This window comes from Allofournierella sp. (assembly GCF_017889395.1).
Taxonomy (GTDB): Bacteria; Bacillota; Clostridia; order Oscillospirales; family Ruminococcaceae; genus Allofournierella.
Genome location: NZ_JAGHKE010000001.1, coordinates 1 through 53,353 on the forward strand (window position 1 = coordinate 1; position 53,353 = coordinate 53,353).

Here is a 53,353-nt window from a genome sequence, read left to right on the forward strand (position 1 = left end):
GAGCACATCGCTCACCGCCACCAGTACCTGATCGCCCACCGAGTGGCCCAGCGTGTCGTTGATCTGCTTGAAATCGTCCAGGTCGATCATGAACAGCACGCCGCCGCCGTTCTGTTTCAGCTTCCGGGTGATCAATTCCTCGGCGCTTCGGTTGTAGACGCCGGTGAGCAGGTCCATGTTGGCCCGGCGCAGCAGATCCTGCTCCCGGTCGAACCGCTCGGTGATGTCGGTGAGCTTGCCCACGATCTGACCGCCGCGTCCGCCGGCTCCTTCCAGTGCCTTGCAGCGGCATAAATAGACCCAGAGCTGCCCATCCTGCCCCAAAAAGGTCACCTCCGCCTTGACTACCGGTCCGCCGGGCCGGGCTGCCCGCAGCAGACGGCGCAGTTTGTCCGCAGCCTCCGGCAGCGTCCGGCCACCCGCGTCGCTGCGCAGGGGCAAACGGTCCGGCAGGCCCAGCGCTGCGGGGGCTGCGGGCGTAAATTCCAAACGAGCGGAATCACAGTCGTATTCAAACAGAAGGGTATCGCTGAATTCGTTCAAAACATGGTTCACATTCATGCAGTTTGTCTCCTGATGAAAAGTAAGAAGCTTTTTCCTATTATACGGCATGGAATTCCCCAAAGCAAGAGAAAATATGAATTATTTAGTGCACTATAAATACGTTACACATCATTTATCGGAAAAGCCGCGCAGAATAAAATAATTGGTAAAGGTGATGTGTTATGCGAAAGACCCGAGAATGCAGCAATCTGAAAACCCTGGGAACAGACATCAAAGCCGCCCGGCTTGCTTTACGGATGACCCGGCGCACATTGGCTGATCAGCTGGGGATTGATCCCCGTTATCTGGCCAATATCGAAAACAGCGGTAGTCTGCCCAGCCTGCCCATCTTTTATGAGCTGGTGCGCATCTGCAAGCTGCCGGCAGACCGGTATTTCTTCGAGCAGGAGGAGGGCCAGCCCAGCGAGCAGCGCCGCCGGGTCAGCCAGAAGCTCACTCTGTGCAGCGAGGAGTTTCTGCCGGTGGTGGAGGGTGCGCTGGACGGCGCGCTCAAGGTACAGGAAGGCCGGGCCGAGCAGGAGGATTGACCGCCTCAGAAAAACGCTCCCTGGCCAGCAAAGCGGGATTGTCTTTTGTAAGAAGACAATCCCGCCCTTTTTTTCGCAAAAATCCGCTCCGGTTGCCCTTTTCGTCTTGACGAAGCGGCCCCGCCGCCTTAATATTAGATATGTTACGGACAAAAAACCCCGGTCCGCGGGGGAAAAACAAGCGGCGGCGCAGCCAGCGTCGCAGTAAGGAGTAGACAATGAAAAACAGCGAAAAGAGTTTTGAAACCATCGTTGCCCTGTGCAAGAACCGGGGCTTTGTGTACCCGGGCAGCGAGATCTACGGCGGCCTGGCCAACAGCTGGGACTACGGCCCCCTGGGCGTTGAGTTCAAGAACAACGTGAAGAAGGCATGGCTGAAGAAGTTCGTGCAGGAGAACCGCCTGAACGTGGGCCTGGATGCCGCCATCATCATGAACCCCCAGACCTGGGTGACCACCGGTCACGTGGCTGGCTTCTCCGACCCCCTGCTGGACTGCAAGAGCTGCAAGGCCCGCCACCGGGCCGACAAGCTGATCGGCGACGTGCACCCCGAGGTGAACGTGGATGCCATGAGCTTCGAGGAGATGGACGCCTTCATCACCGAGCATGAGGATGTGGTCTGCCCCGTCTGCGGCAAGCACGACTTCACCCCCATCCGTAAGTTCAATCTGATGTTCAAGACCGCCATCGGCGTGACCGAGGACTCCTCCAGCACCTGCTACCTGCGTCCCGAGACCGCCCAGGGCATCTTCGTGAACTTCGCCAACATCCAGCGCACCACCCGCCGCAAGCTGCCCTTCGGCGTTTGCCAGGTGGGTAAGGCCTTCCGCAACGAGATCACTCCCGGCAACTTCACCTTCCGTACCCGCGAGTTCGAGCAGATGGAGTGCGAGTTCTTCTGCAAGCCGGACACCGACCTGGAGTGGTTCGCCTACTGGAAGGACTTCTGCAAGAACTGGCTGCTGAGCCTGGGCATCAAGGAGGAGAACCTGCGCCTGCGTGACCACGAGCCCGCCGAGCTGGCCTTCTACTCCCGCGCCACCACCGACATCGAGTACGCCTTCCCGTTCACCGACTGGGGCGAGCTGTGGGGCATTGCCGACCGCACCAACTACGACCTGGGCCGCCATCAGGAGGCCAGCGGCAAGAGCCTGGAGTACTTCGATCCCGACACCAACGAGCACTACATCCCCTACGTGATCGAACCCTCTCTGGGCGCCGATCGTGTGGCCCTGGCCTTCCTGTGCGAGGCCTACGACGAGGAAGTGCTCACCGACGACAAGGGCAAGGAGGACAAGCGCGTGGTTCTGCGCCTGCACCCCGCCCTGGCTCCCTACAAGGCCGCCGTGCTGCCCCTGTCCAAGAAGCTGGGCGAGCAGGCCATGCCCATCTGGCAGGAGCTGAGCAAGTACTTCATGGTGGACTATGACGAGACCGGCTCCATCGGCAAGCGCTACCGCCGCCAGGACGAGATCGGCACTCCTCTGTGCATCACCGTGGACTTCGCCACCTTCGGCAGCGACACCGAGGAAGGCGACGGCTGCGTGACCATCCGTGACCGCGACACCATGGAGCAGGTTCGCCTGCCCATCAGCCAGGTCAAGGACTACATCGAGAAGAAGATCCAGTTCTGATTAAGCTGCACATCTGTCCGGCGGGGCTTTTAAAGCCCCGCCTTTTTCGTTATAATAAAGGCAATTGTACAATGCAGATCCGCAAAGGGCCTGCAAAAATTTCAGAAAAAGCGAGGAATGAAACCAATGAATCAGGAACTGCTGAACAAATATGCCGCCTTCACCGTGCAGGTGGGCGTGAACGTGCAGAAGGGCCAGACCCTTATCATCCGCTGCCCGGTGGAGGGCGCTTACTTCGGCCGCGCCTGCATGGAGGCCGCCTACAAGGCCGGCGCCCGGGATGTGGTCATCCGCTGGGAGGACGAAAAGGCCGCCCGTATCCGCATGGAGCTGGGCGAGGAGGAAGCCCTGAGCGAAACCAAGCCCTACGAGCTGCGCAGCTATCTGGACTACGCCGAGAGTGAGGGCGGCTGCTGCCTGCTGGCCATCCATGCCTCTGACCCGGAGATCTTCAAGGGTCTGGACACCGGCAAGATCAACCGGGTGAGCCTGGCCAAGCAGGAGGCCATGAAGTCCTGGCGGGAATACACCATGAAGGACCGGGTGCAGTGGTGCGTGGTGGCTATCCCCACTCCCGCATGGGCCGCTTCCGTGTTCCCGGGCCTGTCTGAGGACGAGGCTCAGGAGAAGCTGTGGAGCGCCATTTTTGACGTGTGCCGGGTCACCGGCGGCGACCCGGTGAGCGCCTGGAAGGAGCACGTGGCCAAGACCGCCGCCTGCCGGGACAAGCTCAATGAGCTGCAGCTGGAGAGCATCCACATGACCAGCGCCAACGGCACCGACCTGACCGTGGGTCTGGCCGAGGGCCACACCTGGGAGGGCGCCTGCAGCAAGGCCGAGAACGGCACCGTGTTCATCGCCAACGTGCCCACCGAGGAGGTCTTCACCGCACCCCACCGGGAGCGGGTGAACGGCGTGGTCAAGGGCACCAAGCCCTACGTGTACAACGGCCAGCTGATCGAGGGCTTCTCGGTCACCTTCAAGGACGGCGTGGTGGTGGAGTACTCCGCTGAGAAGAACGCCGAGCTGCTGGGCCAGCTGCTGGACAGCGACGAGGGCGCGCGCCGCATTGGCGAGATCGCGCTGGTGCCCGCCTCCAGCCCCATCAACCGCAGCGGCCTTTTGTTCTACAACACCCTGTTTGATGAGAACGCTGCCTGCCACATCGCCTTCGGTGCGGGCTACCCCACCACCGTGAAGGGCGGCGCGGCCATGACCACCGAGGAGCTGCTGGCCTGCGGCGTGAACGATTCCGCCATCCACGAGGACGTGATGGTGGGCGCGGAGGACATGACCATCACCGGCCTGACCAAATCCGGCGAGACCGTGACCATCTTTGAAAACGGCGAGTGGGCCATCGGCTGAGCGGCTCGGTCCCCAAAGGAGAAAGCATTATGAAACAAACCGCGACCATCCGAGTCTGGGGTCTGGCGGCGGTGCTGGCCTGGCTGAGCAGCCTGGCCTTCTCGCTGGACATCCTGGACCCGGTTGCCCGCACCAAGGACCAGTCGGTGGAGGCCATGGCCCTCACCCTGCTGCTGGTGGCCTTTTACCGCTGGACGCTGGAAAAAGCCCCGGTCACCGGCCGGGACCAGCGGCGGCTGATCCCGCTGGCGGCGCTGCTGGGTCTGTTCACCCTGACCGGCATCAGCATCCAGGCCAGTGAGGACCTGTCCTTCCTGTACAGCGGCTTTGTCCGGCTGGCAAAGGCCGGTGCGGTCTGGCTGGGCTACAGCATCCTGTTGTATTTCGGCCTGCGGGCCCTGTTCCTGGGGCTGGACCGGCTGACCGCCGCCCCCCGCACAGAGGTCAAAGGCCCGGCCTGGCTCAGGCAGGCCAGCGGCAAAACCATCCTGTACAGCATGGCGATTCTGCTGGTCTGCTGGCTGCCCTATTTCATCTGCCTGTTCCCCGGCGCCTCCAACACCGATACCTGGTGGCAGCTGGAGCAGGTGATCGGGGTGCAGCCGCTGCACGCGGGCCATCCGCTGGCGCACACCTTTTTGCAGAGCGGGCTGATCCTGCTGGGCAAAACCCTGCTGGGCAGCTGGAACGCCGGTGTGTTCCTGGTGGTTCTGGTGCAGAGCCTGTTCCTCTCGGCGGTGATGGGCTACAGCGTGCATTTTCTGGTGCGGCTGGGCTTCCGCCCCGTGGCGATGGGGGCACTGCTGGCGCTGTACGGCCTGGTGCCCACCTTCCCCCGTGCGGCCACCATCCTGATGAAGGATACCGTCTACACCACGGCGGTGCTGCTGTTCACCGTGTTTCTGCTGGAGGCCATCCTGCTGCCGGAGCAGTTCCGGCGCGGGCGGGCGAAGCTCTGGCTGGCGGCGCTGGCGGCCCTGCTGGTCTGCACCATGCGCTACAACGGCCCCGCGCTGCTGGCGGGCGCACTGGTCTTTTCCGGCCCGCTGCTGTGGAAGGCAGCGAAGACCGGCCGGGCTCGGGCGGCGCTGGCCGTTTGGCTGGTGCTTCCGCTGGTGCTGGGCATGGCCCTTTCCAGCGGGCTGAAGGCGCTGCCCGGCGTGGAGCAGGCCAACCCCAACGAGACGCTGAGCGTGCCGCTGCAGCAGACCGGCCGCTTTGTGCGGGACTTCCCGGATGAGGTGACCGACGAGGAGCGGGAGATTATCGACCGGGTGGTGGAATACGATAACCTGGCCGAGGCCTATACCTCCTGGGTGGCGGACCCCATCAAGACCTACAGTGCCCGGGAGGGCACCACCGACGCGGACCGGGCGGCCTACCGCCAGGTGTGGATGGCCCAGACCCTGCGCCATCCCGTGAGCGCGCTGGAGGCCTTTGCCAACCTGTGCTACGGCTGGGTCTATCCCGGGGCGGTCAACCCCTGCTGGTACTACAGCCCGGTGGGGGACAACGACTATGTGACCCGCCCGGCGGTGCTGGATACGCTGGAGACGGTGCTGGAAAAGGTGGACTTTGCCTTCCTGCTGCCGGTGACCGGCTGGTTTGAAAACTTCGGCCTGACCGCCTGGGGCCTGCTGGCGCTGGGCGCCTGGGTCTCGGCCCGGCGGGTGAAGGGCCTGGGCGGTGCGCTGGCCATGCAGTACCTGACCCTGCTCATGTGCCTGCTGGGGCCGGTGTTCTTCGGCCACGGGCGCTACGGCTGGCCCATGACCTTCTGCTGGCCGGTCCTGCTTGCCGCCGCGCTGTACGCCGCGCGCACAGACGGAGGAAAGAGCAGGGAATGAATGAGCGGTATCTGCGCCCCGCCGGAGCGGACTTGTTCCGGGTGCTGGCGGTGGGCATGGTGGGCGTATTCCATTTCTGGCAGCAGAGCTGGGTGTGCCCGCCCGGTCTGGATTTTCTGGCCCGCAGCGGCGGCGCCTGGGTGGACGGCATGATCCTGCTGTCCGCCTTCTGCCTCTATCTGCCCTATGCCCACGCCTGGGCGCAGCGCAAGGAGTTTCCGGGCTGCCGGGGCTTTTTGCGGCGGCGGGCGGTGCGCCTTCTGCCCTCCTATTATTTCGCGGTGCTGGTCAGCGCCCTGGTCTGGGCGGCCGGACACCGGCCCGACCGGGATTTCTGGCTGGACGTGGGCAGCCACCTGCTGCTCATTCCCACTCTGGTGCCCCAGGGGTATGTGTACTGCCGCACCAACGGCGCGCTGTGGACCGTGGGGGTGCTGGTGCTGTTCTACCTGCTGTTTCCGCTGCTGGCCCGGGCCTTTTACGCCTGGCCGCTGCCGGTGCTGGCGGGGCTGTGCGCGGCCCAGGAGCTGTATGCCCGCTGCCGGGTGCTGCCCCTGCAGGGGGTGGACTACAGCATGCGCTTCAACCAGCTGCCCTCCTTTTTCGGGGTGATCGGGCTGGGCTTTGCCGCCGCCCAGGCGGTGGCCCTGCTGGCTCCGAAGCAGACAAAACGCCGGGAGGTTGGCTTTGCGCTGGCTGCGCTGGCGGGCCTTGGGGGCGCTGTGTGGGTGCTGCGCCGCATCGCCTACTGGCAGGACGGCCCCCACGGCCAGCTGATCTGGCGGCTGCCGCTGACGCTCTGCTTCGCGGTCTGCCTTGTGGGGCTCTGCCTGGGGCCGCAGCTGCCCGGTGCAAGGCTCTGGGCCTTTCTCAGCGCCATCAGCTATAACTTTTACATCTGGCACCAGTGGCTTGCGGTGCGCGTCAAATACGACCTGCGCATCCCGCCCTGGCAGGGCGACACCCCGCCCAACCAGCTGGGGGATACCCGCTGGATGCACGCCTACCTGCTTCTGATCTGGGCGGTGGGTCTGGCGGCGGCTGTGCTGGCTACCTACGGGCTGGAAAAGCCCGCCGCGCAATGGCTGCGGGCCCGGCTGAGCCTTGGCAAAAACAGGCGGGCGGAGCCCTGCGCGGCGGTGTCCTGAGTCGCCCGGCTGGGAAACTTTTCCGGCGGGGCTTGCAAAGGCCGACGGAATATGGTATAGTTGATACCGTAAGAATAACGTTTGAATGGAGAGTGGGCCGCAAGGCCCGCTCTTCTTGCTTGTTTGGGTAAAATATGCGTTGGGAGGTTTGAAGATGGCAAAAGCAAAAGGCGGCCAGAACACGGTGCAGCAGGTGGAAGCCCTGGTGCGCCCGGTGATCGAGGGCATGGGCCTGATTCTGTGGGACGTGCGCTTCGAAAAGGAAGGGCCGGACTGGTACCTGCGGGTGCTGATCGATCCCGCCGGCGAAGGCCCGCTGGACATGAACACCTGCGAGGCGGCCAGCCGGGCCATTGACCCGGTGATCGAGGAGGCCGACCCCATCGACCAGGCCTACTTCCTGGAGGTCGGCTCCCCCGGCCTGGGCCGCCGTCTCACCCGGCCCGAGCACTTTGCCCGTTACCAGGGCCAGAAGATCGCCGCCCGCCTCATCCGGCCGGACGAGAGCGGCAACCGGGAGATCGCGGGCCTGCTGCAGGGCATCGAGGGCCAGACCGTGACCGTGGAGACCGAAAACGGCCCGGCCGCCTTCGAGCTGGCCGCCGCCAGCTTCGTGAAGCTCTGCGACGACGAGGACCTGTTCTAATCTTTTTATATATAGGATAGTTGTAGCCAGACAAATTGGAGGAGATCGAAAAAAATGAACGCAGAATTTTTTGAAGCGCTGACCATGCTGGAAAAAGAGCGTGGCCTGACCGCCGAGTACCTGATCGAGAAGATCAAGGCCGCCATCGTGATCGCCGTGAAGAAGGATTACGAGGTGGAGGACGAGAACGTGCTGGTGGAGATCGACACCGTAAACGGCAAGTTCAACGTTTCCCTGGTGCGCGACATCGTGGAAGAGGTGGAGAACCCCCACACCCAGCTCACCCTGGAGGAGGCCCAGGCCATCCGCAAGACCTACAAGATGGGCCAGCGCGTGGTGACCCCCCTGAAGACCAAGGACTTCGGCCGCATCGCGGCTCAGACCGCCAAGCACGTGATCCGTCAGGGCATCCGTGAGGCCGAGCGCAACCAGCTGTTCAACGACATGCAGGGCAAGGCCCACGAGATCGTTACCGCCCGCGTCACCCGCGTGGATCTGGATCGCGGCCTGGTGGCTCTGGACATGGGCAAGGGCGAGGCCATTCTGCCCCGCTCCGAGCAGGTGCCCGGCGAGGAGTTCTTCGAGGGCCAGCACGTGCAGGTCTACGTGAAGGACGTTGTGGTCACCGAGCGCGGCCCCCGCGTCATCATCAGCCGCACCAGCGAGCAGCTGGTCAAGCGCATGTTCGAGATGGAAGTGCCCGAGATCTTCGACGGCACCGTGGAGATCCGCGCCATCAGCCGTGAGGCCGGCGTGCGCACCAAGATGGCCGTCTGGAGCAAGGACGAGAACATCGACCCCGTGGGCGCCTGCATCGGTGCACACGGCGCCCGCGTGGGCAAGATCGTGGAGGAGCTGCACGGCGAGAAGATCGACGTGGTGCGCTGGAGCGAGGATGTGAGCGAGTTCATCAGCGCCGCCCTGAGCCCCGCCAAGGTGGTCAAGGTGGAGATCCTGGAGGGCGACAAGAAGGCCTGCCGCGTCACCGTGCCCGACCATCAGCTGAGCCTGGCCATCGGCAACAAGGGCCAGAACGCCCGTCTGTGCGCCCGCCTGACCGGCTACAATATCGATATCCGCCCCGAGAGCGGCTACTACGGCGAGGAAGAGGAGCAGCCCGCTGCTTCCAGCGAGGAATAAGCTCTTCGCCCAAAACCATCAACAGAAAGGAGCGTCCCACCGCGATGCAACAACGTAAGATCCCGCTGCGCCATTGCCTTGGCTGCAACGAGTCCAAACCGAAAAAGGAGCTGGTGCGCGTCGTGCGCAGCCCGGAAGGGGAGATCTCTCTGGATCTTGTGGGCAAAAAGCCCGGCCGGGGCGCTTACCTTTGCCCCAGCGCCCAATGCCTGGCCAAGGCCCGCAAGGCCAAGCGCCTGGAGCGCGCGCTGGATACTCAAATTCCGCCCGAGGTATACGAAAGCATCGAGCGCGAAATAGAAGGAGCCGAGCGTGGAGAATAAACAAAAACTGTTGTCGGCTGTTTCCCTGTGCCGCAAGGCCGGCAAACTGGTCATGGGCTTCGATGCCGTGCGCGAGAGCGTGATGAGCGGCAAGGCCTGGCTGGTGCTGCTGGCCGCCGACGTGAGCGACGGCACCGCGAAGCGGATGGCCCGCACCTGCGAGGACATCACCGAGTGCCGCCGGATGCCCCTGACTCAGCTGGAGCTGTGCGGCATAAGCTACAAGAAAGTGGGCGTGTACAGCGTGCTGGATGAAAACCTGGCCAACCTGTGCAGCCAGTACCTGGCGGATGAAAAGGAGGAAAACGAATGACCATTAAATATAAAGTGAGCGATGTGGCGAAGGACCTGAACGTTCCCGCCAAGCAGATCGTGGACCTGCTGGCCCAGAAGGGCGGCGAGGTCAAGAAGACCGGCGCCAACCTGACCGAGGAGGAAGTGAACCTGGTGTTTGAGCATTTCACCCAGGCCAATTCCGAGCCCAGCCTGGATGCCTACCTGGACAGCGCACCCAAGCCCCAGCCCAAGGCCAGCGAGGTGCTGAAGAAGGCCGACGGCACCGTGGTGGAGATGAACAACAATAAGAAAAAGGCCGACAAGAAGAAGGCCGAAGCCAAGCCCGAGCCCGTGAAGCGCGAGGTTGTGACCAAGGTTGTGGACACCCGCACCGTGGATGTGAACCTGGACCGCTTCAACGAGAAGTTCGACGAGCTGGCTTCCACCAAGAACGTGGAGAACCGCCGCAAGCCCCAGCCCGCCGGCAACAAGCAGAAGTTCGCCAACAACCGCAATAAGAAGGGCCAGAACTTCCAGAAGCGCCGCGAGACCGAGGCCGAGCGCCTGCAGCGCATCCAGCTGGAGAAGGCCCGCAAGGCCCAGCTGAAGGTGCAGATCCCCGAGGAGATCACCGTGGGCGAGCTGGCCACCCGCCTGAAGCAGACCGCCGCCAACGTGATCAAGAAGCTGATGGGCCTGGGCGTCATGGCCAGCGTGAGCGAGGTCGTGGACTTCGACACCGCCAGCCTGATCGCCGAGGAGTTTGGCGCCAAGGTGGAAAAAGAGGTGCATGTGAGCATCGAGGAGCGCCTGTTCGAGCAGGACGAAGATCCCGCCGAGAGCCTGCAGGAGCGTCCCCCCGTTGTGGTTGTTATGGGTCACGTTGACCACGGCAAGACCAGCATCCTGGACGCCATCCGCAAGAGCCATGTGACCGCGGGCGAGGCCGGCGGCATCACCCAGCACATCGGCGCTTACCAGGTCACCGCCGACGGCAAGGTCATCACCTTCCTGGACACCCCCGGCCACGAGGCCTTCACCAGCATGCGTGCCCGCGGCGCCAACCTGACCGACATCGCGGTTCTGGTGGTTGCCGCCGACGACGGCATCATGCCCCAGACCGTTGAGTCCATCAACCACGCCAAGGCCGCCGGTGTTTCCATCATCGTGGCCATCAACAAGATGGATAAGCCCACCGCCAACCCAGACCGCGTAATGGAGCAGCTCACCCAGTACGAGCTGGTTCCCGAGCAGTGGGGCGGCGATGTGATCTGTGTGCCCGTGTCCGCTCTGACCGGCGCCGGCATCTCCGACCTGCTGGAGAACATCAACCTGGTGGCTGAGGTCAAGGAGCTGAAGGCCAACCCCGACCGCCGCGCCAAGGGCGCCGTCATCGAGGCCCGTCTGGACAAGGGCCAGGGCCCCGTTGCCACCATCCTGGTGCAGAAGGGTACCCTGCATAAGGGCGACTGCGTGATCGCCGGTACCGCCGTGGGCCGCGTGCGTACCATGAAGAACGACAAGGGCCAGTTCCTGGAAGAGGCCGGCCCCTCCACCCCCGTGGAGATCACCGGTCTGACCGAGGTGCCCAGCGCCGGCGACCTGTTCGACGCCGTGGCCGACGAGAAGCTGGCCCGCGAGCTGGCCGACAAGCGCGCCACCGAGGAGAAGGAGCGCCAGTTCAACAGCTACCAGAAGGTCACCCTGGATAACCTGTTCAGCCAGATCGCCGAGGGCGAGCGCAAGCAGCTGGACATCATCGTCAAGGCGGACGTACAGGGCAGCGCCGAGGCCGTGAAGCAGAGCCTGGAGAAGATCTCCAACGACGAGGTCCGGGTCAAGGTCATCCACGCGGGCGTTGGCGCCATCAACAAGTCCGACGTCATGCTGGCCAACGCCGGCGGCGCCATCATCATCGGCTTCAACGTGCGCCCCGACCCCGTGGCCAAGGAAGAGGCCGCCCAGTGCGAAGTGGAGATGCGCATGTACCGCGTAATCTACGACGCCATCAACGACGTGACCGACGCCATGAAGGGCATGCTGGCTCCCAAGATCCGTGAAGTGGAGCAGGGCCGCCTGGAGGTTCGTCAGGTCTACAAGATCAGCAGCGTGGGCCTGGTGGCCGGCAGCTACGTGCAGGAGGGTAAGATCACCCGCAACAGCAAGATCCGCGTGGTGCGTGACGGCATCGTCATCACCGAGGACGAGATTGCCAGCCTGCGCCGCTTCAAGGACGACGTGAAGGAAGTGGCCCAGGGCTACGAGTGCGGCGTTACTCTGGAGAAGTTTGCCGACATCAAGGAAGGCGACATCTTCGAGGCCTACATCCTGGAGGAGTACCGGGACTGATCGAGCGCCCCAATAACCAACCGGCCGCCGCCCGAAGCCCTTTGACTTCGGGCGGCAGCCGCCCATAAGAACAAGGAGAAAGAGCTATGGCAAACCCGAAAAACCAGGGCCGCCTGGCCCAGGATATGAAGCGGGAAGTGATCGGCATCATCAGCCAGATGAAGGACCCCCGCCTGGAGGGCGGTCTGCTCACCGTCACCCGGCTGGATGTGACCCCCGATCTGGATGTGGCGAAGGTCTACGTGAGCGTGATGGGCAAGCCCGAGGGCACTGCCGAGGTGGTCAAGGCCCTGAACAAGGCCAGCGGCCACGTGCGCACCGAGATTTCCCGCCGCATGCACATCCGTAAGGCGCCCCGCTTTGTGTTCGCCCAGGATGACGGCGCCGCCTACGCCGCTCACATCAACGAGCTGCTGGCGGGGCTGAACAAGAACCGGGAGGAGTAATCCCGCCCGGATATCGCAAGAAGAGGAGAACGTCATGAGTGAGATCTTAGACCTGCTGGCCGTCATCGGCCGCCTGCTTCGGGCGGAGAACGTGCTGATCCTGTGCCACAAAAACCCGGACGGCGACACCATCGGCAGCGCCGCTGCCCTGATGCACGCCCTCAAGCGGTTGGGCAAGGAAGCGGCGGTGCTGTGTGCAGATCCCATCCCCAGCCGCTATTCCTATATGGAGATCGAGCTGTTCCAGGGGCAGTTTGAGCCGGGCTATGTGGTGGCCGTGGATGTGGCCAGCATCCAGCTGTTCGGCGACGCGCTGCAGGAATATCTGGACCGGATCGATCTGTGCATCGATCACCACGGCTCCAACAGCGGCTATGCGAACGCCTTGCTGCTGGACGCGGAGGCTGCGGCCACCTGCGAGATCATGTACGACATCATCTGCGCCATGAACGTGGAGATCACCCCCTGCATCGCCCGGTGCCTGTACACCGGCCTGTCCACCGACACCGGCTGCTTTTTGTTTTCCAACACCACCGCCAAGAGCCACCTGCTGGCTGCCAAGCTGATGGAGACCGGCGTGGATGTGGCGGAGCTGAACATGATTCTGTTCGAGAGCAAATCCAAGGCCCGTATGGCCATCGAGCTCACCGCGCTGGAGAACCTGGAGTATCACTTCGAGGACCGCTGCGCCCTCATGTGGCTCACCCGCGAGCAGATCGCGGCCAGCGGCGTGGCTGCCAACGAGCTGGAGGACATCACCAGCCTGCCCCGGAAGATCGAGGGCGTGCAGGTGGGCATCACCCTGCGCCAGCTGCCCCAGGGCAGCTACAAGATCAGCGTGCGCACCACCGCCGAGGTGGATGCCTGCGCCATTGCCAAGCGGCTGGGCGGCGGCGGTCATTCCCGTGCCGCGGGCTGCGAGCTGGAGGGCAATCTGGACAACGCCAAGGCCGCCATCCTGGCCGAGGTGGAGCGGGAACTGAAACGGGCGGATGCGCCCGCCCAGGAACAGGAGTAACCCCATGAATGGCATTTTGATCGTGGACAAACCCACCGGCTGGACCAGCTTCGACGTGATTGCCAAGCTGCGGGGCATTTTGGGCACCCGCAAGCTGGGCCATTCCGGCACGCTGGACCCCATGGCCACCGGCGTGCTGCCGGTGTTCGCCGGCGGCGCGTCCAAGGCGGTGGATATGCAGCCGGACCATACCAAAGCCTACCGGGCCCTGATCCGCTTCGGCCTTGCCACCGACACCGGCGATGTGACCGGCACCACGCTGCGCAGTGAGCAGACCGCCGTCACCGAAGAGCAGCTGAAGGCGGTTCTGCCCCGGTTCACCGGCGATATCATGCAGACCCCGCCCATGTACTCGGCGGTGAAGGTGAACGGCTCGCCGCTCTACAAGCTGGCCCGTCAGGGCGTGACTGTGGAGCGCAAGGCCCGCCCGGTGACCATCCACCGGCTGGAGTTGACCGGCAAAGAGGGCGAACAGGACTTCGTGCTGGAGGTGGACTGCAGCAAGGGCACCTACGTGCGCACTCTGGTGGAGGACCTGGGCGAGGCACTGGGCGTGCCCGCCACTCTGGCGGGGCTGCGGCGCACCCGGGCCGGCGTGTTCGGCCTGGAGCACAGCCACACCATTGAGGAGATCCAGGCGGCGAAGGACGAAAACCGGCTGGAGGAGCTGCTGCTCCCGGTGGAAACCGTCTTCGCCCATCTGCCTGAGCTCGCTGTCTCGCCCGGCAACACCGCACGCCTTTTGAACGGCGCGCCCTGCTACCGGATCAAGGCGGAGAACGGCGTGTATCGGCTGCAGGGGCCCGAGGGCTTTCTGGGCCTGGGCCGGGTGGAGGATTCCATCTTGAAAACTGAAAAATTATTTGTGGAAAGGACGTGAACCGCCCTGAAGGTTTATACAACATTACAGGCGTTGGAAGCGGACCTGACCGTCAGCCGGGGGTGCAGCGTAGCCCTCGGCTTTTTTGACGGCGTTCACCTGGGTCATCAGGCGGTGATCCGGGCTGCTGCCCTCGACGCGGCAGAAAACGGCCGGTCGGCGGCGGTGTTCACCTTTCAGCTGCCGCTGAGCAGCACCATGAAGGGTGGCCGACTGCAAAGCGAAACCGAAAAGCACCAGGTCATGGAGGGCCTGGGCGTGGAATATTACATGGAGCCTCCCTTCGAGGCCTTCTGCGGCCAGAGCCCGGAGGAATTCGTGGAGCGGATTCTTCACCGGGGCTTCAAGGCCCGGGCCGTGTTCTGCGGCGACAACTTCACCTTCGGCAAAAAGGCCGCGGGCAACGTGGAGACCCTGCGTCAGCTGTGTGAGCCGCTGGGCATCCGGGTACAGGTGGTGCCCATGGCCACCTACCAGGGGCAGCTGGTCAGCTCCACCCGCATCCGGGCGGCGCTGGCGGAGGGCGATATCCCGGCGGTGAACGCCATGCTGGGCCGCCCCTACCGCATCGACTTTGCGGTGCGCCACGGCAAGGGCCTGGGCCGCACCCTGGGGTTTCCCACCATCAACCAGATCTACCCGGAGGGCTTTGCAGCGCCGAAATACGGCATTTACATCACTCGGGTGAAGGTGAACGGGCAGTGGTATGCGGGAGCCACCGGCTTCGGCACCCGGCCCACCGTGAACACCACCGGCGAGGGGGCCACCTGCGAGACCTTTATCCCGGATTTTTCCGGCCAGCTTTACGGCGAGGAGCCGGAGCTGGAATTCTATGAGTACATTGCCCCCAGCCGCAAGTTCGACACTCTGGAACAGCTCACCGCCTGCGTGAACGACGCGGCGGCAAAGGCGAAGGCCTACTTCGCCCGGCATCCCATGGACGAGTAAAAAGGGGAGAGAACAGTGGAAAAATATCGGGACCTGTTCTGTCGGCTGTGCTGCGGTGCAGCCATGTTTTTGTGCGCGGTGGCGCTGCTTGGCCTGACCAAGTGGGGCCTGTCCTACATTTCCTTCATGGGGGAGGATGAGCTGGTCGGCTTTTATGAGATCGTTCTCACCGACCGGCTGTGGGGCGTGGCGGCCATCGTGGTGGCTGCGACTGCTCTGGGCTGGCTGGCGCGCGGAGAGCGCGTGATGCGGGCGGTCACGGCAGCGGGCGTCTGCCTTACCGCGGGGCAGGCGCTGTTCTGGCTGTGGTGCACCAAGGCGACCCCCTTTGCCGACTCGCTGTTCTGCTTACAGGCAGCGCAGGGAGCCGTGCAGGGGGACTGGTCGGCCTTCCAGCAGGGCGGCTACATGTACCGCTATCCCTTCCAGAGCGGCCTGGTGGCCCTGGAGGAGGCGGTGCTGCGGCTGGCCGGCAGCTGGGACGCGGCCCTCATCTGGCTGCGGTGGATCAACTTTCTGGCGCTGATGCTGCTGGCGGTCTCGGTCTGCCGCATCGCGTGCCATCTGTTCGGGCAAAAGGCTCAGATGGTGGCCAGCGTGCTGCTGGCCTGCAGTGTGCCGGTGGCCCGTTATGTGTTCTTTCTGTACGGAAATCTGCTGTCCACCGCGCTGGGCTTTGCCGCCGTGTGGGCGGCGCTGCGCTGGCTGGACACGAGAAAGCACCGGTTCGGCCTTATCTCGGCGGGCCTGCTGGCGGCGGCCATGACCATCAAGAGCACGGCGCTCATCATGCTGGTGGCCATTGCCATTGTGGCAGTGCTGGACAGCATCCGCACCGGCCGCTGGCGGCAGCTGCTGGCCGTGGCCGCGGCCGCGGTGTTTGCCTTTCTGCCCGGCAAGGGCCTGCAATACTGGTACAGCCTGCGCAGCGGAGTACCGGTGCAGCCCGGCACCGCCACCGTGGTGTGGCTGGTCATGGGGCTGGACAGCCGCCCCGAGCAGTACGAATTTGCGCCGGGCTGGCACACCGCCGACAAGCGCAGCGAAAAGGCCTACGAAAACGCGGGCTTTGACTACGAGCGCATGAAGCAGGAGCAGACGCAGGAGCTGAAGGAGCAGCTGAGCTACTGGGTGCACAACCCCGCTCAGGCCAAAACCTTCCTGCGGCAGAAGACCGTGAGCCAGTGGCTGGATGCGGGCTTCGGCAGCTGGCTGTACCTGCAGCGCAACACCGAGCCGGTGCATGCGCAGGACTATCAGGAGCAGCTGTTCGCTCAAAGCCTGGATGAGGGACTGAATCCCTTTCTGGGCTGTTTGCAGACGGCGGTCTACCTGCTGGGGCTGGTGGGGGCGGTGCGGCTGATGCTGCGCCCCTCGCCCGGGGCCATTCTGCCCGCGCTGGTGTTTTTCGGCGGGGTGTTTTATCTCACCCTTTCCGAGGGCAAAAGCCAGTACGCGGTAAGCTTTTATCCCATGCTGCTGCCGGTGGCGGCGCTGGGGGCCGGAACGCTGCAGGCGGGCTGCGGCCTGCTGGCGGCACGTATCAAAAAGATGCGCGGAGAGAAAACCTGCCCTTGATTTTTGCCGCTGTCTGTGTTATAGTTAATAGGCTACCATGGCCCAGTATGGGGTGTATGCTCTGCAACAGAGCGCCTCGATTGCCCCACACCTGGTCATTGGCAAATATATAGAAAACGAGGTATTCACAATGGAAGCTAAGAAGAACATCATTGAGTCCGCTCGCGTTCACGAGACCGATACCGGTTCTCCCGAGGTGCAGGTTGCCCTGCTGACCGCTCGCATCAACCACCTGAACGAGCACCTGAAGAACAACACCCACGACCATCACAGCCGTCGTGGCCTGCTGAAGATGGTTGGCCGCCGCCGCAACCTGCTGGCCTACCTGAAGAAGAAGGACATCGAGCGTTATCGTGCCCTGATCACCAAGCTGGGCCTGCGTAAGTAATCACGCATCCAAAAGGCAGGCGGTTTTCAAACCGCCTGCCTTTCCCTGTATTTTTTTGCCAAAACAGAAATGCCGTGTGTGCATTAGCGGTAAATCGAGCGCTTTGACGGCGGGCAAAACGCTGGATTTATTGCTAAAGCCACAGGGCCTTTCTGATGGAATATTCAAAACTATATCATCAATTAGGAGGTAACACTATGGCTTTGGAATTTGCATCCAAGCATGAGGAATTCACCAATTTCAAAACCTTCGAGATGGAACTGGCCGGCCGTCCGCTGGTGGTTGAGACCGGCAAGATGTGCGGTCTGTCCAACGGCAGCTGCCTGGTGCGCTACGGCGAGACCGTTGTGCTGTGCAACGTGACCATGAGCGAGAAGCCCCGCGACGGCATCGACTTCTTCCCCCTGAGCGTGGACTTTGAGGAGAAGCTGTACGCTGTGGGCCGCATCCCCGGCAGCTTTATGCGCCGTGAGGGCCGCCCCGGTGAGAAGGCCATCCTGACCAGCCGCGTGGTGGACCGTCCCATCCGTCCTCTGTTCCCCAAGACCATGCGCAACGACGTGTGCGTCACCATGACCGTGATGAGCGTGGACCAGGACTGCAGCCCCGAGATCACCGGCATGATCGGTACTTCCATCGCGCTGTCCATCTCCGACATTCCCTGGGCGGGCCCCATCGGCGGCGTGTTCATGGGTCTGGTGGACGGCAAGCTGGTGGTCAACCCCCCCCTGGAGCAGCGTGAGGTCAGCGACCTGCAGCTGACTGTTGCCGCCACCGAGAAGAAGATCGTCATGATCGAGGCCGGCGCCAACGAGGTGGACGAGGTCACCATGCTGAACGCCATCAAGGCCGCTCACGTGGAGATCAAGAAGATCATTGAGTTCATCAACGGCATCGTTGCTCAGATCGGCAAGCCCAAGAAGGAATTCCAGGACATGGATCTGGACCACGACCTGTTCGAGGAAGTGAAGAACGAGTTCCTGGACGACTTCAAGGCCGCCATGGACACCGACGACAAGAACATCCGCGACGCTCGCCTGCTGCCCATCCGGGAGAAGCTGGAGGAGAAGTACGCCGAGCAGTGGGGCGCCGGCACCATCGAAGAGCTGATGTACAAGATGCAGAAGTTCGTGGTGCGCCGCTGGCTGCTGGATGAGGGCAAGCGCGTGGACGGCCGCGGCATCAACGAGATCCGTCCCCTGGCCGCCGAAGTCGGCCTGCTGCCCCGTGTACACGGCAGCGGTATGTTCACCCGCGGCCAGACTCAGGTTCTGACCATCGCCACTCTGGGCTCCACCAAGGACAGCCAGCTGATGGACGACCTGGGCACCGAGCAGTACAAGCGCTACATGCACCACTACAACTTCCCGCCCTACTCTGTGGGCGAGGCCCGCGCACCCCGCAGCCCCGGCCGCCGCGAGATCGGCCACGGCGCTCTGGCGGAGCGTGCTCTGGTTCCCGTGCTGCCCAGCATGGAGGAGTTCCCCTACACCCTGCGTCTGGTGAGTGAGGTTCTGTCCTCCAACGGTTCCACCAGCCAGGCTTCCATCTGCGGCAGCACTCTGGCCCTGATGGACGCCGGTGTGCCCATCAAGGCCCCCGTTGCCGGTATCTCCTGCGGTCTGATCACCGAGGGCGAGCGCTGGATGACCATGCTGGACATCCAGGGCGTTGAGGACTTCCACGGCGATATGGACTTCAAGGTTGGCGGTACCCACAAGGGCATCACCGCCATCCAGATGGACATCAAGATCGACGGTCTGACCTACGAGATCATCGAGGAAGCCTTCGAGAAGTGCCGCAAGGGCCGTCTGTTCATTCTGGACGAGATCATGCTGCCTGTGATCCCCGCGCCTCGTGCCCAGCTGAGCAAGTACGCTCCCAAGATGCTGAGCATGGTCATCCCCGTGGACAAGATCAAGGACGTGATCGGCAAGGGCGGTAAGGTCATCCAGGACATCTGCGCCAACTGCAACTGCAAGATCGACGTGGAGGAGGACGGCCATGTGTTCGTCTCCGCCATCGACATCGACGACGCCAACCGGGCCATCCACACCATCAAGACCATCGTGGAGGACCCCGAGGTGGGCGCCATCTACAAGGGCCGCGTGACCCGTCTGATGAACTTCGGCGCATTTGTTGAGATCGCTCCCGGCAAGGAAGGCCTGGTGCACATCTCCAAGCTGGACTCCAAGCGTGTAGAGCGCGTGGAGGATGTTGTGGCCGTGGGCGACGAGCTGATCGTTATGGTCACCGAGATCGACCAGCAGGGCCGCATCAACCTGAGCCGCAAGGATGCTCTGGCTGCCATCGAGGCCAAGAAGGCCAAGGGCTAAGCCCTGAGTGCCCTGCGCAAGGGACCTGAAACAAAACCAAAAAGCCCGCTCTGGCTGCTGCCGGAGCGGGCTTTTCCACTGTGAAAACAAGAAAACGGGGGAGGAGAGAGAATTTATGAAGACGGCACAAAAACACCTGCTGCGCCGCTATCTGCTGCTTTGCACGGGACTGGTGATCATGGCCTTCGGTGTGGCCTTTTCCATCAAGGGAGGTCTGGGCACCTCGCCCATCTCCAGCCTGCCCTATGTGCTCAGCCTGTTTACGCCGCTCACCGTGGGCACCGCCACCATCGCCATGCACGTGACGCTGATTCTGCTGCAGATCCTGCTGCTGCGCCGCAATTACGACCCCATCCAGCTGATCCAGCTGCCGGTGGCCCTGGTTTTCGGCACCCTCACCGACACAGCGGTCTGGGCCATTCGGGGCATCTCGGTGCAGGGATACGCCGCCCGCTGGCTGGTGTGTGCCGTGGGGATTTTGCTGGTGGGCGTCGGGGTGAGCTTTGAGGTCACCGCGAATGTGGTCACGCTGGCAGGCGAGGGCATGGTGCTGGCGGTATGCCGGGCCTTCGGAACACCCTTCCCCAAAACCAAGGTGGGCTTTGATGTGACGCTGGTGCTCATCGCCAGCACGCTGTCGCTGCTGTTTCTGCACCGGCTGGAGGGCGTGCGGGAGGGCACCGTGGCCGCCGCCATTCTGGTGGGAATGGTGGCCAAGCAGGTGAACCGGCCCATGCAGCGCTTTTCCCGGCGCTTTCTGGAGAGCTGAGACAACAAAAAAACCGGAGAGCTGTGTGCTCTCCGGTTTTTTGCTATTCGGGGAAAGTTCAACCCCACAGCGGGCTGGGATACAGCCCCGCGTCGGTCTTTTCGCCAATGGCGGCCACTACCAGAGGTTTGTCCTCCTGGTAGGTCACGCCGTGCCAGCGGTCGGCACTGTGCAGCACCTTGACCCGGGCCTTGCCCTCCTCGATCAGAGCGCTCACCACGCTGGGCAGGTAGAATTCCGCCTTCAGCGGGTTTTCGGCCAGTGCCTTGTCCAGGAAAGCGGGGAAGCGGGCACGGATCTCCTTCACGAAGCTGGGCCCGAAGCCCCACAGGTTCATGGAAACCGCGCTGTCGCCGGAAATGGGGGTCCAGCTCTCGCCGCCGTCCTCGGAGAAGTGGATGCCCTCCGGGCAGGTCTCGATGCGGGTGCGCTCGGTCACGCTGTCCAGATAGCCTTCCGCATTGGTCACGCAGACACCGCGGGAGACATAGCCGTTTTCGGTCACAGTATTTTTCAGCAGATAGCCGACCATACTGTACTCATACACAGCGCCGTCCTCGTGGGTGGAAAGGTAGTCGTAGATCACCTGGAACGCCTCGGGACCGTAGTAGTCGTCGGCGTTGATCACCGCAAAGGGCGCGTCGATCACATCCTCCGCACTCAGAATGGCGTGGCTGGTGCCCCAGGGCTTGGTGCGGCCTTCCGGTACGGAGTAACCGGCGGGCAGCTTTTCCAGCTGCTGATAGGCGTAGCGCACCTCCATGTGCGGGGCCAGACGGGCGCCGATGGTGGACTTGAAGGCCTCCTCGATCTCGTGCTTGATGATGAAGACCACGGTCTCGAACCCGGCCCGCTTCGCATCAAACACCGAGTAGTCCAGAATGGCTTCGCCGCAGCGGCCCACCGGGTCGATCTGCTTCAGGCCGCCGTACCGGCTGCCCATACCGGCTGCCATGACCACCAGAATCGGTTTTTTCGCCAAGGGAAAACAACTCCTTTTGCTATACTTTTTGTAGAAAATGGGACGAATATCAATCTTTGTAGCCGTTGGGGTTCATGCTCTGCCACTTCCAGCTGTCGGCGCACATGTCCTCAATGCCATACTCAGCCACCCAGCCCAGCTCGTTCTTGGCCTTGGAGGGGTCGGCCCAGCACTCGGCGATGTCGCCGGGGCGGCGGGGATCGATCACATAGGGCAGGGTCTTGCCGCAGGCCTTCTCGTAGGCATGGATCACATCCAGCACGCTGTAGCCGTGGCCGGTGCCCAGGTTGCAGATGAACAGGCCGGGCTTCTGCTCCAGCTTCTTGATGGCAGCCACATGGCCGCGGGCCAGGTCCACCACGTGGATGTAGTCACGCACGCCGGTACCGTCCGGGGTGGGGTAGTCGTTGCCGAACACGTGCACCTTCTCCAGCTTGCCCACAGCCACCTTGGCAATGTAGGGCACCAGGTTGTTGGGGATGCCGTTGGGGTCCTCGCCGATCAGGCCGCTCTTGTGGGCGCCGATGGGGTTGAAGTAACGCAGCAGAGCCACGTTCAGTTCGGGGTCAGCGGTGCAGCAGTCGGTGAGCATGCGCTCGTTGAACACCTTGCTGGTGCCGTAGGGGTTGGTGGTGGCGCCCACGGGGAAATCCTCGGTGATGGGCACAGTGGCGGGGTCGCCGTAAACGGTGGCGGAGGAGGAGAACACGATGTTGTGCACCCCATGGCGGCGCATGGCATCCAGCACCACCAGAGTGGTCTCCAGGTTGTTGGTGTAGTATTCGATGGGCTTGGAAACGCTCTCGCCCACGGCCTTATAGGCGGCGAACTGGATCACGGAGTCGATGTCCGGATTCTGGGCAAACAGAGCCTCCACTGCCTCGGTGTCGGTCAGGTCAACCTCCACAAAGCGGAAATCCTTGCCGGAGATCTGCTTGATGCGCTCCACGGCTTTGGGGCAGGAATTGTAGAAGTTATCGGCCACAACGATGTCGTAGCCGGCGGCCAGAAGTTCCACGCAGGTGTGGCTGCCGATGTAACCGGCGCCGCCGCATACCAAAATTGCCATTGAAAACACTCCCATTCTATTCTCATCTGTGTGCTCGCGCCGAAGAGACGCGAAACAAAAAGGCCTTTGCCAGCGCATGGAACGCGGGGGGCAAAGACCTTTGCTGACTAGCTTTAAGTGTACGATAAAAAATGTTGTTCGTCAATGAAGAATCATTGCATCATTCTGTCGGTTGGGTGCCCATTGCCATGGCCTGGCGGCGGAATTCCGCGGGGGAAAACCCGGTGGCTCGCCGGAAGCTCTGGCTGAAATAGCTGGGGCTGGAAAAGCCCAGTCGACCGCTGATCTGCTGCACCGGAATGCGGGTGGCGGCCAGCAGGCGCTTGCTTTCGCTGATGCGCCGCTCGATCAGGTAGCTGATGGGGCTGCAGCCCATTTCCCGGTTGAACACATGCACCAGATAATATTTGTTCAGCCCGGCGTAGCGGGCCAGCTGGTCCAGTGTGATGGACTCGGTGTAGTGCTCGTCGATGTACTGGCGCACCCGGGCGCACTCCATGGCGCTTTTGCGGCTGGAGAGCGCGCTGTTCTGGGTGAGGGGGCAGATGCGGCCCAGCTGCAGCATCAAAAGGGCCGTGAGCTGATGGCAGGCGGGCTCAAAATAGTCCCGGCGGTTTTGCAGCTCCTGCAAAAACAGGCGCAGATAGGGCTCTAGCAGGGCGGCATCCCGGCCGGTCAGCCGCAGCCAGCCGGAAGACTGACCGCCCACGCAGCAGGAGCAGCACAGGTCCAGGCTCAGGGTGGAAAAGGGCTCGCGCCCGGGCTGGATGCCGTGGTGCGGGCACTGGGGGGGCAGCACCAGCACATTGCCGGTCTGCAGCTCCACCCGCTGGCCGTCCACCTCGATCCAGCCGGTGCCCTGCAGCACATACAGAAGTTCGGTGAAGATGTGGCTGTGAACATCGCAGCGGGGCGAAAGCGCGCCGTGGTGGATGTTGGCGTGCAGCAGCTGAGCGGAGGGCAGCTGGCAGGGCTGCTTGGGCTCGATATCAAAATGATGGGTGATCATGGTCCAGGGTTCGCTCCTTCCCGCGGAAAACCGGAGCAGCTCCCTTCGGGCCGGAAGGCCTCGAACAGGGGCGGTGCGTCCGTGTATTTTAAGTATGAAGGGTGAAAAAGTGTTCGTCAAGACCAAAAATGAAAAAATTTGGAAATTTTGGGGATAGTGGATAAAATATTAACAAATTGAAAAACTTTTTCGTTTCTTCCCGCAAAGCCCAAGAAAAGCGGTGAAAATCGTATGGCTCTTATTGAACCCCAAACATGGGTGGGGTATAATAAAACACATACGCAGAAAATAACAGCGCGGCGCATGAAATGTTTTTGCGGTCATCCGCGTTATAAAGGTATAGAGAAAACATCCCCGGCAGGTATAAGCACAGCGGCCGGGGCAGGGAAAGGGGAAGAATAAGGATGCCTACATACCGGGAATTCAGAGAACAGGTCCGGCGGCGCAAGCGCAAACGGGCAATGCGCCGGGCGCTGCTCTTTGTGGTTGTGGTAGCCGCGGTGATGGCGGCGGCTTACGGTGTGATCCGGCTGACCGGCGGCCTGCCCTGGGCAGGTGAGAGCGGCAGCACGGCCCAGAGCGGCAGCGCAGCCCAGAGCGGCAGCACGGCGCAAAGCACCACCCAGAGCCAGACCACGCCGGAAAGTGAAAGCACACCCCAGAGCGAGAGCACGAGCCAGCCTGCTGCCAGCCTTACCGCACAGGATGGGGCCGCCGCGTGGGACACCATGCAGCCGCTGACCAAAACGCTGGACCAAACGATCAACTCGCCGGACTTCCGGCTGCTGGCGGTGCCGGAGAACGGCCAGGTGGACATGAAATACTTCGACCGTACCGCCATTCTGGGCGACAGTGTGAGCCAGGGCTGGAACGTGTTCGGAACTTCCGATATGAAGGAGCACGCCTTTGTGTGCGCCTATAAAAACATTGGTCCCAGCCAGGTGGTGAACAACGAGGTGGCGGACCCGGGCGATGGTTCGGGCCGTGAGCCGGAGGCCATCTTCGATACCATCATCAACAGCAATCCCAAGCGGCTTTATATTCTGCTGGGCACCAACGCTTTGGTGCGCAACGATGATGCGGCTGAGCAGTCGTACCTGGCCTACTACAGCCAGATGCTGGACAAATTCCGGGAGGCGCTGGGCAGTGAGGTGGCCATTTACGTGCAGTCGGTCACACCGGTGCGGCCGGGGGTAAGCCAGCCGGGCCTTTACCGGGAGCGTATCCAGCGGGTGAACAACGAGCTGGCCAAGATGGCGGTGGAGAAGGGCTGCTACTTCATCAACCTGCACGATGTGCTGGCGGATGAAAACGGCGACCTGCGGGCGGACCTGGCCGCGGCGGATGGTGTGCACCTGAATGCATCGGCCTATCCGCTGGTGCGGGATTACCTGACCACCCATACGGTATACAACCCGGAGAACCCCTATCTGGAGGGCAGCCCCTATTATAAGGCTGCCGAATAACCGCCGCTTTCTGAGCAGGGCGGGGAAATAACAGGAGAAAACATGGCAAACAGCTATCGAGAATTCAGCAATCAGGTGCGCAGCCGCCAGCGGCGGCGGGCGCAGCGGCGGGTGCTGAGCATGGTCCTGCTGGCGGTGATGGTGCTGGGCGTTTCCGGCATCATCACGGCGGGCATCCAGGCGGTGACCGGCTGGGGCGAGGAGGAGCCTGCCTCCAGCGAGACGGTGCAGCCGGGGCTTTCCGGCAGTGTGCTGGCGCCGCTGCCCATGCAGAACCCGGTGGTGGATACCAACGAGACCGGCTTTGAACGGATGGGTCCGGTGCAGCAGACCGGGGAATATACCATCAAGACGCTGGGCTATAAGGACATTGTGCAGCCGGAGTGCGGCCTGGTGGACAGCACCAAATATCTGCCGGGCGTGGTCTTTCTGGGCGACAGTGTGACCGAGGGCCTGGACCTTTACGAGAACCCGGCCAAGGGCGTGGCCACGGTGCTGGGCTACCGGGGCGCGGTGCCCAGTGACATTGTGAACCGTAAGAGCATGAACCGGTACCAGTCGGAAACGGTGGTGGCCACCGAGGTGGCGCTGGACATCATTGCCCAGAAGCAGCCGAAGGCGGTGTACCTGATGTTCGGTGCAAACGCACTGGCCACCAGCGCGGACGAGGCGGTGGAAAAGGGTTATTTCGGCTACTACGAGCAGATGATCCCTCTGATCCGGGAGGCGGCGGGGCAGGATGTGGAGATCTACATCCAGTCCATGACGCCGGTGACCACCGACTACACCAACACGAATCTGAACAACGAGCGCATCCAGCGCATCAACCAGCAGCTGGCCCAGATGGCGCTGGCGCAGGGCTGCCATTATCTGGATGTTTACAGCGCACTGCTGGACGAGAGCGGCGGGCTGAACCCCAGCTACACCACCGAGGGCCTGCATCTGAACTCGGGGGGCTACGGGGCCTGGATGGATTATCTGCTGCGGCACGTGGCCTACAGCAGCGATCTGGACTACGTGATGGGCAGCACCTATTATCTGGCGGACAACGCCTGAGCAAATTAGAATGGATAACAAAAAGCAGCCGATGGGAGTATCTCCCACCGGCTGTTTTTTGTTATCGGGAAAACGGAAGAGGGCAGCAGGGCGAAGCGCAAAAAAGCCGAGTGCGGTACGGCAGAGGTTCCGCACTCGGCTGATGACCGGGTTGATGAAAAGGAAAGTCAGCGTACGCTACTGAAGAAAAAAGTTCAGTGTGGGCTTATCAGAAAAAATATTCCGCACCCCGTCAACGGTCGGGTCCGTCAAAAGGCAGTTAGAGTATGTCGCTGAGGAAAATCCGATGCGTACCAGTAACCGTCCCGCACTCCGCTGCCGATCGAGTCGTTAAAAAGGCAGTTAGCGTACGTTGCTGAGGAAAGCCGGGTGCGAAACGGCAGGCGTACCGCACTCAGTTACCGGTCGGGTCGTTAAAAAAGTCCGGTGATTTTGCCGTTTTCGTCCACGTCGATGTTTTCGGCGGCGGGCTTTTTGGGCAGGCCGGGCATGGTCATGATGCTGCCCATGATAACAACAACGAAGCCCGCACCGGCGGAAAGCCGCACATCGCGCACGGTCATGGTGAAATCGGAGGGCGCAGCCAGCAGCTTCGCGTCATCGCTGAAGGAATACTGGGTCTTGGCAATGCAGACCGGCAGATTGCCGTACCCCATGGCCTCGATCTCGGCCAGGGTTTTCAGAGCGGGTGCGCTCCAGGTCACATCCTTGGCCCGGTAGATCTTCTGCGCAACCGCCAGAACCTTCTCTTTCAGAGGCAGCTCGTCCGGATAGGTGAAGTTGATGGCGGTGTCGTCCTGCATGATGTCCAGCACGGTCTGGGCCAGCTCGGTGCCGCCCTGGCCGCCCTTGGCAAATACCTCAGCCAGCGCGCAGGGCACGCCCAGCTCGGCGCAGATCTTCTTCACGCAGTCGTGCTCGGCGGCGGTGTCGGTGGGGAAGGCGTTGATCGCCACGCAGACCGGCAACCCGAAATTGCGCATGTTTTCCACATGACGGCGCAGGTTGTTCGCACCGGCGGTCAGATAATCCAGGTTCTCCACACCCAGCTGATCCTTGGGGCATCCACCGTGATGCTTCAGGGCACGCACGGTGGCCACAATCACCACCGCATTGGGGGACAGACCAGCCTTGCGGCACTTGATGTCCAGGAACTTCTCGGCACCCAGATCCGCGCCGAAGCCCGCCTCGGTCACCACGTAATCCGCCAGGCTCAGGCTCAGACGGGTGGCCATCACGCTGTTGCAGCCGTGGGCAATGTTCGCGAAGGGACCGCCGTGGATGATCGCCGGGTTGTTCTCCAGAGTCTGGACCAGGTTCGGATCAAAGGCATCCTTCAGCAGGGCGGTCATGGCGCCCGCCGCGCCAATCTGACCCGCGGTCACCGGCTGACCGTCGTAGCTGTAGGCCACCACAATGCGGGAAAGCCGTTCTTTCAAGTCCTTCAGATCGGTGGCCAGGCAGAAGATCGCCATGACCTCGCTGGCCACGGTGATGTCGAACCCATCCTCACGGGGCACACCGTTCACCTTGCCGCCCAGACCGTCGGTCACAAAGCGCAGCTGACGGTCGTTCATGTCCACGCAACGCTTCCAAACGATGCGCCGGGGATCGATGTTATGGGGGTTGCCCTGGTATACGCTGTTGTCCACCATGGCCGCCAGCAGGTTGTTGGCCGCGCCGATGGCGTGCAGGTCACCGGTAAAATGCAGGTTGATGTCCTCCATGGGCACCACCTGAGCGTAGCCGCCGCCGGCCGCGCCGCCCTTGATGCCGAATACGGGTCCCAGGCTGGGCTCGCGCAGGCAGAGCATGGTCTTCTTGCCCAGAGCGTTCAGGCCGTCCGCCAGACCGGTGCTGATGGTGGTCTTGCCCTCGCCGGCCGGGGTGGGGCTGATGGCCGTTACAAGAATCAGCTTGCCCTGTTTTGCCTCCCGCTTTGCCAGCTTGTGGTCGATCTTTGCCTTGTATTTGCCGTACAGGCTGATCTCATCCTCCGAAAGACCCAGCTTTTGCGCAACCTGGGCAATGGGCTGCAGGGTGGCTTCCTGTGCGATCTGAATATCCGATTTCATGGCGCTCATCCTTTCCTGTTCCGGGCATACACCCAGCAAACAACATCGGCCTGCCCGCGCCGGGGCGCAGACGGGCCGGTGATCCTTTTCTTTCTTCTATAAGGGTACCAAAATTCGCCCCATCTTACAAGCATCACACAAGAAGTCGCACTTCTTATGCCCGGCAGATTTCCCCCGGCGGTTTTGGTTGTGAAACCCCGCGCCGGTATGCTATACTATATTCTGTATCCCTATGCGCTTTTTTCTTTGACGAATTTACCGGATTTTTGTAAATTTAAAAGCGTTTAATACTTTTTGTAAAAGGTGAGACCGGAATGCTGCACAACGAAACCCTCCATTATCTGGATAACGCCGCCACCACCATCGTGGACGAAGCGGTGGCGGATGCCGTCCGCAAGGCCATGGTCGAGCACTGGGCCAACCCCTCCAGCCTGTACGGCCCCGGCTGCGAAAGCCGCCGCCTGCTGGAAAAGGCCCGCGCCGGGGTGGCAAAGACCCTGGGCGCCGCCCCGGAGGAGGTGTTCTTCACCGGCTGCGGCTCTGAGAGCAACAACATCGCCATTCTGGGCGCAGCCCTGGCTCGGAAAAGCTGGGGCAAACGGGTGGTGGTGAGCGGCTACGAGCATCCCAGCGTGGCCATGCCCATGGAACGGCTGCGGCAGCTGGGCTTCGATGTGGTGACCATTACCCCGGACGAGACCGGCCATCTGGACCTGGATGCCTTCGTGAACGCGGTGGACAAGAACACCATTCTGGTGAGCTGCATGCAGGTGAACAACGAGATCGGCACACAGGTGGATGTGAACCGGCTGGCAAAGCGGGTGAAGGAGAAGAACCCGCGCACCGCCGTGCATGTGGACGGGGTGCAGGCCTGGCTGCGGGTGCCGGTGAAGCTGGACGGCATCGACAGCTTCACGGTGAGCGGGCACAAGATCCACGCGCCCAAGGGCGTGGGCGCATTGTACCTGCGCCGGGGCTATAACATCGAGCCGCCTTACCTGGGCGGCGGGCAGGAGCGGGGCCACGGCGGCGGCCAGGAAAAGGGCGTGCGCCCCGGCACCGAAAACCTGCCCTACGCGGTGGGCATGGCCAAGGCTGCGCTGATCGGCTACAAAAACATGGCCGAGCGCACCGCCCGCATGGCACAGCTGAACCGGCGGCTGCGCGAAGGACTGGCCGCAATGCCCGGCCTTGTGTTCAACAGCCCCGAGGACGCAGTGGCCGAGGTGGTGAACGTGAGTACCATGTGCATCAAGAGCGAGACCATGCTGCATTTTCTGGAAACGAAGAACGTGTATGTGTCCAGCGGCTCGGCCTGCTCAAAAGGCGCAGCCAGCCACACCCTGGCCGCCATGGGGCTGGAGCCGCTGCGGGCGGACACCGCCCTGCGCATCAGCCTTTGCGGCAACAACACCGAGGCGGATGTGGACGCGCTGCTGGCCGGCCTTGCCGAGGGCATGCAGACGCTGGCCCGCATCCGGTAAAATCGTCAGGATCTGACCCAAAATAAAGGAGTTAACCATTACAATGAAAGAAATCATCATGTGCTACCAGGGCGAGATGGCCCTGAAGGGCCTGAACCGGGCCACGTTTGAATCGGTGCTCAGCAAATCCCTGCGCTGGCGGGTGAAGGATCTGGGCAACTTCCAGGTCTACAAGGCCCAGAGCACCATGTACGTGGAGCCCCGGGACGAGATGGCCGAGGCCAACATGGAGGAAGCCTACGACCGGGTGAGCAAGGTGTTCGGCCTGGCTGCTCTCAGCCGCGCCGCTGTCTGCGAAAAGAACATCGACGCCATCAAGGCCACCGCCGAGGAATACCTGGGCCCTGTCCTGCGGGGGCTCAAGACCTTCAAGGTAGAGGCCAAGCGGGCCGATAAATCCTTCCCGCTGAAAAGCCCCGAACTGTGCCGGGAGCTGGGCGGCTTTTTGCTGAGCAAGCACCCCCACCTGCGGGTGGATGTGCACCATCCTGACATTGTGGTCATGGTGGAGGTGCGGGACTACGGCGCCTACGTGCACGGGCCCAAGGTGCCCGGTGCGGGCGGTCTGCCGGTGGGCACCAGCGGCCGCGCCATCACCATGCTCAGCGGCGGCATCGACAGCCCGGTGGCTGCCTGGTACATGGCCCGCCGCGGTCTGGCGCTGCATCACATCCACTTTGCAAGCCCGCCCTATACCAGCCAGGCCGCACAGGATAAGGTGCGGGATCTGGCCCGGGAAATTGCCCCCTACACCGGCAACTGCGTGCTGTACGTGGTGCCCTACACCACCCCGCAGGAGTACATCCGGGACAATGCCCCCGACGTGCTGTTCACCGTGCTCATGCGCCGCAGCATGATGCGCATTGCCAACCGGATCGCCAAGGACATCGACGCCAAGGCTCTGGTCACCGGCGAGAGCCTGGCCCAGGTGGCCAGCCAGACCCTGTATGCCCTGGCCTGCACCGACGCGGCTCAGGACCTGCCGGTGCTGCGCCCGCTGATCGGTATGGACAAGAGCGAGATCACGGTGGTGGCCCGCAAGATCGGCACCTTCGAGACCAGCATCCTGCCCTTTGAGGACTGCTGCACCATCTTCACCCCGCCCCACCCCAAGACCAAGCCCACCCTGGCCGAGATCGAGGCGGCGGAGGCTGCCATGCCCGGCCTGGCCGAGTTGGAGGAGCAGGCGGCCGCAAACGTGGAGCGCATCCGCATCGACATGCGGGACCAGAAGCAGGAGGACGACCTGTCCGAGCTGGAGGACTTTTAAACAATAAGGCGCGCCGGAGGTGGAAAACTCACCCGAAGGCTGCGCCATCAGCAAACCGTGGGAAAGAGGGAAACCAAGTTGAAGGCGGAGATCATTTGCGTGGGTACCGAGCTGCTGCTCGGCGATATTCTGAATACCAACGCCCAGTTCCTGGCCAAGGAGCTGGCGGCGCTGGGCATCGCGGTCCACCACCAGTGGGTGGTGGGCGACAACGAGGGCCGTCTGGCCCAGCTGGTGGGCGAGGCGCTGGAGCGCAGCGACCTGCTGGTCTTCTCCGGCGGGCTGGGTCCCACGGCGGACGACCTGACCAAGGAGACGGTGGCCCGCTGCTTTGACGATACCCTGCAGCTGGAGCCCTCTGTTCTGGAAAATATCCGGGCCTACTTCGCCGCCACCGGCCGGCACATGCCGCCCCACAACGAAAAGCAGGCCATGGTGCCCCAAAAGGGCGGCTGGTTCGAGAACCACAACGGCACCGCCCCGGCGGTCTGGTTCCAGAAGGACGGGAAACGGGCGGTGCTGCTGCCCGGCCCACCCAGCGAGTTAAAGCCCCTGTGGACCGAGCAGGTGCGGCCTTTCCTGGCAGGCGAAACCCGGCGGGTGCTGCACAGCCTGACCCTGCGCATCACCGGCATCGGCGAGAGCCACGTGGAGGAACAGGTGGGCCATCTGTTCGAGAACGAGAACCCCACCGTCGCCATCTACGCCAAGACCGGCGAGGTGCAGATCCGCATCACCGCCCGGGCCGCCAGCCATGAGGAGGGCGAAGTGGCCTGCCGGGCCTATGCGGAACAATTCCGCGCCATTCTGGGGGATGTGATCTACGGCGAGGATACAAACGACCTGGAGCACACTCTGGTGCAGACCCTCGCCGAAAAGGGCCTGACCGTGGCCACTGCCGAGAGCTGCACCGGCGGCCTTGTGAGCCAGCGCATCACCCAGGTGCCCGGCTCCTCGGAGGTGTTCGGCTTCGGCTTCTGTACTTATGCCAACGAAGCCAAGCACAGGCTGCTGGGAGTGAGCGAGGCAACGCTTGCCACCGTGGGGGCGGTGAGCCGGCAGACTGCCGCACAGATGGCGCTGGGCGCGGCCCGGGTCAGCGGGGCGGACATTGCCGTCTCGCTCACCGGCATCGCGGGCCCCGGCGGCGGAACTGCCGAAAAGCCGGTGGGTCTTGTCTATGTGGGTGCAGCCCGGGGCGATGAGGTCTATGTGGCAAAGCTGCTGCTGGGCAATCGGGACCGGCAGAGCATCCGCATCAGTGCCGCCAACCGGGCGCTGGACTATGCCCGGCGGCTGGCGCTGGGGCTGCCCATGCCCGGCGCGGACAAGCTGAGCGCCGAGGAACTGGCGCAGCAGAAACAGGCGATGAGATGAAGAAGTAACAACGACAAGGAAGAAAAGGGAAACGAGGTGGAGAAAATGGCGCAAGCCAACCGCATGCTGGCGCTGCGGCTGTTCGGTGTGCCCCAGGCGAGGGCCCAGGCGGTGCTCAAGGCCGCCGCGGCTCAGGGCTGCCCGGGCCTGCGGCTGCTGAGCCGGGAAGAGGAGCTGGTGGTCTGCGTGAACGTGCAGGCCGACAACGAGGCCGAAGCCAGCCGAATCTGCAAGCAGTGGAACGAATACTTCCGGGAGCAGTTCGGCCCGGCGGTATTCGGTGAAGGCGATACCGAGCTGGCCAAAGCGGCCCTGACCGGGCTGGCAAAAAAGCACAAGCTGTTCGTGGCGGCGGATGAGGCCACCGGCCATCTGCTGGAGGCGCGCATCCGAAGCGAGAAAGAGGCCGCAGCGGTCTACGATTTCGGCGACCACAGCTACCGGCATCCCACCAAGGCGGACCGTCTGGAGCCGCCCCGGGCCCTGCTGGACAAATACCCCGACTGCCCGGTGCAGCCGGCGGCGGGCCGGGCCCATCAGGCGCTGGCGCTCTCGGGCGCGGACTGGGCGGTCAGCTACCAGCCCGCCCAGGGCGTGCAGCCCGGCTTTGTGCTGGTGTGCGGGGCAAAGACCGTCTACCTGCATGTGCTGGCCCCCAGTGCTCAGCCCGGCATGCTGGCTGCCAACTGGATCTTTGACATGCTGCGCCGCCTGGCTTTGGGCCTGGAGACGGCAGAAGGGGTGCAGAGTTTTGTCTACGGCAAGCCCGCTCCGGTGCTGCCGGTGCTGAAAACCCCCGTTCCCCAAAAGACCGAGACACCCCGGCCCCGCCCGGCGGCAGCACCCCAGCCAAGCGCGCAAAACGCCGCCTGGCAGAAGACCGGCGGTGCGGTGCCTCCGGTGAGCCGGGCGGCCAACCTGCGCAGCGCCGGCCGGCAGCTGTTCGATGAATCCGCCCAGCTGCCCGAGCCGCCCGCCAGAAAACGGAACCCGGCCAGCCGTCCGCTGGCCTGCCTGATCCTGGTGCTGCTCATTGCGGCCGTTGCCTTCGGTGTGGTGTGGCTGGCCGAGCGGCCCGCCGCCCAGCAGATGAGCGGCGCAGGCTACGGCACCGCCGACTACGACACCGCCGCCCGGGATTACCTGACCCGGGCCCAGGAGGACAACAGCAAGGTGGCGGCCTACCTGGCCCTGCCCAAGCTGGGCGGCACGCTGGTCTACCAGCCAAACGCGTCCCAGCCCGGCCAGGCGGTGGGCCTTGCGGTGCAGGCGGCCCAGGGCGACGAGCTGGCCCGCTTTGTGAGCAGCGGCCAGCCCGGCCAGGCCCGCACCAACCAGATCGTGGAATGCCCTGAGGGCAGCATCCGGCAGCTGAGCGAGCTGGATGAGGAGGAGCTGCTGCGGGACAACTGCGGCTTCACCCTGTACACCGACGGCAGCACCTATCGTTATAAGGTTGCCGCCGTCTTTTATTGGGACCCGGCCGAAACCGGCGAGACCGCCTTTGATCTGTACGGCCTGCAGGATCTGAGCGACCAGCAGAATTTTCTGAACTTTGTGCTGGGGGTCAAGGCCCGCAGCCTGTATGAGATGCCGGTGGACCTGGAGGACGAGGACAGCTTCGTCACTCTGGTGGCCGATGCATCGGACGGCTCCGGCCGCAAGCTGGCGGTCACCGGCCGGCTGCAGCGGCAGGATGAGGCGGGCTTTTTGCTGGGCCGTCAGATCGTTCAGGCGGACCAGCCCCTGCTGCCGCTGGCCATGTATGCGCAGACCGGTGAGGAGGTTCCCTCGGTGGAGACCTTACATCAGTATTGGATGAACTGGTACGCCACCGGCGGCGCCACCAGCAGCGATGTGCAGCAGGAGAGCGGCATGCCTCAGGAGGATCAGGTGGTGGAGGGCGTGCACCCGCTGGACCCCAACGCCACCCCCATTCCCACCCTGACGCCGCCGCCCACCGACGCGCCGGCTACCCCCAGTCCCAAGCCCAGCGCTACAACGAAGCCGGGCACCACGCCCAAGCCCGGAGCCACGCAGGCGCCGGATGCCACCCAGGCACCCCAGGCGACCCAGGCTCCCGGCGGCAATACGGCACAGCCTACCCCGGCTCCCCAGCCCACCCAGGCGCCTCAGCCCACCGCCACGCCCAGTGCGGGCACCATTACGGTGACCATGAACGGCGTGCGGCAGGAGATGGATCTGGTGGAATGCCTGGCCATGATCGCCCGCAACGAGCTGGGCGCGGGTGCCCCCATTGAGGCCTACAAGGCCCAGATGGTGGCCGCGCATTCCTGGATTCTCAGCCAGGGCGGCGCGCCCAGTGTTTCCGGCCGGGAGCCCAACGAGACCATCCGGCAGGCAGCCCGGGAGGTGGCCAACCAGATCGTGACCTACAACGGCCGCGTGGCCTTTACTCCCTACTTTGCCAGCGCCGCCTTCGGCACCTGCCCCAGTGAGGATGTGTGGGGCTCCTCCCGCCCCTATCTGGTGGCAGTGGAAAGCCCCTACGACCAGCAGTATGCCAGCAACTGGAAGAACACCCGTGTGTTCACCGAGCAGGAGGTGGCCGACCGGGCCATGGAAAAGCTGGGCGTGGACCTGTACGCCTACAGCGAGGACCCCAATGACTGGTTCGGCGACATTGTGAAGAATTCCTCCGGCTATGTGACCAGCCTGCGTCTGGGCACCGCCACCATCACCGGCCAGAAGCTGCAGGTGAGCGTGCTGGCAGGCTTTGCCGGGCGGGATATCCGCAGCGCAGCCTTCGACATCGCTTACGCGGACGGCAGCTTCAGCATCACCTGCTACGGCTACGGTCACGGATGCGGCCTGTCCCAGTACGGCGCCTGGGGCTATGCGGCCAACGGCTGGACCTACGACCAGATTCTGGCCCATTACTTCCCCGGTACCACCCTGTCGGCTGTGGGATGATCGGCAGGAAGCTTTAAAATCCGCATGCGGGGCGTTTTCCCAAGAGGAAAGCGCCCCGTTTTTTTTGATATCAATGGGGAATTATGTAGGAAAAGCTATGAAAAGTTTGGGGTTTCTGCGGCTGAATGCACAAAACAGGAAAAGAGGATTTGTGCGAAAAGGAAAAAATTTGTGAAAATACTCCCCAATTCGACGGGAATACGGTATAATAACCGTTGTTACTTTTTTGATACTTGTTGGAAAGTAGCCCCCGGGGCCATGTCTCCGGGCCGTTTTGTCAGCCGCCGGTCAAGCTTTTCTGTCTTTCCGGCGGCTGTTCCGTGCAATCAACCAAATGAGCAAAAAAGAAAGGGGAACCTGCGTGGAAAACCCGGCAAAGAAAAATTGGATCAAGATCCTGGTGATCGTTGTTGCAGTGGTGCTGCTGGCTGGATGCAGCGCCATGGCCTATCTCTACAGCCAGATCGCCCCGGCCCTGGACGAGGGCGAGGCGGGCACTCTGAACCAGCAGACCGACCCGGACATTGAGGCCGGCGGCGACCGCTTTTACAACCTGCTGATGGTGGGTATCGACTACGATGCCGACGACGACGGCCGTGACTACGCCGAGGGCAAGGGCATGACCGATGTGATCATGTATGTGCAGATCGACCGGGACAGCGGCAAGGTGAACGCCTTCCAGATCCCCCGCGATACCTATGCGGGCGAGGATGTGGGCGACGGCATCAAGACCAGCACCGGCAAGATCAACGAGGTCTACGCCAACGGCCCGGACCAGAAAAACAAGATCAACAACCTGGCCAACAAGATCTACGAGCTGTTCAAGCTGCCGGTGGACGATTATGTGGTCATCGACATGCAGGCCTTCAAGACCATGCTGAACAACATGGGCGGCATCGAGATGTATGTCCCCTGGGACATCGTCACCGTGGATAAGGTCACCGGAATCGAGAATACGGTCTGCACCCAGGGTACCCACCGGATCAGCGGCGACACCGCCGAGCTGATTCTGCGCAACCGGAACTACTCCACCGCCGACTACAAGCGGCTGGAGACCCAGCAGTACTTCTACGCCGCTCTGCTCAAGAGCCTGCTGAACGACTATACTCTGGCCGATTACTACAGCACCTGCAAGGTGGTGGCCCATTACATCGACACCAGTCTGGACATCACCGAGATCTGGGGCCTGTATGCCACCATGCTGAAGGTGGAGCCGGAGAACATCTACATCGTGCGTGCACCCGGCGGCGCGGCCAACATCAACGGCCACACCCAGGTCTATTATGTGGACCGGGAAAGCTGCGCTGAGATTCTGAACGAGCACTTCCGCAGCCCGGAGGCTCCGGTGGAAGTCGAGAAGCTGGGCCTCATCACCGGCCAGACCTACCTCTATGGCATGAACATCGACGAGGGCCGCACCATGGGCGACGTGATGACCGATGCCGAGGAGGGCGAGGCCGAGCTGGCCGCCTCCTCCGAAGCGGCATCCTCTGAGGCTGCCGAGGGATGAACCGCCCTGCAAATCTGAGCAAAACAAAAAGGCTCCCCAACCGGGGAGCCTTTTTTCTATGTATTGCGGTATTGCGGAGTTTGGGCCGAAATCAGACCACCGGGGCCATGAGCACTGTGCCGGTGCCCCGGTAAACATTCACCAGTCCTTCGCCGGAAACCGCGGAGCCGATCAGGCTGCGGGTGGATTTTTCCACCGTGAAGTTCAACGTGGAGGACCAGGCAATGGCCATGTTGCCATCGATGCGCAGCTGGTCGTTGTCCAGCTTGAACTCGATCAGCTCGCCGCGGGGCACCGGGCTTTCCAGCGCCGCCACACCCGCGCCCCGCAGGCACAGGTTGAACAGGCCCTCGTTGCCCAGCACCGCGCTGGACAGGTTCGAGCGGGCCACCACCTTCTGCTGCACCGAGCCGGAGCAGGCCAAAAACAGGCCGTCGTCCAGCACCAGGCCGTCCCACTGGCCCACATCCAGCAGGATGATGTGCTTGTAGGTGGGCTCCAGCATCAGGTGGCCGGTGCCCTTGTATTCCGGCTTCACCGCGCTCTCCTTGGTGGCCTTGGAGGCCAGCGCCTTGCCCAGCAGATCGCCCACGCCCTTGATGCCGGAGGTGGCTTCCACCGCGCCGCTCATCCACTGCATGGCCCCGGCCTGCACCACGTAGCTGTCGCCCTTCAGCTCCAGCAGCAGCTGGCGGCGGCGCACGTTCATCTCGGAAGCGTAGTAGCTGGCGATGGCGTTGTCCGGCCGGACGCTCAGGTCCTTCTCGTATTCCAGCACCCGCATGCCGCCCAGCTGGGCTGCGGTGAGAATGTTGGGGTTATTCAGCAGATTATTGAATGTGACCATGGTAGAACCTCCTTGCTGTTGCAACGGCGCAAAAAATGCCGTGTATTTGTGGCCATTATACCACGCAAGGCAGTCAGCGGGAAGAGATTTTGGGAATTTTTTACCAAAACAAAACAGCCGCAGCGTACTGCTGCGGCTGTTTTGCGTAAATTCAGTTGTCTGTTTCAACCTTCAGGATCGCACCGTCGGTGGCGCTGATCTCGTAGTCATATTCCAGATTTCCGGATTTGAATTCGATGGAATAATGGGGGGTGCTGTCGTCCAGATCGCTGTCCATTTCCAGCTCCCGAATGGCGGACCGGTCCAGCCCGGCGTGGCTCAGGGCCTTGGCCAGCGCGTCATCGGCGCTGATGAAGGAGCCGCCGGAGGCAAGCGCCTTGTTTTCGCCCTTCAGAATACTGCCGGTGGAGCCGTCGATCTCGTACTCATACTGGGTGGTACCGGCAAGGAATTTTACCTCGTATTCCACGCGGCCGTCGTCCCAGTCCCGCTCGATGTACAGGTTCTGGACCTTATCCTCGGTCAGGCCAGCGGCGCCGAGCGCGGCGGCCTTGGCGCCGGACTCACCGATGTCGGTGCCGGTGGTGCTGCTGCCGATGCTGGTACTGGTGCCGGGCTTGGCGGTGATGGCAGTGGGGGCGGCATGTGCCTCGGACTCATACTGGCGCACGGTGCCGTCCGCATTGATCTCATATTCGTATTCGGTGCTGCCCTGCCAGAACTCCACCTCATACACCCGCTGGCCGTCGTCCCAGTCCAGCTTGGCGGTCAGACCGGTCACCTGATCGGCGGAAAGGCCCGCGTGCTTCAGGGCAGCGGCCTTGGCGGCCTCCAGACCCACGTCAGTGCTGCTGGAAGCGGCTGCGCCGGAGGAGGAGTGCTCCTCCTTCTCGCTCTTCAGAATCTGGCCCGCGCCGTCCACCGCGCAGAAGTATTCGGTGCTGCCGGTCCAGAATTTCACCTTGTACACAAAGCGTCCGTCGTCGTAGCTGGGGATTACCAGGATGCCCTCCGCCTGGTCCTCGCTCAGGCCAAAGGCGTTCAGAGCGGCGGCCTTGGCGGCAGCTTCATCAATGGAAGCGCTCTGGCCCGCGGCGGCGGTGTAGCGCTCGGTGCGATTCTTCACGATCTCGCCGGTGGTGGCGTCCACATCGTATTCGTATTCCACGTTCCCGGCCCAGAATTCCACCTCATAGACCATCCGGCCGTCCTCCATGTCAAAGTCCACCTTGGACACGGTCACCTGGTCGGCGGTCAGGCCCGCGTGGGCCAGGGCGGCGTTCTTGGCCACCTCGGTGCCGATGTAGCCGCCGTCGCTGGCACGGCCGGTGGAGGTCACGGCGGTGAGGGTGGTTCCCTGGCTGGAGAGCAGCAGATTCAGATCGTTCACGGTCCGGCCGGCCAGACTCTCAAAGGTGAGGGTGGGGTTCTGGTCCACCAGCTGCTGGATCAGCTGGGCCTTGCCCAGCGAGATGCCGTATTCGTCGGCCTTGGCCTGCAGGTCCTGATCCTGGCTTACCACCTGGCTCAGGATGGCCCCGTTGATGGAGCTGGAGGTCATCACCGCGTTCACCGTCTCGGTGAGCTGGCTTTCCAGCTGAGAGGCGCGGGCGGCGTTGTCGTCCTCCACGGTGATGAGGATGGAATTGGCCAGCTCATCCACGTAGCCGTTTTTCAGCAGCGAGCCCATCAGCGCGTTCACCGCCACATCCAGGGTGGAGCCGGTCAGGTCCATGCCGTCCAGCACAGCGGCGGCATCCTCGTTGAGGGGGGTGGCCCGCAGCACCCGCTCGTGGCGGTTGAGTACCAGCTCGATGCTGGGGTTCACATCCAGCGAGACGATGGACGCGGCGGTCTGAGACTGATTGTAATAGATGGAACCTCCGCCAATGGCCAGCACCAGGCAGGCGGCAGCGGCCAGAGCGGCCAGACGCAGGGGCTTGCGGTTTTTCTTTTCAGGATTCTGATTCGTCATGGGGATCACGTTTCCTTTCCGGTCATCACAGCGAAGGAGAACGCTTTCCACGTCGTTTGGTGCCGCGTGTTCCAAAGCGGTGCGCAGCGCCTGTTCCACATTGCGGTCGGTCATTGCGCGTCATCTCCTTCCAGAATGGTTTTCAGCTTTTTCAGGGACCGGTGATACTTGGAAAGCACGGTGGGCAGCGCCAGATCCAGAAACTGGGCGATCTCCCGGTGCTTGAGCCCGCAGACCGCGTGCAGCACCACGATGTGCCGCTCTTCATCGGAAAGGCGCCCCAGCGCCGCGCCCAGCACGGTGCGGTCGTCGGCGGTGAGGGTGTCGCTCTCGATGGAAAAGGCGGACCACTGGGCCTCGGAAAGATCCTGGATGCGGGCCGCGGTGCGCAGCCGCCCCAGTGCCAGATTCCGGGCGATGGTGAGCAGCCAGGCCATGGGCTTGCCCTGGGGCCGGTAGGAGGGAGCAGCGGCCCACACCTTCACGAAGGTATCCTGGGCCACATCCTCGGCCTCCGCGCCGTTTTTCAGGTAAGAGAGAGCCAGGCCGTACACCGCCGCCCGGGTACGGCGGTAAAGTTCGGCCAGATCCTCCCGGCTGCCCGCGGCAATGCCGCTGAGCAGCGCCTCCAGCTCTTCGCTGGGGTTCGCGGCACGGGCCTCCTGGGCCATTGCGCCAAGCACAAGCATCATATCCGTTGTCTCCTGTCGTTCTAGTAATGCACGGAACAAAACGTTTATTGCACTGCTTTCAAAAAATTTTTAAAAAATGGGAAAAACCATTTCTGTTCTTATTATAGAATGGGCCGCACAGCCTTGGCAAGCGCAAAAAAAGACCCCGCAGGGAAGCCCATCCGGGCCGCCCTGCGGGGCAAAACAGAATGAAGAAGGAAACAGCTAAGAAAATAAGGGGAAAAGAGATCAGCGTCGGCCGGACACCTTCAGGCGGGCCATGGCGCGGGCCAGAGCAGCCTGGGAGCGGTAATACTCCTCCACGCTCTTCTTCTGGCGCAGGCGCTCCTCGGCGCGCTCCTTGGCTTCCTCGGCGCGCTTGGCGTCGATCTCCTCGGGCTTTTCGGCGGTGCTCACCAGCACGATGGCACGCTCGGGCATGATCTCCACAAAGCCCTGGCCGATGGCGGCAACGTGCCACTCACCGTCCACCTTATACCGCAGTTCGCCCGGCTCCATGGCGGTCACAGCGGGCTCATGGCCCGGCTGCACACCGTACAGGCCGTCGATGGCGGGGATGACCAGTTCCTGGGCTGGGCCGATGTAGAACTGGCGCTCGGGGGTGATGATCTCCAGAAACAGGTCAGCCATCAGATCGCCCCCTGTGCCCGGGCCTTCTCACGCACGTCGTCCACGGTGCCCACGTTGGAGAACGCGGTCTCGGGGTACTGATCCAGCTCGCCGCCCAGAATGGCCTCGAAGCTGTTGATGGTTTCGGCCAGGGGCACATATTTGCCCTGCAGGCCGGTGAACTGCTCGGCCACGAAGAAGGGCTGGCTGAAGAACTGCTGGATGCGGCGGGCCCGCTCCACGGTCTTCTTGTCGTTTTCGCCCAGCTCTTCCATGCCCAGAATGGCGATGATGTCCTGCAGCTCCTTGTAGCGCTGCAGCAGCTCCTGCACGCCGCGGGCCACGTTGTAATGACGCTGGCCTACTACATCGGGCTCCAGAATACGGCTGGTGGACTCCAGGGGGTCCACAGCGGGGTAGATGCCCTGCTCCACGATCTTACGGCTCAGCACGGTGGTGGCGTCCAGATGGGTGAAGGTGGTGGCGGGCGCGGGGTCGGTCAGGTCATCGGCGGGCACGTAAACGGCCTGCACGCTGGTGATGGCGCCGTTCTTGGTGGAGGTGATTCGCTCCTGCAGCGCGCCGACCTCGTTGGCCAGGGTGGGCTGGTAGCCCACGGCGCTGGGCATACGGCCCATCAGGGCGGAAACCTCGCTGCCGGCCTGCACGTAACGGAAGATGTTGTCGATGAACAGCAGCACGTCCCGCTTTTCCTGATCGCGGAAGTACTCGGCCATGGTCAGACCGGTCAGAGCAACGCGCATACGGGCTCCCGGGGGCTCGTTCATCTGGCCGAAGACCAGGGCGGTCTTCTCCAGAACGCCGGACTCGCTCATCTCGCGCCACAGGTCGTTGCCCTCACGGGTACGCTCGCCCACGCCGGTGAAGATGGAGTAGCCGCCGTGCTCGGTGGCGATGTTACGGATCAGCTCCTGGATCAGCACGGTCTTGCCAACGCCCGCGCCGCCGAACAGGCCGATCTTACCGCCGCGGGCGTAGGGGGCCAGCAGGTCGATGACCTTGATGCCGGTCTCCTGGATCTGAACCACGGGGCTCTGATCCACGAACTTGGGGGGCTCGCGGTGGATGGACCACTTCTCGGAGTCGGTCACTTCCTCGCGGCCGTCGATGGCATGGCCCAGAACGTTGAACATGCGGCCCAGGCATTTTTCGCCCACGGGCACTTCGATGGGTGCGCCCGTGGCGGTCACTTCCACGCCGCGGCCCAGGCCCTCGCTGGGGCTGAGCATGATGCAGCGCACGGTGTTGCCGCCCACATGCTGGGCGACCTCCATGACCTGCTCGGCGCCGTTCAGCTGCACGGTCAGGGCATCGTTGATGGCGGGCAGCTTGCCGTCCTTGAACTCAACGTCCACAATGGGGCCCAGAACCTGTGCGATGGTGCCTTTGTTTTGCATATCGGTTCCTCGCTTTCAAATATCGAACAATAGAAGAAAAGGATCAGGAGCGTTTCAGCACGCTGCCGTCGGCGCTCACCAGCAGGGTAAGCGCGGGCTGCATGCGGCGCTCGGGGCGGACCTTGCCGCCCTTTTGCTGGGCGCCGCCCACGATCTCGGTGATCTCCTGGGTAATGGCGGTCTGTCGGGCCCGGTTGTATTCCAGCGAAAGGGTGCGGATCATCTCGCGGGCATTTTTGGTGGAGGAATCCATGGCGGTCATGCGGGCATTCTGCTCGCTGCAGAAGGATTCCACCAGGCAGCCGAAGAGCACGCCCTTCAGGTAACCGGGCACGATCTTATCCATGACCTTGTGCTCGGAGGGAACGTACACCACCTGCCGGTTGTACTGGCCGGCGGTGTACTGGGCTTCCTTGTGGGCGAACTGCTCCCGGGTGAGGGGAAGCAGCTGGTAGGTGGCGGGCCGCATCAGCACGGGGTTCACCATCTCGGTGTAGATCACATGCACCTCGTCCAGCTGGCCGCGCAGGAACAGGTCCACCATGGTGTCGCTGATGTCCCGCGCTCTGGTCACGGTGGGGTCCTGAGCGGTGTAAAGGAACTCGCCGTCCACGTTCACGTTCTTGCCGGAAAAGTAGGCCCGGCCCACCTGACCGATCACAAACAGGACCGGGTTCTCGGTGGCGGCCAGCTTTTCCTCGGCCAGCTTGAGCACGTTGTGGTTGTAAGCGCCCGCCAGGCCCTTGTCGCCGGTGATCACAATGTAGCCCACCGTGCGCTTCTTTTTCCCGGGGCGGGTGTCCATGAAGGGATGCCGGAATTCCTCGGAGTGATACAGAATATCTGCAATGGTATCCTGAATCTTCTGGAAGTAAGGCTCCACGCCATTCAGCTGCTGGCGGGCCTTGCGCATCTTGGAGGAGGAGATCAGATACATGGCATTGGTGATCTTCAGGGTCTGATCCACGCTCTTGATGCGGGTACGGATCTCTTTTATGCTTGCCATTGCGCGCTCACCTGTCCCTTATAGGCATCCAATTCGGCGCGGATGCTCTCGGCAACAGCGGCGGAAAGCGCGCCGGTGGATTCGATCTCTTCCAGCAGCTGGGGCTGGGTGTTTTCCAGGTAGTCCACAAAGCCCTGAGCCACCTCGCGGGACTTGGCCAGAGGCACGTCCGCCAGCAGGCTGCCGGTGGAGATGTACAGGATGACCGCCTGGCGGCTCACGCTCATGGGATGGTACAGCGGCTGCTTGAGGATCTCCATCAGCTGCTTGCCGTGGTCCAGAGCGGTCTGGGTGGCCTTATCCAGGTCAGAGCTGAACTGGGTGAACACCTCCAGCTCGCGGAAGCGGGCCAGGTCGATACGCAGGGTACCGGCGGTCTTCTTCACGGCCTTGGTCTGGGCGCTGCCGCCCACACGGCTCACGGAAAGGCCCACGTTCACGGCGGGGCGCTGGCCTGCGAAGAACAGGCTGCTCTCCAGATAGATCTGGCCGTCGGTGATGGAAATCACGTTGGTGGGGATGTAGGCGGAAACGTCGCCCGCCTGGGTCTCGATGATGGGCAGAGCGGTCATGGAGCCGCCGCCGTATTCCTTGGTCAAGCGGCAGGAGCGCTCCAGCAGGCGGCTGTGCAGGTAGAACACGTCGCCGGGGTAGGCCTCACGGCCGGGGCTGCGGTGCAGCAGCAGGCTCAGGGCACGGTAGGCAACCGCGTGCTTGGACAGATCGTCGTAAACGATCAGCACGTCCTTGCCCTTGGACATGAAATACTCGCCGATGGCAGTGGCGGAGTAGGGAGCGATGTACTGCAGGGGGGCAGGCTCGCTGGCCGGGCTGGACACGATGATGGTGTAGTCCATGGCGCCGTACTTCACAAAGTTGTTGCGCAGCTGGGCCACGGTGGAGGCCTTCTGGCCGATGGCAACATAGATGCAGATCACATCCTTGCCCTTCTGGTTCAGGATGGTATCCACCGCGATGGCGGTCTTGCCGGTCTGGCGGTCGCCGATGATCAGCTCGCGCTGGCCGCGGCCGATGGGCACCATGGAGTCGATGGCCAGAATACCGGTCTGCAGGGGAACGTTTACGGGCTCGCGGCTCACAACGCCGGAGGCCTCGCGCTCGATGGGCATGCGGGCGGCAGCCTCGATGGCGCCCAGGCCGTCGATGGGCTCGCCCAGGGCGTTCAGGGTGCGGCCGATCATGGCCTCACCGGCGGGAACATCCGCCGCACGGCCGGTGCGCTTGACCACGCTGCCCTCGGCCAGGCCCTCTTCGCTGCCCAGCAGAACAACGCCCACGCTGTCCCGCTCCAGGTTCAGAACGATGCCCTTGGCACCGGTCTCAAATTCCACCAGCTCACCGTAAACCGCCTTGTCCAGGCCGTACACGGTGGCAATGCCGTCGCCGATCTCGATCACGGTGCCGGTCTCTTCGTGGGTGGCGCGGCTGTCGTATGCTTCAATCTCCTGGCGGAGAATGGAAATGATCTCTTCGGATTGATTCACTGTGGCTTCACCTCTCTTGCAGGCGGCGCGCCAAACGATGCAGCTGCCCGCTCACACTCTTGTTATAGGTCGTCCCGTCGATCTCCAGGACGAAGCCGCCCACCAGGGACGGATCAACGATCACCTGCATCTCCACGCCGTCGCGGCCGTGGCGGCGGCACATGGCCTTGGCAATGTCCACCACCATGGCCTCGTCCGGCATCTGGGCGCAGCGCATCACGCAAACCGTCTGGTTGGCAGCGGCCAGCGTGAGCAGATGATATTCATATACGATATCGGCAAGCAGGGCAAAGCGGCCCTTTTTTGCCAGCAGTTCATAAAAATGCATCAGCCGGTCCGGGCAGCTTGCGAAGGGCAGGCGGCGCAGTACCGCCTGCTTTTCCTCCAAGCGGACCGCCGGGCTGACCAGCGCTTCCAGCAGGGGCTTATTTTCCAGAATGAGCTGCGCGGTGTCGCGCAGCTCGTCCTCGGTGCAGCCGGCCTGATACAAAGCGCTCGCATAACGGGCGGCAGTCAGGCTCATGCGGTCTCCTCCACTTCAGCCAGGAAGGCGTTGACCATATCCCGGTCGGCCTGGCTGTTCATCTTCTGCTGCGACACCTTGGAGGCAGCCAGCAACGCCAGCATGGCGATCTCCTGGCGGGCGCCCTCCAGCAGGGCGTCACGGTCGGCCTGGGCCTGCTTCTGAGCATCGGCCTGCATGTGGGCGATGTCGTCCCGGGCCTTGGCCAGCTGAGCCTCGTACTCCTGCTGACCGCGCTTTTTGGCCGCGTCCACAATGTCCTGGGCCTCTTTCTTGGCGTTCAGCAGCTGAGCCTCATACTCCTGACGGCTCTGCTCGGCCTGCTCCATTTTGGCGTTGGCGCCGTCGATGGTGTCGGCAATTTCCTTGGACCGCTCGTCCAGCATTTTGGTGACCGGTCCGAACAAAAAGATCTTCATCAAGACCAGCAGGATCGCCAGGTTGATGAACACATAAACGATCTCTGCATTAAGATTTAAAATCGACACGGCTCATCGCCCCCTCGATTACTGCATGAAGATCAGCAGGATAGCGATCAGGAAGCCGTAGATCGCGGTGGCCTCGGCCAGGGCGCAGCCCAGCAGCAGGTTGCTGCTGATCTTGCTGGCAGCCTCAGGCTGACGGGCGATGGCTTCGTTGGACTTGGCGGTGGCAAAACCAATGCCGATACCGGCACCCAGGCCAACCAGAACGGCGATAGCGGCAGCAAAAGCGGTAGTCATAATAAGTTCCTCCTAAAATTCAATACATTTTTAAAGTAAGATGGTTTTATTCAATGGCTTCACTCAGGAACAGGGTCGTGAGGAACACGAACACCACCGCCTGAATGATACCGTCGAATGCGTCAAAGTAAAGGCTCAGGGGAATGGGCACTGCAATGGGAACCAGCATCTTCACCAGCTCCATGATGATGAAGGCTGCGAACACGTTGCCGAACAGTCGCATACACAGCGACAGCGGCCGGATGCCGATCTCCAGAATGTTCAGCGGCGCCACGATGGGCGAGGGCTCCACAAACTTGTGCAGGCCGCCCTTCAGGCCCTTGATGCGGAAGCTGGAGCCGTAGATCAGCAGAACTGCCAGAAAAGCCAGACCGGCGGTCACGTTCAGGTCCTTGGTGGGCGGCGTGAGGCCGATGAACTCGGACAGGTTCGCCAGCACCAGATAGATGCCCATGGTGCCAATGTAGGGCGCAAAGGTGCGCCAGTGTTCGCCCAGGTTGTCCTTGCAGAAGTTGTTGATGAACCCAACCAGAATTTCCGCCACCATCTGCCGGCGGCCGGGCACCTTTTTCATGCCGTGGGTCAGCCAGATGCAGAAAATGGTGAAGAGCGCGATGAGAATCCAGCTGTTGAGTGCGGATTCCGGCACCGGGATTCCGCCGAACAGCGGGATCTCAAAGGCGGTTTTCGGTTGCAGCGCTTCGATGAGTTCTTCCTTGATATCCAATAAATCTCCCCCCTTTTCGGTACCTGCCTATTCTATGACAAACGCCCCGGAAGTGTAAGGCTTACGAAAGTAAAAAAAGTAAAAAAAGCGTCTTTGAAAAATATGGTTGGCGGTTTGCACAACAGTTGTTTTCATTGTGGAAAACCTGTACGAAAGATGCTCTCTGCTCCGGCGGAGCATTTGGCGCAGGGGGGAAAATGTGCTATCATATTACATATATCGCCTGAAATAGGGGAGGGGGACCGGCCGTGAAACTGCTTGCTCATCTGAAAAAGACCCTGAATGCTCAGCTGGTCACTCTGAGCGTGATGGTGATCGTGCTCACGGTGCTCATTGCCATGGGCAGCAGCCTGTGGCTGAACCTGCGCTCCAGCCACCAGATGATGGACCGGAGCATGATGGATGTGGCCTATCTGCTGGCCCGCACCCAGGATGTGCGGGGGCTGCTGGAGGGCGGCAGCGATCAGTCGGTCACGGCGCTGCTGCAGCAGGTGGTGCGCCGGGTGAACGACCTGGACGTGGCGGTGGTCATCGATACGGAGGGCTCCATGCTGGCCGGGGCAAGCACCCGCAGCGGGCTGCAGGGAGTGGTCCAGCCGGACCCGAGCAGGACCGACCCGGTTTTTCTGCAGGAGGGCGAGACCGAAAACGGTATGGAGCGCTGCGCCTGCGCCAAGGTCTTTGATCAGGAGGGCAACCTGCGGGGCTATGCGGTGGTGGGGGTCTACATGCGGTCGGTATACTGGATGGTGGCCGGGACCGTGCTGCAGTACCTGCTCATTGCGGCGGTGGCGCTGTGCATCGGCGGCTTCTGGGCCCGGCGGCTGGCCCGCTACATCAAAAGCGAGCTGGCGGGCTATGAGCCCGAGGACCTGTACCGGCTGATGGTCCAGCGGGCGGATATCTGGGATGCGCTGGAAGAGGGCGTAATGGCCATTGACGAAAACGAGCGCATCATTTATCTGAATGCGGCGGCCAAGCAGATGCTGGAGCTGTCGGTGGATGAGGCGGTGGGCCAGCCGCTGCATCAGGTCTATTCGGCCAGCACCCTGGACCGGGTGCTGCACAGCGGTAAGGCGGAATACAATGTGCCCCTCAAATCGCTGGTGCATGTGAAGATTCTGGCGGACCGGATGCCCATTGTGAAAAACGGCCGCACCGTGGGCGCGGTGGCCATCTTCCGCAACCGCACCGAGATGGTGCGCCTGGCCGAGGACCTGACCGGCGTGAACCACGTGGTGGAGGCGCTGCGGGCCAACACCCACGAATTTATGAACAAGCTGCATGTGATTCTGGGCCTTCTGCAGCTGGAGGAATACAAGGAGGCCGAGCGCTATGTGCTGGAGCTGACCAAGGTGCGGGCCCAGTCCATGGGCGGTATCACCGGCCGCATCCAGGAGCCCGCGGTGGCGGCGCTGCTCATCGGCAAGCTCAGCCGTGCCCAGGAGCTGCGGGTGGTCTTCCGGCTGGATGCCTCCAGCCACTACCCCCACGGCAGCCGCTGCCTGCCCACCGACGCCATGATCTCGCTGCTGGGCAACCTGATCGAGAACGCCTTCGATTCCTTCAAGAATGTGGCGGACGGCGCGGTGCGGGAGGTGGAGGTCTGCATTCAGGAGGAGGCACAGGGCCTGCTCATCTGCGTGGAGGACACCGGCTGCGGCATTCCGCCCAAGGTACAGCAGCGGATGTTTGAGCAGGGCTTTTCCACCAAGGGTCAGGGCCGGGGCACCGGTCTTGCGCTGGTGCAGAGCATCGTGCAGGCCTACGGCGGCGATGTGCGGGTGGAATCGGTGGTGGGGCTGGGTACCACCTTCACCATCCACATCCCGCCCCAGGAAGAGAATACAGAGGATAAGCAGGAAAAGGAGGAGAGAGATTGTACCAGGTTGTGATCGTGGAGGATGACCCCATGGTGGCCATGCTCAACCGCCGCTATACCGAAAAGGACCCGCGCTTTCAGGTGTGCCGGGAATGCCCGGATGGCCGGGCCGCGCTGGAATACCTGCGCAGCCACCCGGCGGATCTGGTGATCCTGGATATGTACATGCCCCGGATGGACGGAATGGATGTGCTGCGCCAACTGCGGGCGGCCGGGGTGAGCACCGATGTGATCATGATCACCGCCGCCAGCGACACCGCCACCGTGGAGGCGGCCATGCGGCTGGGTGTGGTGGATTACCTGGTCAAGCCCTTTGAATATGAGCGGTTCTGCCAGGCGCTGGACGCTTTTGACCGGCGCAGGCAGGCCATTCGTGCCCAAAGCGTGAACCAGCAGCAGCTGGACGAGCTGCTGCACCGGGGCGCCGCTGTGGTCCCGGCAGAGGACAAGCCGGAGGAGAAGCCGCTGCCCAAGGGCCTGCAGCCCAAAACGCTGGAGGCTGTGTGCACCTGCCTGCGGGAAAACCCCCAGGGCCTTACCTGCGAGCAGCTGGCCATGAAGACCGGCTTTTCGGCGGTGACTGCCCGGCATTATGTGCATTACCTGGCGGAAAGCGGCCGGGCCGATTCCCGGGTGGACTACTCCACCGGCGGGCGGCCCAGCGTGATCTATACACTGCGGGACTGAGCGCGGGGGCAAACAAATCGGGGAGGGAAGAGAGAGCAATATGATCGGAACCATTGCAAACACAGCCACCATTCTGGCGGGCAGTCTGGTGGGCAGCCGGCTGAAAAGCGGCCTGGGTGAACGCTACAAGGAGGCCCTGATGAACGGCATGGGTCTGGCGGCCACCCTGCTGGGGGTAAACTCGGTGGTGCAGGCCATGCCCGAAAGCCGTTACTCGGTGCTGTTCATCGTGAGTCTGGCCGTGGGCGGCGTGCTGGGCACCGCCATCTCGCTGGACAGCCTATTCCAGAAGGCGGTGGACAAGCTGCCGCTGGCGGGCGGCAGCGAGCTGGGCAAGGGGCTTTCCACCGCTATTCTTTTGTTCTGCGCCGGGACCCTGAGCATTCTGGGCCCCATGCAGAGCGCCTTGCAGGGCGACAATACCTATCTGTTCACCAATGCCGTGCTGGACGGCATCACCTCCACAGTGCTGGCCTCCACCTTCGGCATCGGCATCGCGCTGGCGGCGCTTGTGCTCTTCTGCTGGCAGGGGGCCATCTATCTGCTGTCCGGCGCGATTGCCCCCTATGTGACCACGGAACTGCTCACCGAGCTGAGTCTGGTGGGCGGCGCGCTGATCTTCAGCTCCGGCCTGGGAATCTTGGGCATCAAGCAGATCAAAACCCTGAACTATCTGCCCGCTCTGGCGGTGAGCGCCGCCGCGGTGGTGGTCCTGCAGGCACTGGGCCTGTGAGGACCACCCGGCGGGCCGGGCGTTCATTGACTTTTTTAATAAAAGGCGTTATATTTATTAAAATATAAGGAAGCCGCCCGGGAGAGGTCTGCCCGGCGCGGGAAAGGGGAATCGACCCGATGAAGGATCGTTACGGCCGCAGCATTGACTATCTGCGGATCTCACTTACCGACCGGTGCAATCTGCGCTGCCGGTACTGCATGCCGGATGGGGCGGACTTTGTGCCCCATCCGGAGATCCTGCGCTATGAGGAGATTCTGCGGGCGGCGCGGGCGGCCATCAGCCTGGGCATCTGCAACTTCAAGGTCACCGGCGGCGAGCCGCTGGTGCGCCGGGGCGCGGTGGAATTCGTGGAGCAGCTGAAAAACCTGCCGGGCTGCGGCCAGGTGACCCTGACCACCAACGGGGTGCTGCTGGAGGAGCTGGCACTGCCGCTGGCCCGGGCGGGGCTGGACGCGGTGAACGTGAGCATCGACGCGCTGGACCCGGCCCGCTACGCGGCCATCACCGGCTTTGATGTGCTGGACAATGTGCTGCGGGGCGTGCGTGCTTCCATGGCGGCGGGCATCCGCACCAAGCTGAACTGTGTGCTGCTGGCCAGCGCTGAGCCGGAGGTGGTGCCGCTGGCGGAAATGGCGGAACAATGGCCGCTGGATGTGCGCTTCATCGAACTGATGCCCATCGGTGAGGGCGGCGCGGGCGGTGGCCTGCCGCCGCAAAGGGCCCGGGCACTGCTGCTGGAGCGCTGGCCGGACCTGCACCCGGTGAACGAGCGGCGGGGCAACGGCCCGGCCCATTACGAGGCCAGCGGGCAACTGCAGGGCCGCATCGGCTGGATCGACGCGGTGAGCCACCGGTTCTGCGACCAGTGCAACCGGCTGCGGCTCACCAGCACCGGACAGCTCAAGCCCTGCCTGTGCTACGACGCCTCGGTGGATCTGCGGGCGCTGCTGCGCACCGGCGCATCGGATGAGGCGCTGCGGGCAGCCATTGCCCGGGCGGTGGAGCAAAAGCCCGCCCACCACTGCTTTGACAAATACGATGAGATCACAGAACACCGCCGCATGGCGCAGATCGGAGGATAACAAAGGATGGGAACCGTAAAAGCGATTTGTGTGTCCGAAGCCCGGGGCGTGGCCAAGCACCCGGTGGAAAAGGCCTGCTTCACCCCCGAGTGGGGCCTGGTGGGCGATGCCCATGGCGGCAATTGGCACCGGCAGGTGAGCCTGCTGGGCGAGGAAAAGATTCAGGCCTTCCGGGAAAAAGGTGCTCAGGTGGACTACGGGGCCTTCGGTGAAAATCTGGTGGTGGAGGGCTTTGACTTCCGGGCGCTGCCGGTGGGCACCCTGCTGCGCTGCGGGTCCGTGCTGCTGGAGATCACCCAGATCGGCAAGGAGTGCCACAATCACTGCCAGATCTACAAGGCCATGGGCGACTGCATCATGCCCCGGGAGGGCGTGTTCGCCCGGGTGCTGGAGGGCGGTGAGATCACAGTGGGCGACGAGATGCAGCTGGCCGAGCGCACCGGTGTGCGGCCCTTCCAGGCGGCGGTGATCACCCTGTCCGACAAGGGGGCCCAGGGCCAGCGGAAGGACGAAAGCGGCCCGGCCATTGTGAAGCGGCTGGAGGAAAAGGGCTACCAGGTGGTGGAGGCCCTGCTGCTGGCGGATGAACAGGCGGTGCTGGAACGGCAGCTGATCCGCCTGTGCGACCAGCGCCAGCTGGACCTGATTCTCACCACCGGCGGCACCGGTTTTGCCCCCCGGGACGTGACCCCCGAGGCCACCATGGCAGTGGCCCAGCGGAATGCGCCCGGCATTGCCGAGGCCATCCGGGCGGCCAGCATGCAGATTACCCCCCGGGCCATGCTCAGCCGGGGTGTGTCGGTGATCCGGGGCAAGACCCTGATCGTCAACCTGCCCGGCAGCCCCAAGGCGGTGCAGGAGAGCATGGATGTATTCCTGGATGTAATCCCCCACGCATTGACCCTGATGCGGGGTGAGGGCGGCGAGTGCGCCCGCAAATAAAACGAAAAAGGCCGCGGTTCCGATGCCTTGCCGGAACCGCGGCTTTTCTTTTATCAAAAACGATCAAAAACAAATCGCCCGCCGGACTCAAGCGAAAGAGTCCGGCGGGCGGTTATTTTACTGGCTTACAGGTCGGGATGGTACTCCTTGCAGGTGCACTTCTTCCACTTCAGACCACTGCCGCAGGGGCAGGGATCGTTGCGGCCGATCTTATCCACCTTGATGGGGCCGGAAGAGCTGGTGGCCTTCACGTTCTTGCCCGGGGTGGCAGCGTCGCCGGTGGGCTTGGCAACCTGGGTGCGCTCCACTACGGGAGCCTGCTGCTGGGGCTGGATCTTCAGCTCGATGGTCAGCAGCATGCGCACGGTGTCTTCCTTGATGTTATCGATCATGGCGTCGAACATCTCGAAGCCTTCCAGACGGTATTCCACAACGGGGTCGCGCTGGCCGTAGCTGCGCAGATAGATGCCCTGACGCAGCTGGTCCATGGCATCGATGTGGTCCATCCACTTGGTGTCCACGTTGCGCAGCAGGCACATACGCTCCAGCTCACGCATGATATTGGAGCCGTACTTCTTCTCCTTGCCGTCCAGGATCAGGGTGCCGCGATCCAGCAGGAACTTGCTCACGTCCTCACGCTTCAGGCTCTTGAGCTGGTCCTCCTCGTAGTGCAGGTCGCTGTCCATGGTCAGCCAGCCCAGGTAGTGGCGGCGCAGAGCGGCCAGATCCCAGGCGGAGGAATCATCACCGGCGCAGAAGGTGGCCACGCTGCCCTCGATGTTGTCCTTCATCATGGTGCGCAGGGTTTCCTTCAGGTCCTCGCCGTTCAGCACCTGGCGGCGCTGGCCGTAGATGATCTCACGCTGCTTGTTCATCACATCGTCAAACTGCAGCACGTTCTTACGGGTGCTGAAGTTCTGGGCCTCCAGCTTCTTCTGGGCGCCCTCGATGGTGTTGGTGATCATCTTGTTCTCGATGGGGGTCTCGTCGTCCAGGCCCAGGGTGTCCATCAGGCTCTGTACCCGCTCGCCGCCGAACAGACGCATCAGGTCGTCCTCCAGGCTCAGGAAGAAGCGGGAAGCGCCCGGGTCGCCCTGACGGCCGGAACGGCCGCGCAGCTGGTTGTCGATGCGGCGGCTCTCGTGCCGCTCGGTGCCGATGATGTACAGACCGCCGGCGGCGCGTACCTCTTCAGCCTCCTTGGAGATCTCGGCTTTGTGGGCAGCCAGCAGCTCGTTGAAGCGGGCGCGGGCGGCCAGAATGTCCTCGTTGTCGGTCTCGCCGTGGCCGTCAGCCTCCACGATCAGCTCCTCGGCAAAGCCTTCCTTGCGCAGCTGGGCCTTGGCCATGTATTCGGCGTTGCCGCCCAGCATGATATCGGTACCACGGCCGGCCATGTTGGTGGCGATGGTCACAGCGCCCTTCTTACCAGCCTGGGCCACGATCTCGGCTTCCTTCTCGTGGTTCTTGGCGTTCAGCACGTTGTGCTTGATGCCCTGGCGGCTGAGCAGCTTGCTCAGGGTCTCGCTCTTTTCAATGCTCACGGTACCCACCAGAACGGGCTGGCCCTTGGCGTGGCACTCGGC

General features: G+C 62.8%; 47 protein-coding genes. 30 read left to right on the top strand and 17 right to left on the bottom strand.

Annotated elements, in window-relative coordinates; translation table 11 throughout:
• Window positions 1–561: GGDEF domain-containing protein (locus tag J7G73_RS00005; protein WP_291244760.1), on the bottom strand; the 561-nt coding region annotated here is incomplete at its 3' end.
• A gap of 164 nt (window positions 562–725) precedes the next feature.
• On the opposite strand from J7G73_RS00005, the gene J7G73_RS00010 reads away from it, so the two are divergent.
• From J7G73_RS00010 to J7G73_RS00095, 18 genes are all read left to right on the top strand, one after another.
• Window positions 726–1,091: a helix-turn-helix transcriptional regulator gene (locus tag J7G73_RS00010; protein ID WP_087292877.1), complete on the top strand. Its 366-nt coding sequence runs from the start codon at window positions 726–728 to the stop codon at window positions 1,089–1,091.
• 218 nt (window positions 1,092–1,309) lie between these two features.
• Entirely contained in the window at window positions 1,310–2,725 is a 1,416-nt protein-coding gene (locus J7G73_RS00015) for a glycine--tRNA ligase (protein WP_087292874.1), read from the top strand.
• A gap of 126 nt (window positions 2,726–2,851) precedes the next feature.
• Window positions 2,852–4,090 carry an aminopeptidase gene (locus J7G73_RS00020; RefSeq protein WP_291244761.1) on the top strand — a complete coding sequence of 413 codons (1,239 nt, stop codon included), beginning with the start codon at window positions 2,852–2,854 and terminating at the stop codon, window positions 4,088–4,090.
• A gap of 29 nt (window positions 4,091–4,119) precedes the next feature.
• Window positions 4,120–5,937 (top strand): DUF6020 family protein, encoded by a 1,818-nt coding sequence (locus J7G73_RS00025; RefSeq protein WP_291244762.1) that lies wholly within the window; start codon window positions 4,120–4,122, stop codon window positions 5,935–5,937.
• On the top strand, window positions 5,934–7,085 hold the full coding sequence (locus J7G73_RS00030; RefSeq protein ID WP_291244763.1) for an acyltransferase: 1,152 nt from the start codon (window positions 5,934–5,936) through the stop codon (window positions 7,083–7,085). Before J7G73_RS00025 ends, J7G73_RS00030 begins: the two co-directional genes overlap by 4 nt.
• Window positions 7,086–7,239: 154 nt before the next feature.
• On the top strand, window positions 7,240–7,731 hold the full coding sequence (rimP, locus tag J7G73_RS00035) for a ribosome maturation factor RimP (RefSeq protein ID WP_087292863.1): 492 nt from the start codon (window positions 7,240–7,242) through the stop codon (window positions 7,729–7,731).
• 54 nt (window positions 7,732–7,785) lie between these two features.
• Window positions 7,786–8,871 carry a transcription termination factor NusA gene (gene nusA, locus J7G73_RS00040; RefSeq protein ID WP_291244764.1) on the top strand — a complete coding sequence of 362 codons (1,086 nt, stop codon included), beginning with the start codon at window positions 7,786–7,788 and terminating at the stop codon, window positions 8,869–8,871.
• 44 nt (window positions 8,872–8,915) lie between these two features.
• Window positions 8,916–9,194, top strand: coding sequence for a YlxR family protein (locus tag J7G73_RS00045; RefSeq protein WP_058963858.1), 279 nt, complete (start codon window positions 8,916–8,918; stop codon window positions 9,192–9,194).
• On the top strand, window positions 9,184–9,507 hold the full coding sequence (locus J7G73_RS00050) for a ribosomal L7Ae/L30e/S12e/Gadd45 family protein (protein WP_087181718.1): 324 nt from the start codon (window positions 9,184–9,186) through the stop codon (window positions 9,505–9,507). The genes J7G73_RS00045 and J7G73_RS00050 overlap by 11 nt, the downstream gene beginning before the upstream one ends.
• Window positions 9,504–11,819, top strand: coding sequence for a translation initiation factor IF-2 (gene infB, locus J7G73_RS00055; RefSeq protein WP_087292857.1), 2,316 nt, complete (start codon window positions 9,504–9,506; stop codon window positions 11,817–11,819). The genes J7G73_RS00050 and infB overlap by 4 nt, the downstream gene beginning before the upstream one ends.
• 86 nt (window positions 11,820–11,905) lie before the next feature.
• Window positions 11,906–12,265 carry a 30S ribosome-binding factor RbfA gene (gene rbfA, locus J7G73_RS00060; RefSeq protein WP_087184075.1) on the top strand — a complete coding sequence of 120 codons (360 nt, stop codon included), beginning with the start codon at window positions 11,906–11,908 and terminating at the stop codon, window positions 12,263–12,265.
• Between the two features lie 34 nt (window positions 12,266–12,299).
• Window positions 12,300–13,283 carry a bifunctional oligoribonuclease/PAP phosphatase NrnA gene (locus J7G73_RS00065; RefSeq protein ID WP_087292854.1) on the top strand — a complete coding sequence of 328 codons (984 nt, stop codon included), beginning with the start codon at window positions 12,300–12,302 and terminating at the stop codon, window positions 13,281–13,283.
• A gap of 4 nt (window positions 13,284–13,287) precedes the next feature.
• A complete protein-coding gene (gene truB, locus J7G73_RS00070; RefSeq protein WP_291244765.1) occupies window positions 13,288–14,163 on the top strand; it encodes a tRNA pseudouridine(55) synthase TruB in 876 nt (291 codons plus the stop codon).
• Window positions 14,164–14,196: 33 nt separating this feature from the next.
• Window positions 14,197–15,111 (top strand): riboflavin biosynthesis protein RibF, encoded by a 915-nt coding sequence (gene ribF / locus J7G73_RS00075; protein WP_247643376.1) that lies wholly within the window; start codon window positions 14,197–14,199, stop codon window positions 15,109–15,111.
• 15 nt (window positions 15,112–15,126) lie between these two features.
• Window positions 15,127–16,689 (top strand): glycosyltransferase family 39 protein, encoded by a 1,563-nt coding sequence (locus J7G73_RS00080; RefSeq protein ID WP_087292844.1) that lies wholly within the window; start codon window positions 15,127–15,129, stop codon window positions 16,687–16,689.
• A gap of 130 nt (window positions 16,690–16,819) precedes the next feature.
• On the top strand, window positions 16,820–17,077 hold the full coding sequence (gene rpsO / locus J7G73_RS00085; protein ID WP_087292841.1) for a 30S ribosomal protein S15: 258 nt from the start codon (window positions 16,820–16,822) through the stop codon (window positions 17,075–17,077).
• A gap of 197 nt (window positions 17,078–17,274) precedes the next feature.
• Complete coding sequence (locus J7G73_RS00090) at window positions 17,275–19,413, top strand: polyribonucleotide nucleotidyltransferase (protein WP_291244766.1); 2,139 nt, start codon at window positions 17,275–17,277, stop codon at window positions 19,411–19,413.
• 115 nt (window positions 19,414–19,528) lie between these two features.
• Window positions 19,529–20,182: a DUF6198 family protein gene (locus J7G73_RS00095; protein ID WP_291244767.1), complete on the top strand. Its 654-nt coding sequence runs from the start codon at window positions 19,529–19,531 to the stop codon at window positions 20,180–20,182.
• 58 nt (window positions 20,183–20,240) lie between these two features.
• On the opposite strand, the gene J7G73_RS00100 is transcribed toward J7G73_RS00095, so the two are convergent.
• The 3 genes from J7G73_RS00100 to J7G73_RS00110 form a co-directional block, all read right to left on the bottom strand.
• A complete protein-coding gene (locus J7G73_RS00100) occupies window positions 20,241–21,137 on the bottom strand; it encodes a sugar phosphate nucleotidyltransferase (protein ID WP_087292968.1) in 897 nt (298 codons plus the stop codon).
• A gap of 76 nt (window positions 21,138–21,213) precedes the next feature.
• Entirely contained in the window at window positions 21,214–22,233 is a 1,020-nt protein-coding gene (galE, locus tag J7G73_RS00105) for a UDP-glucose 4-epimerase GalE (RefSeq protein WP_087292832.1), read from the bottom strand.
• Window positions 22,234–22,393: 160 nt separating this feature from the next.
• On the bottom strand, window positions 22,394–23,242 hold the full coding sequence (locus J7G73_RS00110) for an AraC family transcriptional regulator (protein WP_291244768.1): 849 nt from the start codon (window positions 23,240–23,242) through the stop codon (window positions 22,394–22,396).
• 404 nt (window positions 23,243–23,646) lie between these two features.
• Here J7G73_RS00110 and J7G73_RS00115 point away from each other — a divergent pair, with 404 nt between their 5' ends.
• Window positions 23,647–24,708: a GDSL-type esterase/lipase family protein gene (locus tag J7G73_RS00115; RefSeq protein ID WP_291244769.1), complete on the top strand. Its 1,062-nt coding sequence runs from the start codon at window positions 23,647–23,649 to the stop codon at window positions 24,706–24,708.
• A 42-nt stretch (window positions 24,709–24,750) separates the two neighbouring features.
• Window positions 24,751–25,764, top strand: a complete 1,014-nt coding sequence (locus J7G73_RS00120; RefSeq protein ID WP_291244770.1) for a GDSL-type esterase/lipase family protein — start codon at window positions 24,751–24,753, stop codon at window positions 25,762–25,764.
• 413 nt (window positions 25,765–26,177) lie between these two features.
• On the opposite strand, the gene J7G73_RS00125 is transcribed toward J7G73_RS00120, so the two are convergent.
• Complete coding sequence (locus J7G73_RS00125; protein WP_291244771.1) at window positions 26,178–27,839, bottom strand: formate--tetrahydrofolate ligase; 1,662 nt, start codon at window positions 27,837–27,839, stop codon at window positions 26,178–26,180.
• 314 nt (window positions 27,840–28,153) lie between these two features.
• On the opposite strand from J7G73_RS00125, the gene J7G73_RS00130 reads away from it, so the two are divergent.
• The 5 genes from J7G73_RS00130 (at window position 28,154) to J7G73_RS00150 (ending at window position 36,414) form a co-directional block, all read left to right on the top strand.
• On the top strand, window positions 28,154–29,323 hold the full coding sequence (locus tag J7G73_RS00130) for a cysteine desulfurase family protein (RefSeq protein ID WP_291244772.1): 1,170 nt from the start codon (window positions 28,154–28,156) through the stop codon (window positions 29,321–29,323).
• Window positions 29,324–29,366: 43 nt separating this feature from the next.
• Window positions 29,367–30,593 (top strand): tRNA uracil 4-sulfurtransferase ThiI, encoded by a 1,227-nt coding sequence (gene thiI, locus J7G73_RS00135; RefSeq protein ID WP_291244369.1) that lies wholly within the window; start codon window positions 29,367–29,369, stop codon window positions 30,591–30,593.
• A gap of 78 nt (window positions 30,594–30,671) precedes the next feature.
• Window positions 30,672–31,970: a competence/damage-inducible protein A gene (locus J7G73_RS00140; protein WP_291244773.1), complete on the top strand. Its 1,299-nt coding sequence runs from the start codon at window positions 30,672–30,674 to the stop codon at window positions 31,968–31,970.
• Between the two features lie 45 nt (window positions 31,971–32,015).
• A complete protein-coding gene (locus J7G73_RS00145; protein ID WP_291244774.1) occupies window positions 32,016–34,904 on the top strand; it encodes a SpoIID/LytB domain-containing protein in 2,889 nt (962 codons plus the stop codon).
• A 361-nt stretch (window positions 34,905–35,265) separates the two neighbouring features.
• Window positions 35,266–36,414: an LCP family protein gene (locus tag J7G73_RS00150; RefSeq protein WP_291244775.1), complete on the top strand. Its 1,149-nt coding sequence runs from the start codon at window positions 35,266–35,268 to the stop codon at window positions 36,412–36,414.
• A gap of 91 nt (window positions 36,415–36,505) precedes the next feature.
• On the opposite strand, the gene J7G73_RS00155 is transcribed toward J7G73_RS00150, so the two are convergent.
• From J7G73_RS00155 to J7G73_RS00205, 11 genes are all read right to left on the bottom strand, one after another.
• Window positions 36,506–37,261 carry an AIM24 family protein gene (locus J7G73_RS00155; protein WP_291244776.1) on the bottom strand — a complete coding sequence of 252 codons (756 nt, stop codon included), beginning with the start codon at window positions 37,259–37,261 and terminating at the stop codon, window positions 36,506–36,508.
• Window positions 37,262–37,412: 151 nt separating this feature from the next.
• A complete protein-coding gene (locus tag J7G73_RS00160; RefSeq protein WP_291244777.1) occupies window positions 37,413–39,350 on the bottom strand; it encodes a PepSY domain-containing protein in 1,938 nt (645 codons plus the stop codon).
• The gene (locus J7G73_RS00165; protein ID WP_087292796.1) at window positions 39,347–39,928 is read right to left on the bottom strand and encodes an RNA polymerase sigma factor; all 582 of its coding nucleotides are present in this window, start codon (window positions 39,926–39,928) and stop codon (window positions 39,347–39,349) included. Before J7G73_RS00165 ends, J7G73_RS00160 begins: the two co-directional genes overlap by 4 nt.
• A 228-nt stretch (window positions 39,929–40,156) precedes the next feature.
• On the bottom strand, window positions 40,157–40,558 hold the full coding sequence (locus J7G73_RS00170) for a F0F1 ATP synthase subunit epsilon (RefSeq protein ID WP_291244778.1): 402 nt from the start codon (window positions 40,556–40,558) through the stop codon (window positions 40,157–40,159).
• A complete protein-coding gene (atpD, locus tag J7G73_RS00175) occupies window positions 40,558–41,955 on the bottom strand; it encodes a F0F1 ATP synthase subunit beta (protein ID WP_291244779.1) in 1,398 nt (465 codons plus the stop codon). Before atpD ends, J7G73_RS00170 begins: the two co-directional genes overlap by 1 nt.
• A gap of 43 nt (window positions 41,956–41,998) precedes the next feature.
• Window positions 41,999–42,961 (bottom strand): ATP synthase F1 subunit gamma, encoded by a 963-nt coding sequence (atpG, locus tag J7G73_RS00180; RefSeq protein ID WP_087292790.1) that lies wholly within the window; start codon window positions 42,959–42,961, stop codon window positions 41,999–42,001.
• Window positions 42,949–44,466: a F0F1 ATP synthase subunit alpha gene (gene atpA, locus J7G73_RS00185; protein ID WP_087184097.1), complete on the bottom strand. Its 1,518-nt coding sequence runs from the start codon at window positions 44,464–44,466 to the stop codon at window positions 42,949–42,951. The genes atpG and atpA overlap by 13 nt, the downstream gene beginning before the upstream one ends.
• A 7-nt stretch (window positions 44,467–44,473) precedes the next feature.
• Window positions 44,474–44,989 (bottom strand): ATP synthase F1 subunit delta, encoded by a 516-nt coding sequence (gene atpH, locus J7G73_RS00190; protein ID WP_087181692.1) that lies wholly within the window; start codon window positions 44,987–44,989, stop codon window positions 44,474–44,476.
• Entirely contained in the window at window positions 44,986–45,477 is a 492-nt protein-coding gene (atpF, locus tag J7G73_RS00195; protein WP_291244780.1) for a F0F1 ATP synthase subunit B, read from the bottom strand. Before atpF ends, atpH begins: the two co-directional genes overlap by 4 nt.
• 18 nt (window positions 45,478–45,495) lie before the next feature.
• Window positions 45,496–45,711: an ATP synthase F0 subunit C gene (gene atpE / locus J7G73_RS00200; RefSeq protein WP_058963829.1), complete on the bottom strand. Its 216-nt coding sequence runs from the start codon at window positions 45,709–45,711 to the stop codon at window positions 45,496–45,498.
• 46 nt (window positions 45,712–45,757) lie between these two features.
• A complete protein-coding gene (locus J7G73_RS00205) occupies window positions 45,758–46,438 on the bottom strand; it encodes a F0F1 ATP synthase subunit A (RefSeq protein ID WP_087184099.1) in 681 nt (226 codons plus the stop codon).
• 248 nt (window positions 46,439–46,686) lie between these two features.
• Between J7G73_RS00205 and J7G73_RS00210 the strand changes: the two genes are divergently transcribed.
• From J7G73_RS00210 to J7G73_RS00230, 5 genes are all read left to right on the top strand, one after another.
• Entirely contained in the window at window positions 46,687–48,333 is a 1,647-nt protein-coding gene (locus J7G73_RS00210; protein WP_291244781.1) for a sensor histidine kinase, read from the top strand.
• On the top strand, window positions 48,318–49,007 hold the full coding sequence (locus J7G73_RS00215; RefSeq protein WP_087292778.1) for a response regulator: 690 nt from the start codon (window positions 48,318–48,320) through the stop codon (window positions 49,005–49,007). The genes J7G73_RS00210 and J7G73_RS00215 overlap by 16 nt, the downstream gene beginning before the upstream one ends.
• Window positions 49,008–49,047: 40 nt before the next feature.
• Complete coding sequence (locus tag J7G73_RS00220) at window positions 49,048–49,740, top strand: DUF554 domain-containing protein (protein ID WP_087292775.1); 693 nt, start codon at window positions 49,048–49,050, stop codon at window positions 49,738–49,740.
• A gap of 119 nt (window positions 49,741–49,859) precedes the next feature.
• Window positions 49,860–50,825 carry a GTP 3',8-cyclase MoaA gene (gene moaA / locus J7G73_RS00225; RefSeq protein ID WP_291244782.1) on the top strand — a complete coding sequence of 322 codons (966 nt, stop codon included), beginning with the start codon at window positions 49,860–49,862 and terminating at the stop codon, window positions 50,823–50,825.
• A 6-nt stretch (window positions 50,826–50,831) separates the two neighbouring features.
• Window positions 50,832–51,767, top strand: a complete 936-nt coding sequence (locus J7G73_RS00230; RefSeq protein WP_291244783.1) for an MOSC domain-containing protein — start codon at window positions 50,832–50,834, stop codon at window positions 51,765–51,767.
• A gap of 125 nt (window positions 51,768–51,892) precedes the next feature.
• On the opposite strand, the gene J7G73_RS00235 is transcribed toward J7G73_RS00230, so the two are convergent.
• Window positions 51,893–53,353, bottom strand: a 1,461-nt coding sequence (locus tag J7G73_RS00235; protein WP_291244784.1) for an SEC-C metal-binding domain-containing protein, incomplete at its 5' end; no start/stop codon positions are given.

Excerpts from the sequence above, each read along its gene's own strand:
- J7G73_RS00010 (WP_087292877.1), top strand. The coding sequence starts at position 726 with ATGCGAAAGACCCGAGAATGCAGCAATCTGAAAACCCTGGGAACAGAC.
- J7G73_RS00015 (WP_087292874.1), top strand. The coding sequence starts at position 1,310 with ATGAAAAACAGCGAAAAGAGTTTTGAAACCATCGTTGCCCTGTGCAAG.
- J7G73_RS00020 (WP_291244761.1), top strand. The coding sequence starts at position 2,852 with ATGAATCAGGAACTGCTGAACAAATATGCCGCCTTCACCGTGCAGGTG.
- J7G73_RS00025 (WP_291244762.1), top strand. The coding sequence starts at position 4,120 with ATGAAACAAACCGCGACCATCCGAGTCTGGGGTCTGGCGGCGGTGCTG.
- J7G73_RS00030 (WP_291244763.1), top strand. The coding sequence starts at position 5,934 with ATGAATGAGCGGTATCTGCGCCCCGCCGGAGCGGACTTGTTCCGGGTG.
- rimP (WP_087292863.1), top strand. The coding sequence starts at position 7,240 with ATGGCAAAAGCAAAAGGCGGCCAGAACACGGTGCAGCAGGTGGAAGCC.
- nusA (WP_291244764.1), top strand. The coding sequence starts at position 7,786 with ATGAACGCAGAATTTTTTGAAGCGCTGACCATGCTGGAAAAAGAGCGT.
- J7G73_RS00045 (WP_058963858.1), top strand. The coding sequence starts at position 8,916 with ATGCAACAACGTAAGATCCCGCTGCGCCATTGCCTTGGCTGCAACGAG.
- infB (WP_087292857.1), top strand. The coding sequence starts at position 9,504 with ATGACCATTAAATATAAAGTGAGCGATGTGGCGAAGGACCTGAACGTT.
- rbfA (WP_087184075.1), top strand. The coding sequence starts at position 11,906 with ATGGCAAACCCGAAAAACCAGGGCCGCCTGGCCCAGGATATGAAGCGG.
- J7G73_RS00065 (WP_087292854.1), top strand. The coding sequence starts at position 12,300 with ATGAGTGAGATCTTAGACCTGCTGGCCGTCATCGGCCGCCTGCTTCGG.
- truB (WP_291244765.1), top strand. The coding sequence starts at position 13,288 with ATGAATGGCATTTTGATCGTGGACAAACCCACCGGCTGGACCAGCTTC.
- rpsO (WP_087292841.1), top strand. The coding sequence starts at position 16,820 with ATGGAAGCTAAGAAGAACATCATTGAGTCCGCTCGCGTTCACGAGACC.
- J7G73_RS00090 (WP_291244766.1), top strand. The coding sequence starts at position 17,275 with ATGGCTTTGGAATTTGCATCCAAGCATGAGGAATTCACCAATTTCAAA.
- J7G73_RS00095 (WP_291244767.1), top strand. The coding sequence starts at position 19,529 with ATGAAGACGGCACAAAAACACCTGCTGCGCCGCTATCTGCTGCTTTGC.
- J7G73_RS00100 (WP_087292968.1), bottom strand. The coding sequence starts at position 21,137 with ATGGCAGCCGGTATGGGCAGCCGGTACGGCGGCCTGAAGCAGATCGAC.
- galE (WP_087292832.1), bottom strand. The coding sequence starts at position 22,233 with ATGGCAATTTTGGTATGCGGCGGCGCCGGTTACATCGGCAGCCACACC.
- J7G73_RS00110 (WP_291244768.1), bottom strand. The coding sequence starts at position 23,242 with ATGATCACCCATCATTTTGATATCGAGCCCAAGCAGCCCTGCCAGCTG.
- J7G73_RS00115 (WP_291244769.1), top strand. The coding sequence starts at position 23,647 with ATGCCTACATACCGGGAATTCAGAGAACAGGTCCGGCGGCGCAAGCGC.
- J7G73_RS00120 (WP_291244770.1), top strand. The coding sequence starts at position 24,751 with ATGGCAAACAGCTATCGAGAATTCAGCAATCAGGTGCGCAGCCGCCAG.
- J7G73_RS00125 (WP_291244771.1), bottom strand. The coding sequence starts at position 27,839 with ATGAAATCGGATATTCAGATCGCACAGGAAGCCACCCTGCAGCCCATT.
- J7G73_RS00130 (WP_291244772.1), top strand. The coding sequence starts at position 28,154 with ATGCTGCACAACGAAACCCTCCATTATCTGGATAACGCCGCCACCACC.
- thiI (WP_291244369.1), top strand. The coding sequence starts at position 29,367 with ATGAAAGAAATCATCATGTGCTACCAGGGCGAGATGGCCCTGAAGGGC.
- J7G73_RS00145 (WP_291244774.1), top strand. The coding sequence starts at position 32,016 with ATGGCGCAAGCCAACCGCATGCTGGCGCTGCGGCTGTTCGGTGTGCCC.
- J7G73_RS00155 (WP_291244776.1), bottom strand. The coding sequence starts at position 37,261 with ATGGTCACATTCAATAATCTGCTGAATAACCCCAACATTCTCACCGCA.
- J7G73_RS00160 (WP_291244777.1), bottom strand. The coding sequence starts at position 39,350 with ATGACCGACCGCAATGTGGAACAGGCGCTGCGCACCGCTTTGGAACAC.
- J7G73_RS00165 (WP_087292796.1), bottom strand. The coding sequence starts at position 39,928 with ATGATGCTTGTGCTTGGCGCAATGGCCCAGGAGGCCCGTGCCGCGAAC.
- J7G73_RS00170 (WP_291244778.1), bottom strand. The coding sequence starts at position 40,558 with ATGGCTGACCTGTTTCTGGAGATCATCACCCCCGAGCGCCAGTTCTAC.
- atpD (WP_291244779.1), bottom strand. The coding sequence starts at position 41,955 with ATGCAAAACAAAGGCACCATCGCACAGGTTCTGGGCCCCATTGTGGAC.
- atpG (WP_087292790.1), bottom strand. The coding sequence starts at position 42,961 with ATGGCAAGCATAAAAGAGATCCGTACCCGCATCAAGAGCGTGGATCAG.
- atpH (WP_087181692.1), bottom strand. The coding sequence starts at position 44,989 with ATGAGCCTGACTGCCGCCCGTTATGCGAGCGCTTTGTATCAGGCCGGC.
- atpE (WP_058963829.1), bottom strand. The coding sequence starts at position 45,711 with ATGACTACCGCTTTTGCTGCCGCTATCGCCGTTCTGGTTGGCCTGGGT.
- J7G73_RS00220 (WP_087292775.1), top strand. The coding sequence starts at position 49,048 with ATGATCGGAACCATTGCAAACACAGCCACCATTCTGGCGGGCAGTCTG.
- moaA (WP_291244782.1), top strand. The coding sequence starts at position 49,860 with ATGAAGGATCGTTACGGCCGCAGCATTGACTATCTGCGGATCTCACTT.
- J7G73_RS00230 (WP_291244783.1), top strand. The coding sequence starts at position 50,832 with ATGGGAACCGTAAAAGCGATTTGTGTGTCCGAAGCCCGGGGCGTGGCC.